53 protein-coding genes (2 of these 53 only partly in view) are annotated in these 57,345 nt (G+C 64.1%); 26 read left to right on the plus strand and 27 right to left on the minus strand.

The annotated features are described in order from the left end of the window. The 3 genes in view from F3089_RS06930 to F3089_RS06940 are tightly spaced (at most 26 nt apart) and all read right to left on the minus strand, a layout consistent with a single transcriptional unit that may run on beyond the window. Positions 1-77, minus strand: the start of a protein-coding gene (locus F3089_RS06930) for a TRAP transporter large permease subunit (protein ID WP_151440102.1). Its footprint begins 1,987 nt before the window's first position; the window shows 77 of its 2,064 coding nt (coding positions 1-77); the start codon lies at positions 75-77; its stop codon lies beyond the left edge, outside the window. 26 nt (positions 78-103) lie between these two features. Next, on the minus strand, positions 104-1,126 hold the full coding sequence (locus F3089_RS06935; RefSeq protein WP_151440103.1) for a putative solute-binding protein: 1,023 nt from the start codon (positions 1,124-1,126) through the stop codon (positions 104-106). Positions 1,127-1,146: 20 nt separating this feature from the next. Continuing rightward, positions 1,147-2,205 (minus strand): hypothetical protein, encoded by a 1,059-nt coding sequence (locus F3089_RS06940; RefSeq protein WP_192497294.1) that lies wholly within the window; start codon positions 2,203-2,205, stop codon positions 1,147-1,149. A gap of 251 nt (positions 2,206-2,456) precedes the next feature. Here F3089_RS06940 and F3089_RS06945 point away from each other — a divergent pair, with 251 nt between their 5' ends. Beyond that, positions 2,457-2,729: an HU family DNA-binding protein gene (locus F3089_RS06945; RefSeq protein WP_077529998.1), complete on the plus strand. Its 273-nt coding sequence runs from the start codon at positions 2,457-2,459 to the stop codon at positions 2,727-2,729. Positions 2,730-2,747: 18 nt separating this feature from the next. Here the strand turns inward: F3089_RS06945 and F3089_RS15840 are convergent, their stop codons facing one another. Genes F3089_RS15840 through gshB form a run of 8 tightly spaced genes read right to left on the minus strand, consistent with a single transcriptional unit; the run spans position 2,748 to position 8,573 of the window. Beyond that, positions 2,748-2,918, minus strand: a complete 171-nt coding sequence (locus tag F3089_RS15840) for a hypothetical protein (protein ID WP_160898226.1) — start codon at positions 2,916-2,918, stop codon at positions 2,748-2,750. Continuing rightward, complete coding sequence (locus tag F3089_RS06950; protein WP_151440104.1) at positions 2,915-4,204, minus strand: dihydroorotase; 1,290 nt, start codon at positions 4,202-4,204, stop codon at positions 2,915-2,917. Before F3089_RS06950 ends, F3089_RS15840 begins: the two co-directional genes overlap by 4 nt. After that, positions 4,201-5,208: an aspartate carbamoyltransferase catalytic subunit gene (locus F3089_RS06955; protein WP_151440105.1), complete on the minus strand. Its 1,008-nt coding sequence runs from the start codon at positions 5,206-5,208 to the stop codon at positions 4,201-4,203. The genes F3089_RS06950 and F3089_RS06955 overlap by 4 nt, the downstream gene beginning before the upstream one ends. Beyond that, positions 5,201-5,704: a bifunctional pyr operon transcriptional regulator/uracil phosphoribosyltransferase PyrR gene (pyrR, locus tag F3089_RS06960; RefSeq protein ID WP_225741703.1), complete on the minus strand. Its 504-nt coding sequence runs from the start codon at positions 5,702-5,704 to the stop codon at positions 5,201-5,203. The genes F3089_RS06955 and pyrR overlap by 8 nt, the downstream gene beginning before the upstream one ends. A gap of 14 nt (positions 5,705-5,718) precedes the next feature. After that, positions 5,719-6,144, minus strand: a complete 426-nt coding sequence (ruvX, locus tag F3089_RS06965; RefSeq protein ID WP_095616187.1) for a Holliday junction resolvase RuvX — start codon at positions 6,142-6,144, stop codon at positions 5,719-5,721. Further along, positions 6,137-6,694 (minus strand): YqgE/AlgH family protein, encoded by a 558-nt coding sequence (locus F3089_RS06970; RefSeq protein ID WP_192497295.1) that lies wholly within the window; start codon positions 6,692-6,694, stop codon positions 6,137-6,139. The genes ruvX and F3089_RS06970 overlap by 8 nt, the downstream gene beginning before the upstream one ends. Positions 6,695-6,735: 41 nt before the next feature. Further along, positions 6,736-7,605 carry an energy transducer TonB gene (locus F3089_RS06975; protein WP_151440106.1) on the minus strand — a complete coding sequence of 290 codons (870 nt, stop codon included), beginning with the start codon at positions 7,603-7,605 and terminating at the stop codon, positions 6,736-6,738. Between the two features lie 8 nt (positions 7,606-7,613). Beyond that, positions 7,614-8,573 (minus strand): glutathione synthase, encoded by a 960-nt coding sequence (gene gshB, locus F3089_RS06980; RefSeq protein ID WP_151440107.1) that lies wholly within the window; start codon positions 8,571-8,573, stop codon positions 7,614-7,616. A gap of 334 nt (positions 8,574-8,907) precedes the next feature. On the opposite strand from gshB, the gene pilG reads away from it, so the two are divergent. The 14 genes from pilG to F3089_RS07080 all read left to right on the plus strand — a co-directional run bounded on the left by pilG (position 8,908) and on the right by F3089_RS07080 (position 26,225). Then, positions 8,908-9,300 (plus strand): twitching motility response regulator PilG, encoded by a 393-nt coding sequence (pilG, locus tag F3089_RS06985; RefSeq protein ID WP_095616184.1) that lies wholly within the window; start codon positions 8,908-8,910, stop codon positions 9,298-9,300. A gap of 46 nt (positions 9,301-9,346) precedes the next feature. Then, positions 9,347-9,709: a twitching motility response regulator PilH gene (gene pilH, locus F3089_RS06990; protein WP_095616183.1), complete on the plus strand. Its 363-nt coding sequence runs from the start codon at positions 9,347-9,349 to the stop codon at positions 9,707-9,709. 13 nt (positions 9,710-9,722) lie between these two features. Then, positions 9,723-10,283 carry a chemotaxis protein CheW gene (locus tag F3089_RS06995; RefSeq protein WP_151440108.1) on the plus strand — a complete coding sequence of 187 codons (561 nt, stop codon included), beginning with the start codon at positions 9,723-9,725 and terminating at the stop codon, positions 10,281-10,283. 68 nt (positions 10,284-10,351) lie between these two features. Continuing rightward, positions 10,352-12,484 carry a methyl-accepting chemotaxis protein gene (locus tag F3089_RS07000; RefSeq protein ID WP_151440109.1) on the plus strand — a complete coding sequence of 711 codons (2,133 nt, stop codon included), beginning with the start codon at positions 10,352-10,354 and terminating at the stop codon, positions 12,482-12,484. A gap of 30 nt (positions 12,485-12,514) precedes the next feature. Beyond that, a complete protein-coding gene (locus tag F3089_RS07005) occupies positions 12,515-13,438 on the plus strand; it encodes a CheR family methyltransferase (RefSeq protein ID WP_353623142.1) in 924 nt (307 codons plus the stop codon). Beyond that, on the plus strand, positions 13,422-20,522 hold the full coding sequence (locus tag F3089_RS15845; RefSeq protein WP_192497296.1) for an Hpt domain-containing protein: 7,101 nt from the start codon (positions 13,422-13,424) through the stop codon (positions 20,520-20,522). Before F3089_RS07005 ends, F3089_RS15845 begins: the two co-directional genes overlap by 17 nt. Continuing rightward, entirely contained in the window at positions 20,519-21,559 is a 1,041-nt protein-coding gene (locus F3089_RS07045) for a chemotaxis protein CheB (protein WP_151440110.1), read from the plus strand. The genes F3089_RS15845 and F3089_RS07045 overlap by 4 nt, the downstream gene beginning before the upstream one ends. Positions 21,560-21,581: 22 nt before the next feature. Further along, on the plus strand, positions 21,582-22,040 hold the full coding sequence (locus F3089_RS07050) for a chemotaxis protein CheW (protein ID WP_151440111.1): 459 nt from the start codon (positions 21,582-21,584) through the stop codon (positions 22,038-22,040). A gap of 38 nt (positions 22,041-22,078) precedes the next feature. Next, positions 22,079-22,567, plus strand: a complete 489-nt coding sequence (locus F3089_RS07055; RefSeq protein ID WP_151440112.1) for a Fur family transcriptional regulator — start codon at positions 22,079-22,081, stop codon at positions 22,565-22,567. Continuing rightward, positions 22,560-23,294: a zinc ABC transporter ATP-binding protein ZnuC gene (gene znuC, locus F3089_RS07060; RefSeq protein ID WP_151440113.1), complete on the plus strand. Its 735-nt coding sequence runs from the start codon at positions 22,560-22,562 to the stop codon at positions 23,292-23,294. Before F3089_RS07055 ends, znuC begins: the two co-directional genes overlap by 8 nt. Continuing rightward, a complete protein-coding gene (locus tag F3089_RS07065) occupies positions 23,291-24,097 on the plus strand; it encodes an iron chelate uptake ABC transporter family permease subunit (RefSeq protein ID WP_151440114.1) in 807 nt (268 codons plus the stop codon). The genes znuC and F3089_RS07065 overlap by 4 nt, the downstream gene beginning before the upstream one ends. 73 nt (positions 24,098-24,170) lie before the next feature. Continuing rightward, positions 24,171-24,875 carry a nitrogen regulation protein NR(II) gene (locus F3089_RS07070; protein WP_151440115.1) on the plus strand — a complete coding sequence of 235 codons (705 nt, stop codon included), beginning with the start codon at positions 24,171-24,173 and terminating at the stop codon, positions 24,873-24,875. A gap of 73 nt (positions 24,876-24,948) precedes the next feature. Continuing rightward, entirely contained in the window at positions 24,949-25,899 is a 951-nt protein-coding gene (locus tag F3089_RS07075; RefSeq protein ID WP_151440116.1) for a DnaJ C-terminal domain-containing protein, read from the plus strand. A 2-nt stretch (positions 25,900-25,901) separates the two neighbouring features. Beyond that, entirely contained in the window at positions 25,902-26,225 is a 324-nt protein-coding gene (locus F3089_RS07080; protein ID WP_151440117.1) for a chaperone modulator CbpM, read from the plus strand. 3 nt (positions 26,226-26,228) lie between these two features. Here the strand turns inward: F3089_RS07080 and F3089_RS07085 are convergent, their stop codons facing one another. Continuing rightward, entirely contained in the window at positions 26,229-27,311 is a 1,083-nt protein-coding gene (locus tag F3089_RS07085) for a patatin-like phospholipase domain-containing protein (RefSeq protein ID WP_151440118.1), read from the minus strand. An 8-nt stretch (positions 27,312-27,319) separates the two neighbouring features. Next, entirely contained in the window at positions 27,320-28,219 is a 900-nt protein-coding gene (locus F3089_RS07090) for an alpha/beta fold hydrolase (RefSeq protein ID WP_151440119.1), read from the minus strand. A gap of 232 nt (positions 28,220-28,451) precedes the next feature. Here F3089_RS07090 and folE point away from each other — a divergent pair, with 232 nt between their 5' ends. From folE to F3089_RS07115, 5 genes are all read left to right on the plus strand, one after another. After that, a complete protein-coding gene (gene folE / locus F3089_RS07095; RefSeq protein WP_151440120.1) occupies positions 28,452-29,018 on the plus strand; it encodes a GTP cyclohydrolase I FolE in 567 nt (188 codons plus the stop codon). A 16-nt stretch (positions 29,019-29,034) separates the two neighbouring features. Beyond that, on the plus strand, positions 29,035-29,409 hold the full coding sequence (folX, locus tag F3089_RS07100; RefSeq protein WP_151440121.1) for a dihydroneopterin triphosphate 2'-epimerase: 375 nt from the start codon (positions 29,035-29,037) through the stop codon (positions 29,407-29,409). Between the two features lie 71 nt (positions 29,410-29,480). After that, positions 29,481-31,067 carry a putative bifunctional diguanylate cyclase/phosphodiesterase gene (locus tag F3089_RS07105; RefSeq protein WP_151440122.1) on the plus strand — a complete coding sequence of 529 codons (1,587 nt, stop codon included), beginning with the start codon at positions 29,481-29,483 and terminating at the stop codon, positions 31,065-31,067. A 5-nt stretch (positions 31,068-31,072) separates the two neighbouring features. Further along, complete coding sequence (locus F3089_RS07110) at positions 31,073-31,597, plus strand: DUF411 domain-containing protein (RefSeq protein WP_151440123.1); 525 nt, start codon at positions 31,073-31,075, stop codon at positions 31,595-31,597. Between the two features lie 29 nt (positions 31,598-31,626). Then, a complete protein-coding gene (locus tag F3089_RS07115) occupies positions 31,627-33,576 on the plus strand; it encodes a VacB/RNase II family 3'-5' exoribonuclease (protein WP_151440124.1) in 1,950 nt (649 codons plus the stop codon). Positions 33,577-33,582: 6 nt separating this feature from the next. Here F3089_RS07115 and hemH read toward each other — a convergent pair whose 3' ends face one another. Continuing rightward, on the minus strand, positions 33,583-34,677 hold the full coding sequence (gene hemH / locus F3089_RS07120; RefSeq protein WP_151440125.1) for a ferrochelatase: 1,095 nt from the start codon (positions 34,675-34,677) through the stop codon (positions 33,583-33,585). A gap of 146 nt (positions 34,678-34,823) precedes the next feature. Between hemH and F3089_RS07125 the strand changes: the two genes are divergently transcribed. Further along, a complete protein-coding gene (locus F3089_RS07125; RefSeq protein ID WP_151440306.1) occupies positions 34,824-35,234 on the plus strand; it encodes a flavodoxin family protein in 411 nt (136 codons plus the stop codon). Between the two features lie 60 nt (positions 35,235-35,294). Here F3089_RS07125 and F3089_RS07130 read toward each other — a convergent pair whose 3' ends face one another. Both F3089_RS07130 and F3089_RS07135 read right to left on the minus strand, forming a co-directional pair. Next, the gene (locus F3089_RS07130) at positions 35,295-35,768 is read right to left on the minus strand and encodes a Spy/CpxP family protein refolding chaperone (RefSeq protein ID WP_151440126.1); all 474 of its coding nucleotides are present in this window, start codon (positions 35,766-35,768) and stop codon (positions 35,295-35,297) included. A 102-nt stretch (positions 35,769-35,870) separates the two neighbouring features. After that, a complete protein-coding gene (locus F3089_RS07135) occupies positions 35,871-37,313 on the minus strand; it encodes a phospholipase D-like domain-containing protein (RefSeq protein WP_151440127.1) in 1,443 nt (480 codons plus the stop codon). A gap of 156 nt (positions 37,314-37,469) precedes the next feature. Between F3089_RS07135 and rapA the strand changes: the two genes are divergently transcribed. Next, positions 37,470-40,124 carry an RNA polymerase-associated protein RapA gene (gene rapA, locus F3089_RS07140; protein WP_151440128.1) on the plus strand — a complete coding sequence of 885 codons (2,655 nt, stop codon included), beginning with the start codon at positions 37,470-37,472 and terminating at the stop codon, positions 40,122-40,124. A gap of 125 nt (positions 40,125-40,249) precedes the next feature. Further along, on the plus strand, positions 40,250-41,362 hold the full coding sequence (locus tag F3089_RS07145; RefSeq protein WP_151440129.1) for an alkene reductase: 1,113 nt from the start codon (positions 40,250-40,252) through the stop codon (positions 41,360-41,362). A gap of 23 nt (positions 41,363-41,385) precedes the next feature. Here the strand turns inward: F3089_RS07145 and F3089_RS07150 are convergent, their stop codons facing one another. Beyond that, entirely contained in the window at positions 41,386-41,799 is a 414-nt protein-coding gene (locus tag F3089_RS07150) for a hypothetical protein (protein ID WP_151440130.1), read from the minus strand. 240 nt (positions 41,800-42,039) lie between these two features. Here F3089_RS07150 and F3089_RS07155 point away from each other — a divergent pair, with 240 nt between their 5' ends. Then, positions 42,040-44,493: an acyl-CoA dehydrogenase gene (locus F3089_RS07155; RefSeq protein WP_151440131.1), complete on the plus strand. Its 2,454-nt coding sequence runs from the start codon at positions 42,040-42,042 to the stop codon at positions 44,491-44,493. 97 nt (positions 44,494-44,590) lie between these two features. Here the strand turns inward: F3089_RS07155 and F3089_RS07160 are convergent, their stop codons facing one another. The 3 genes from F3089_RS07160 to F3089_RS07170 all read right to left on the minus strand — a co-directional run bounded on the left by F3089_RS07160 (position 44,591) and on the right by F3089_RS07170 (position 46,767). Next, positions 44,591-45,256, minus strand: a complete 666-nt coding sequence (locus tag F3089_RS07160; RefSeq protein WP_151440132.1) for a hypothetical protein — start codon at positions 45,254-45,256, stop codon at positions 44,591-44,593. Next, complete coding sequence (locus F3089_RS07165) at positions 45,253-45,819, minus strand: pesticin C-terminus-like muramidase (protein WP_151440133.1); 567 nt, start codon at positions 45,817-45,819, stop codon at positions 45,253-45,255. Before F3089_RS07165 ends, F3089_RS07160 begins: the two co-directional genes overlap by 4 nt. A 75-nt stretch (positions 45,820-45,894) precedes the next feature. After that, positions 45,895-46,767, minus strand: a complete 873-nt coding sequence (locus F3089_RS07170; protein WP_151440134.1) for a pirin family protein — start codon at positions 46,765-46,767, stop codon at positions 45,895-45,897. Positions 46,768-46,884: 117 nt separating this feature from the next. Here F3089_RS07170 and F3089_RS07175 point away from each other — a divergent pair, with 117 nt between their 5' ends. Continuing rightward, complete coding sequence (locus F3089_RS07175; protein WP_151440135.1) at positions 46,885-48,309, plus strand: phospholipase D-like domain-containing protein; 1,425 nt, start codon at positions 46,885-46,887, stop codon at positions 48,307-48,309. On the opposite strand, the gene F3089_RS07180 is transcribed toward F3089_RS07175, so the two are convergent. Next, positions 48,310-49,599: a cyclic di-GMP phosphodiesterase gene (locus F3089_RS07180; protein WP_151440136.1), complete on the minus strand. Its 1,290-nt coding sequence runs from the start codon at positions 49,597-49,599 to the stop codon at positions 48,310-48,312. 113 nt (positions 49,600-49,712) lie between these two features. Here F3089_RS07180 and F3089_RS07185 point away from each other — a divergent pair, with 113 nt between their 5' ends. Further along, positions 49,713-50,897, plus strand: coding sequence for a lytic murein transglycosylase (locus F3089_RS07185; RefSeq protein WP_151440137.1), 1,185 nt, complete (start codon positions 49,713-49,715; stop codon positions 50,895-50,897). Here F3089_RS07185 and yihG read toward each other — a convergent pair. The 6 genes from yihG to atpG all read right to left on the minus strand — a co-directional run. Further along, positions 50,871-51,773 (minus strand): 1-acylglycerol-3-phosphate O-acyltransferase, YihG family, encoded by a 903-nt coding sequence (yihG, locus tag F3089_RS07190; RefSeq protein WP_151440138.1) that lies wholly within the window; start codon positions 51,771-51,773, stop codon positions 50,871-50,873. The two genes, F3089_RS07185 and yihG, sit on opposite strands and share 27 nt — an antisense overlap. Positions 51,774-51,785: 12 nt before the next feature. Further along, positions 51,786-53,618, minus strand: coding sequence for a glutamine--fructose-6-phosphate transaminase (isomerizing) (gene glmS / locus F3089_RS07195; protein WP_151440139.1), 1,833 nt, complete (start codon positions 53,616-53,618; stop codon positions 51,786-51,788). 2 nt (positions 53,619-53,620) lie between these two features. Further along, a complete protein-coding gene (gene glmU, locus F3089_RS07200) occupies positions 53,621-55,012 on the minus strand; it encodes a bifunctional UDP-N-acetylglucosamine diphosphorylase/glucosamine-1-phosphate N-acetyltransferase GlmU (RefSeq protein ID WP_151440140.1) in 1,392 nt (463 codons plus the stop codon). A gap of 108 nt (positions 55,013-55,120) precedes the next feature. After that, entirely contained in the window at positions 55,121-55,543 is a 423-nt protein-coding gene (locus F3089_RS07205; RefSeq protein WP_151440141.1) for a F0F1 ATP synthase subunit epsilon, read from the minus strand. Positions 55,544-55,572: 29 nt separating this feature from the next. Next, entirely contained in the window at positions 55,573-56,964 is a 1,392-nt protein-coding gene (gene atpD, locus F3089_RS07210) for a F0F1 ATP synthase subunit beta (RefSeq protein WP_151440142.1), read from the minus strand. Between the two features lie 36 nt (positions 56,965-57,000). Next, on the minus strand, positions 57,001-57,345 hold the 3' portion of the coding sequence (atpG, locus tag F3089_RS07215) for a F0F1 ATP synthase subunit gamma (protein ID WP_151440143.1). Its footprint extends 516 nt past the window's final position; only the last 345 of its 861 coding nucleotides appear in the window; the start codon falls outside the window, past its right edge — the gene reads right to left on this strand; its stop codon occupies positions 57,001-57,003.

Genomic DNA, 57,345 nt, shown 5'->3' on the forward strand with positions numbered 1-57,345 from the left:
AACACGAACAGCAGCAGAATCAGGCAGGCCGGCAGCGAAGAGAACCATTCGATGCCGGTACGGCGTGGCAGACCCATACAACAACCCTGGTCAGTTGGTGGCTTCAGCCCTCAGAGCGAGCGCATTCCGCACGTGAGGGTTCCACCCGGCAGCGGATGCCGCGCATCAGCTTCAGGGCCGTCTCGTCGAATTCGCCTTCCTCGCGAAGCTGCTGGCGCACCTCGCGCAGCATGGCGTTGTACTCCCGGCGCTCCTGTTCCGTCGGCCGCATCCAGTACTTCTCCTTCACCTTGGACTCGGCATCCTCAATGATCCCGTACGCCTGATCCACCCGGCTGAAGGCGTAGTCGCGCACCTGGTTCACGTACTCATCCGGAAAACGATCGCGCCGCACGATGATCTGGAAGTTCATCTGCGCCAGGGTGTAGTCAAGGATGGCGCCGTCCTCGCCCAGGCCCTTGTAGAGCTCCAGGGGCTCGTAGGCCACGGCGGGAGCGTAGGCGGCGTCCACGCTGCCATTGTTGAAGCGCCCGGAAAAGTTGGAGGTGCTGGAGCCCACCACGGAGGCCCCCACGTGCCGGACCATGGTGATGGAGGCCTTGTCGTGGTCCAGGGTGGCGATGCGCTTGCCCTGGAGATCCGACACGGTGTCGATCGAGCGGTCATCCAGGAAGAGGTAGACCGCACCCGCCGGCAGTACCCCCACCACTTCGTACTTCTCGGTCTGGAGGTACTGGCGCGCGTTATCCTGACTGAGCACCTGCATCAGCATGCGCATCTCTTCCTCGCCGGGGATGGCCCCCATGGCCTCCAGCGAGCCGGTGAAGCGGTTGAAGTCCCGGGCCATGGTGCCGGTCAGCAGCACCGAGTCGCACTGACCATTGCGGAATTCCTCGGCGGCGATCTTCTCGCTGGTGTAGGCTCGCATGTCCAGCTCCACACCGCGCTCCAGCGCCATGGGGCGGGCGGACTGCATCAGCTCGAACAGCGGGCCGTTGGCGCCCACCGGGTCGAACACGCAGAAGCTGCGCTTGATCACCTCTTCTTCCTGGGCCGTGGCATTGACCGCGGTTCCAAGGGTCAGGGCGGCCAGCGCGCTGATCAGTGTGCGTTTCAGGGTCTTCATGTCCATTCCTCCGGCGCCCGTTACATCAGTTCATTCAGGTCAATGGTTTCGGATTCGGGTTCCGGGTCGTCCCAGAACTCGCCCAGCCGGCCGGTGGGCGTGCGGTGGCCCTCGGCCCGGGTCCAGAGACGGTCAGACAGGGCCTGGATGTGCCGTGTGGCCGTTTCATCGATCATGACCCAGTCATCGGCGGCGGGTTTGGCTTCCCTGGCCTCGGCATGGCGACGGATCACGTCCCGCACCATGGCCTGGTCACCCGCGTTCTCGGCGGCCACGGCATGGAACACATGGGCCAGCCGCACACCAGCTTTCTCACCCTTCCGGCTGGCCTCCCTCAGCTGCTTGAACGGTTCTGCATCTTCCGGTGCGGCAGAGGGCAGCATGGCCCAGACGGCCGCCTGCATGGCACCCGGTGCCCCCCACCAGCGGTCGTCGTCCAGGCACTCGGAGGCACGGGCTACCCGCGAGCCAATGTTGTTGGGAATGCCCAGCTGTTCCCCGGCACGCACCTGGGTGTGCATGGCCTGCAGGCCGGAGACCAACCCAGCCAGGAACATGAACTGGTCGGTTTCCGTTTCCAGCCGCTCCGTGGGGCATTCGCCATTGCCCACCCGGCCGTAGTGTTCATTCATGTTCTTCCAGGCCTCGTGAAAACGCATAGCGGCTTCACGATAGTGGCGGCTCGCGGCATAGCGGGCATCCTGTGCGGCATCCGGATCGCGATCGCGCATCAGGCGCTCGTACTCAAGATCCAGTTCGCGCGCCCGGGTCACGGAGCAGCCGGCGGCAGAGAAGTGCATCATGATGCCGAGCTGGTTGGGCTCGTCCGTCACGCGCCCGAAGGACATCATCAGTGGCGTGGTCGCCTCGCTCATGGCGCAGGACATGCCCACATCGGACTGCTGCAGCACGTAGGGGGTGGTGTGCTCCTTCGAGAGCCCCTGCATCACGCTGCCACTGGTGGCGTACATGTGATGGCGGATCATGGAACAGCCGCCGAGCATGGTCACCAGTGCCAGAAGCACAATGGCCCGCCCCCAGAACCGGGGCCGGGCCACGGCAGAGAGGATTACGGTCATGGTTGGTCCTCAACCTTTCTTGTGTTTGTTGTTCCGTTGTGTGCAGCGAATCCTCGCCGCCCCCTGAAAGCGTGTCAAATCCAGGGCGGCATTATGTGCGACCCTTCGGCGAATTTGTGAGATGAGTACCACAAAGCCTGGTATGCGGCTGCACTGGTGTCGGGACCAAATTCATTACGGGGTTTGACAGCGGAGTCTGGTGGGCTATATCTGAACGGTGTCGACCGCGACCATCCAAAGGAGAACCAGCTATGCGCAAACCGGAACTGGCAGCAGCCGTTGCCGAGGAAACGGGCCTTTCAAAAAGCAAGGCTCAGGAAGTACTGAATGCCTTCACGGATCAGATCAGTGCGGCTTTGGCGAAGAACGAAGGCGTGACCCTGCCGGGCTTCGGCAGCTTCAACGTGCGTGAGCGCAGTGCGCGCACCGGACGCAACCCGCAGACGGGCGCCTCCATCCAGATTCCGGCGAGCAAGTCGGTGGGCTTCAAGGCGGGCAAGCCTCTTCGCGAGGCCATCAAGTAAAACCCGGACCCCGGGGTTTCACCCGGGGTTCTCATCCTTTACCGCCTCGAGCCGTGCCAGCCGCCGCTCAATGGAAGTCAGCTCCGTCTGCATAGCAGCCTGACGATCCAGGGCATCCCCGGTATTACGGACAATCCGCCACAGCAGCCAGACGATAACGGCAAGCAGCAGTATCGCGAGCCAGTTCATGATCCGTCTCCTTCATGCTCGTGCCGGATGCGGCCATCAACGGCCGTCAACATCACCACTCCGGGCAGTTCCCGTTCCATGACCGGCAGGTGCGGGCCCACGGAATACAGACTCCCCACGGCCGGCATCCAGTGCTGTTCCGGCGCCACCAGGGTAAGATCCGCGACACTGTCCTCGGCAATGGTCGGCGCGTCCAGACCCAGCACCCGCGCCGGCCCACTGGTCAACGCCCGCAGCAGAGCCCCGCGGGAGAGTTCTCCGGCGGCCACCCGCTCCAGCCCCAGCGAGAGCGTGGATTCCACTGTGGAGAGCCCTGGCTGGGTCTCCGGGAACGGCGCGAGTTTGGCGGCTTTATCCGAAGGCCGGTGCTGGCTGACGATGGCATCAATCACGCCACTTTCCACGCCCTCGAGCAGGGCGCGCCGGTCCGCCTCCGTCCGCAGCGGTGGACGACTGTGGAAGGTACCGTTGTAGCCCTCAATGGCCGCCTCCGTCGCCACCAGATGGGCGATACCCACCTCGGCGGTGACGCTGTGCCCTGCCTCTTTGGCGGCACGGACCAGTGTCACCGAGCGGGCACAGCTGAGCGGCCCGATATGCAGGTTCGCCCCGGTCTCCTCCGCCAGCATCAGCAGTTCGTTCACAGCGGTGGTTTCCGCCACCTCGGGGATGCCGGGCAGCCCCATGCGGGCGGCCACCAGTCCGTCATGGGCGCAGCCATCCGAGGCCAGCGAGGCGTTCTCCGGCTGCAGGAACAGCCGGATGTCAAAGGTATGGGCATAGGCCATGCAGCGGCGCAGCACCCGTGAGCTGGCGGTGGCGTGGCCGCCATTGCCCAGCGCCACGCACCCGGCACGGGTCAGCCCGGCCATGTCGCTCAGCCGCTCGCCTTCCAGGCCCCGAGTAAGCGCCCCCACGGGCAGCACCCGCGTGTGACCGTTGCGTTCGGCCACATCCCGGATCAGATGGGTTACGGCGCTGGAATCGTTGACCGGGCTGGTATCCGGCGTGGTGCAGACGGTGGTGAAGCCGCCACGGGCGGCGGCCCGGGTTTCACTCTCGATGCTGCCACCACGGTCGCTGCCCGGCTCCGGCAGATGGCAGTTGAGGTCGATCAGCCCGGGCAGCAGCCACTGGCCGGCCCCATCCACCTCACGTTCCACCCGTTCGCCCGAAAGACCCGCCCCGAGTGCGGCGATGCGGCCATCGACCACCAGTGCCGAGGTGGCCTCCGCCGCCGGCTCGCCATCAATGACCGGATGAACATTATCGACGCGCCACTTCACGTTGAAGCCACTCCCTCTCCGGTTGCAGACTGGCGTTCATTGAGCTGGCCGCCCATGGACATGGACATCACGGCCATGCGTACGGCGATGCCATTGGTTACCTGCCCCAGAATCACGGACTGGGGACCGTCCGCGACGGCGGATTCAATCTCCACGCCCCGGTTGATCGGCCCCGGGTGCATCACCAGTGCGCCGGGGTTGGCATAGGCCAGCTTCTCACGGGTCAGACCGTACATGCGGTAGAACTCGCTCTCGCTCGGCAGCAGTGCCCCCTCCATACGCTCGTGCTGGAGCCGCAGCATGATGATTACGTCCACGTTGCGCAGCCCCTCCTCCATGCGGTGGAAAACCCGCGCGCCCAAAGCTTCGGGCTCATGGGGCAGCAGTGTGTCCGGCGCGATCAGCCGGACCTCGTCCACGCCCAGGGTGTTCAGTGCCCGGATCTGGGAGCGCGCCACCCGCGAGTGCTGGACATCGCCGACGATGGCCACCCGCAGACCGCTGAAGGTCTTCATGTGCTGGCGGATGGTCAGCATATCGAGCATGGCCTGGGTGGGGTGTTCATGACGCCCGTCGCCGGCGTTGATGATGGCCACATCCGGCGTGACGGACTGGGCCACGAAATGCGGCGCCCCGCTCTGGGAGTGGCGCATCACGAACATGTCGCTGGCCATGGCGCGCAGGTTGAGCAGGGTGTCCGAGAGGGATTCGCCCTTGGAGGTCGCGGAAGTACCGATGTCGAGGTTCAGCACATCCGCCGAGAGACGCTTGGCGGCCAGTTCGAAGGTGCTGCGGGTGCGGGTGCTGGGCTCGAAAAAGAGATTTACCACGGTGCGACCGCGCAGAAGCGGTACCTTCTTGATGGTGCGCTCACCCACTTCGATAAAGGAATCGGCGGTGTCCAGAATGCGTGTGAGCAGAGCCTGGTCCAGTCCTTCAATCGCGAGAAAGTGGCGCAGCTCGCCATCGGCGGTCAGCTGGAGATCGCGGCTGGTCTCAGGCATCGGGCACCTCCTCCACCGCCAGTTCCAGACTCTCCGGCCCCCGGAGCTTGATGCGCTGGCGCGGGCCCAGGGTCTCATGGGTGCCGGTCACGTCGGGCTGGATCGGCAGCTCACGCCGACCCAGGTCGACCAGCGCGGCCAGGGTAATCGACTCAGGACGCCCGTAGTCGAAGAGTTCATTCATGGCGGCGCGGATCGTACGACCGCTCATGATGACGTCGTCCACCAGCAGCAGGTGCTGGCCCTCGGTCTCGAACGGCAGCCGCGAGGGGCTGACCCGGGGGTGAAGCCCGATGCGGCTGAAGTCGTCCCGGTAGAAGGTAATGTCCAGTTCGCCGCATTCGGCCTGGATGCCAAGGCGTTCGCGCAGCGCCTGCGCGACCCAGACACCGCCGGTGCGGATGCCCACGGGGCACAGGCTGGAAAGACCCCGCGCATTGATGTGCTCGCGCAGGTCGTCGGTCATCCGGTCCAGAAGCTGTTCAATATCCTGCACGGAGGCTCCTGTAGTCAGTCACTGGCCGAGGCGCACCAGGTCTCGAGGATCAGCTCCGCCGCGCGCCGGTCCACGCCCTCATCCGCGTAATCCGGCACCCGGCCCTGTGCCAGCGATTCCTGCTTGGCCTCATGGGTGGTCAGGCGTTCGTCCACCATGGTTGCGGGGCGATGATAGCGCCCTTCGAGCCGTCGTGCGAACTTGCGGGCCAGATGGCACAGCCAGGTCTCGGTGCCGTCCATGTTCAGCGGCAGCCCCACCAGGAACAGATCCGGCTGCCAGTCCTCGACCAGCTCCGCCACCTGGTTCCAGTCCGGGATCCCGTCCCGCGCCTTCAGCCGCGCCTTGCCGGAACCGTACCCGAGCATCTCCTGCCCCACCGCCACACCGATCCACTTCTCACCGAAATCGAAGGCCATCAGGCTCCGGCTCTCAGGCATGCCCCACGCCTCCACTGAGGTGGCCGGGGCTCACGCCCAGTTTCTCCAGGGCGGCGTTGAGACGCTGCCCCGGTTCACGCTCGAACAGGATGGTTTCGTCCGCCGGGCAGGTGAGCCAGGCATCCCCCGCCAGTTCTTCCTCCAGCTGCCCCGGCGACCAGCCGGCATACCCCAGCAGCATCAGGAAGTCCGCCGGCCCTTCGCCCACGGCGATGGCACTGAGAATGTCCCGCGAGGTGGACAGCGCCAGGGTGTCGGTCAGTGCCAGCGAGCTCTGCCAGTGGCCCACCGGCCGGTGCAGGACAAAGCCGCGTTCGGGCTGGACCGGGCCGCCCTGGTAGACGGGCGCATGGGGAGGCTCGCCTTCCATCGACAGCTGCGACAGAAGATCCCCCAGGTCGAGATCCAGCGGGTGGTTGATGGTCAGGCCCATGGCCCCCTCATCACTGTGCTCACAGATATAGGTGAGCGACCCCTCGAAGCGCGGATCCGCCAGGTAAGGGGTGGCGATGAGGAACTGATTCGTCAGGAATTCCGGCTGCGTGCTCATGGCCGCAGTATTCCTTGCCTGCGGCGTGCGTACAAGAGGGGTTATCCCCTATCCGGGGCGCTGCCGCTGAGACCGCGGGGCTGGAACGACCAGGTGCGGATGATCTCGAGCACATCCTGTTCTTCGGCCATGCGTCCGCTGAAGGCCTCGAACGGGCTCGCCTGGCGGACGATGCGCCGGGCCGCGTCATCCAGAACCGCGTGCCCCGAGGACTGCAGGACCTCCAGCTCGCGCAGGCTGCCATCGCGGTTGATGGCGACCAGCATGCGCACCTGGCCGTGCAGCCCCCGCCTGCGCGCCTCCTCTGGGTAGTTGAGGTTGCCCGTGCGCTCAATGGTCTGCTGCCAGTTGCGCACATAGGCGGCGCCGGCATCCTCCATCGTGGAGACGGCGGTGACCCGTGTGATACGGGGGCGTTTGGCGTACTGGTTCTGCTGCTGGCTGAGCCGGGCCTCCAGGCTGGCGATGTCCTGGCTGCGTTCCCGGAGGGTTTCATGGGGATTGTCCCGCTCCGGGGCCTCCCGGTCTTCCTCGCTGTCCTCCGGCACCTCGCGGCGGGATTCGGCCTGCGTGGTGACACGGCTGGTGGTCCCGCCACTCTCGGGCCGGGGTTCGGGCCGCGGCGGCACGGCCTGGCGGGTTTCGGGGGCGGACAGCGGCGCCGGCTCGGTGGCCGTAACCTCCTGGACGGAGTCCGCATCACCACTGCCCTTCTGGGCCGCCTCCGCCAGGAAGTCCGCGTCCTCGGGCGTCTCCGCGCTCGGCTGGGTGGCCAGGGTCACGTCCATGCTGTGATCCGTGGTCGAGGGGTCTTCCGGCGCGAACCCCACCCCCAGGATCAGTACACCGTGAAACACCAGGGCTGCAAAGAGCGTCAGCCCCAGGCGATCCGTATGCGTTACCTCCGCCACAACAGCCCTCAGCCGGCCCGGTTGTCCAGGCGCACTGCAATGGCCTCCATCAGGCGTCCGCCGATGTCGTCGTCAAAGGCCCGGTCAAGCTCGCGCACACAGGTGGGGCTGGTCACATTCACTTCCGTCAGGTAGTCGCCAATCACATCAATGCCCACGAACAGCAGACCCCGCGCCTTCAGGGCCGGGCCCACCTGCTCACAGATCCAGCGGTCCCGGTCGGTGAGTTCGCGGCCTTCGCCACGCCCGCCTGCGGCCAGGTTGCCCCGGCTCTCACCCGCTCCCGGGATGCGCGCCAGGGAGTATGGCAGAGGTTCGCCGTCAATCATCAGGATGCGTTTGTCGCCGTCGCGGATCTCGGGCAGGTAACGCTGGGCCATGGCGGTGCGCGTGCCCTCCTCCGTCAGGGTTTCCAGGATCACACTGAGGTTCTCGTCGTCCGGCCGCACCCGGAAGATGGACTTACCGCCCATGCCGTCCATGGGCTTCATGATGACGTCGCCGTGTTCGCTGTGGAACTCACGCAGTTTCTCCGGATCCCGGCTGACCACCAGCGGCGGAATGCACTGGGGAAAGCGCGTCGCGAACAGCTTCTCGTTGCAATCACGTAATGTATGCGGCGGGTTGAGCACCAACGCGCCCTGGCCCTCCGCCATCTCCAGAATCCAGGTGGCCATGGTGAAGGCGTCGTCCACCGGCGGGTCCTTGCGCATCAGGATGACGTCCAGCTCACCCAGATCCTGATCCCGGGTCTCGCCGAACTCATGCCAGTGCTGCGGATCGTCAAACACCTCCAGTTCGCGCGTCCTGGCCCGGGCCGCACCATCGCGCACGTAGAGGTCGTCGAGCTCCATGTAGCGCAGCGCCCAGCCACGGCGCCTGGCCGCCAGCAGCAATGCCAGCGTGGTGTCCTTCTTGAAACTGATCCGTTCGATCGGATCCATGACCACACCCAGGGTCACACTCATCAGGGGGCCTCCCGGAGACGGATTAACGGACCGGCAATGTGCCGGAAATGCGTGCCAGAGAATACCTGCTATGCTGGAAAAAGGGCAGCGGTTCTGCAAGCTGGCTTTGCAGGCTGTTGCATGGCGCCCATATAGTGAGACAGATCACAATCAGTGACACGGTGCCGCTGGAGGCCCGGGCCATCGTCCGCTATAACAGTGGGGCTATATAGAACATGCACGGGATCTGTGTTAAAACGGCGCCTCTTACTGAGGCCGAAGCACGGGCACTGGACGCCATCCGGGCCGCCGACAACAATAATGATCTCTATCTCTAGCGCAGGGCTGTTGGACAATGGACGATAACTTCGAAAACCTCAAAGTCATGGTGATCGACGACAGCAAAACCATCCGTCGCACCGCTGAAACCCTTCTCAAGAAAGTGGGCTGCGAAGTCATCACCGCCACCGATGGCTTTGACGCACTCGCCAAGATCGCGGACTCCCAGCCGGACATCATCTTCGTGGACATCATGATGCCACGGCTTGATGGCTATCAGACCTGCGCCCTGATCAAGAACAATGATGCCTTCAAGCAGACACCCGTGATCATGCTGTCGAGCAAGGACGGCCTCTTCGACAAGGCCAAGGGCCGCATCGTGGGGTCGGACCAGTATCTGACGAAGCCCTTCAGCAAGGATGAGCTGCTCGGCACCATCCGCGACCACATGCCCGCACGCCAGGAATAACAGCGCCGGCATGCCCATCATTTGACGACCCAGAGTAGAGGAACCCATGGCTCGCATCCTGATCGTTGACGACTCACCCACAGAGGTGAAAAAGATCTCCGGACTGCTGACCAAGAACGGCCACGAAGTGCTCAGTGCCGACAATGGCTCCGACGGCGTGGCCATCGCCCGTTCGGAGCAGCCGGATCTGGTCCTCATGGACGTGGTCATGCCTGGACTGAACGGCTTCCAGGCGACCCGGCAACTGACCCGCAGTTCGGAAACCCAGCACATCCCGGTGGTCATCGTGACTACCAAGGACCAGGAAACAGACCGTGTCTGGGGCACGCGCCAGGGCGCCCGTGGCTATCTGGTCAAGCCTGTGCCCGAGGACGAGCTGCTCAAGACCATCGACGACCTGCTGAGCTGAACAGGAGCTCCGGATGTCCGCGCAGGCCACTTCCCCCGAAGCCGATCCGTTCAGCGTCCTGACCGACATTGCCCGGCGCAGCCGTGAACAGGCGGCCGGGCTGCCCAAGCAGGAAGAAGCGGTCGAACTGTTCAGCGGTATCGGGTTCACCCTGGCGGGCCAGCGGTATGTGGCCCCCATGGGTGAGGTGGTCGAAATCCTGGACGTCCCCCGGTTCACTCCAGTTCCCGGCGTCCGTGCCTTCATGCTCGGCGTCGCCAACGTCCGTGGCCGCCTGCTTCCGATCACCGATCTGGCCCTCTACTTTGGTCTACCCAGGCCCGCCGGCGCCCTGCGTGAACGCCGCGTGCTGGTCATCGAACAGGGCAACCTGTTCAGCGGGCTGGTGGTGGATGACGTGCTCGGAATGCAGTACTTCAGTGTCGACAGTCATGTGCCGGACCCGGAGGATCCTCCCGCCGCGGTGAAACCCTGCCTGCGGGGGGCTTACCAGCGCAGCGACGAGGTGTGGAACGTGTTTTCCACGCTGGCGCTGGCCGAGAATGAACAGTTTCTGGATGTGGCGCACTGGTAGTGCGCGCGTGGTAGCCACCGGATCCATCAATCAAAAACAACATCAGAGTGACAGGCCAGGAGCCGAAAATGCAGAACCGTGCCGGAAAATTCATCTCAGCGCAGAGCGCCAACCGGCCCATTGTGGGTCTGATCGGTCTGCTCGGGGTGCTGACCATTGCGCTGGTGGTGGTGCTGTTCCTGATCAACCGCAACAGCAGCCATGATGCCCAGTACATCGACTACGCGGGTGACCTGCGGGTGCTCTCCCAGGAGATCGCCAAGAACGCCACCGAGGCCGCCGGCGGCACCGAGTCGGCCTTCGACCAGCTCCAGAGCTCCCGCGACCGGTTCGATGAGCTCTGGGGCTATCTGCGCGAAGGCAACCCGGAAACCGGCCTGCCCCCGCTCGAGCTCACCGGGGAAACCGGGGTGCAATCGCTGTGGAACGATGTACGGACCAACGCGGATGAGATCCTCGCCACCCGCGGCGCCGTCCTGGAGCTGCACCAGGTGGCCGGCGAACTCAACAGCATCATTCCGGACCTGCAGGTGGAATACGAGGACGTGGTGGACATCCTCATCAACACCGAAGCAGCCCCCCAGCAGATCTCACTGGCCCAGCGCCAGTCGCTGCTGGCCGAGCGTATCGCCCGGAGCGTGAACAATATCCTCAGTGGTGACGAGGACGCGGTGGTGGCCGCCAACCAGTTTGGCCAGGACGCCCAGCGCTTCGGCCGGGTGCTCAACGCCCAGCTTCGCGGCGACGAGTCCATGGATGTGAGCGCGCTGGAGGATCCGGACGCGCAGTTCATCCTCGAATATGTCGAGAACGAGCTCTTCAGCGTGGTGGACGAAAACGTCGACCGGATCCTCAACTTCTCCCCGGACCTGTTCCAGGCGCGGGACTCCGCCAACACCATTTTCAGCCAGAGCCCTGAACTGCTCAGCGAAACCTCGGAGCTGGTCTCCCTGGTGCAGAACCGCAGCCACATCGTCACGCCGCTGTGGGCCTACGTGATCCTCATCGCCATCCTGGCCAACATCATCGCCATCGGCGTGGCTCTGTATCAAGCCTCGCAACGGCGGCTGCGCGAGACCCAGGAGCAGAACGAACAGAACCAGAACGCCATCCTGCGGCTGCTGGACGAACTGGCCGACCTCGCCGACGGTGACCTGACCACCGAGGCCACGGTCACAGAGGACTTCACCGGTGCCATCGCCGACTCCATCAACTACGCCATCGACCAGATGCGCACCCTGGTGCAGTCGATTCGCGACACGGCCGTGAACGTGGCCTCCTCCGCCGAGCAGACCCAGGCCACGGCGAAACAGCTGGCCGAGGCCTCGGAGCATCAGGCCCAGGAGATTGCCGGTGCCTCGGCAGCCGTGAACGAAATGGCTGTTTCCATCGACCAGGTGTCGTCGAACGCCTCCGAATCCTCCTCAGTGGCGGAACGCTCGGTATCCATCGCCAAGAAGGGCGCCGAAGTGGTGCAGAACACCATCAAGGGCATGGACGACATCCGCGAGCAGATCCAGGAGACCTCCAAGCGGATCAAACGCCTGGGTGAATCCTCCCAGGAGATCGGCGACATCGTATCGCTGATCAACGACATCGCCGACCAGACCAACATCCTGTCGCTGAACGCCGCCATCCAGGCCTCCATGGCCGGTGACGCGGGCCGTGGCTTCGCAGTGGTCGCGGACGAAGTCCAGCGGCTGGCGGAACGCTCCTCCGCAGCGACCAAGCAGATCGAGGCCCTGGTCAAGACGATCCAGTCCGACACCAACGAGGCCGTCATCTCCATGGAGCACACCACCTCCGAGGTGGTGCGTGGCGCCCGACTGGCCCAGGACGCCGGTGTGGCACTGGAAGAGATCGAGAACGTTTCCACCAACCTGGCGGAACTGATCCAGAACATCTCCAATGCCGCGCGCCAGCAGTCGTCTTCAGCGGCGCACATCTCCAACACCATGAACGTGATCCAGGAGATCACCTCGCAGACGTCCTCAGGCACCAACCAGACCGCCGAGTCCATCGGCAATCTGGCGGAGATGGCCGCCGAGCTGCGTGAGTCCGTGGCCGGGTTCAAGCTGCCGGAGACGGCCGGCGAGGGCGAGGAGGCACAACCAGCGCCGGAAGCCCCGCAGATTTCCAACGAGGACGAGCCCATGGATGACGGGGATGACAGCGACCAGGATGTCCCGACAGTCCGTTAATCAGAACCAGCGGTCAGGTGCGGGCGTACCATGGTCAATGCTGAAAACGACAACCCATCCACAATGGCCATGCCCGGCTTCGCGCCGGGAATGGCTATGGATGATGCCCAGTTCGAGCAATGGCGGGACCTGCTTGAATCGCGTACCGGCATGACGCTGACCCCGGAGCGGCGCTCCTTCCTGGAAGCCAATGTGGGCACCCGCCTCCGGGAACTCGGTTTTCCCAGCTATCAGGCCTACTACGAGAAGGTCATGTACGGACCCGGGGCCATCGCCGAATGGGCGACCCTGGTGGACCGGCTGACCGTTCAGGAAACCCGCTTTTTCCGCGACGCGGATGCGTTTGAACTGGTAGCCGATTATGCCCGCGAGCGCTATCGGGAGCCCAACTGCAGAACACTGGAGGCCTGGAGCCTGGGCTGCGCCACCGGCGAGGAAGCCTACACCCTGGCCATGATCCTGCATAAGGCGGCCAGCGAGGCAGCAGGACGCCGCTATTTCGGCGTTACTGGCACCGACATCAGCCTGGTGGCACTGGATAAAGCCCGCCACGGTGTATACGGACCGCGTCGGCTGGCGGGCACGGCCCCTTACTGGCAGTCACACTATTTCGAGACCCTTACAGACAACAGTGTCTCCGTGATTCCGGAGCTCAGGAAGCGCGTCAGCTTCTCCCAGCTCAATATTCTTGAACTGCGACACGCGCCCATGCACGGCATGGACATCATTTTCTGCCAGAATGTACTGATCTACTTCCGCCGCTGGCGGCGGCGGGACATCGCCAACCGACTGGCCGATCTGCTCGCCCCGGGCGGACTGCTGATTCTCGGGCAGGGCGAACTGACAGACTGGCAGCACCCGGAGCTGACCCCTGTGGCAGCACGTAAGGTCCTCGCCTGGCAGCGATCGGACCCCCAGAATGGCAACCGGAGTGATCATGGCCCAGCACGATGACAGCCTTTCCCTCCATTGGGTGAGGGGCGAAATCCAGGAAACGCTCAGACAGAGCCAGCATGCGCTGGAAGCCTTTGCCGAGAACCGCGAGGATCTGGCCCAGCTCCGGTTCTGCCTGAACCACCTGCACCAGGTTCACGGAACACTCCGGATGGTCCAGCTCGAGGGCGCCAGCCTGGTCGCGGCGGAGATGGAAGCCCTGGCCGAAGCCCTGCTCAACCATGAACCCGGGGACAGCGACACGGCCATCGGCAGCCTGATGCAGAGCATCCTGCAGCTGCCGGATTACCTCAGTACCCTGCACTCCCGCAGCGAGGATGTGCCACTGCGGCTGCTGCCGCTGCTCAATGACCTGCGGGCCGCACGCGGCGAGACCTTCCTCTCCGCCAGCGCCCTGTTCAACCCGGATCTGAGCCCGGCACGTTTTCAGGCACCGGCCCAGGTCAACCAGCGCCTAACCGCCTCCGGTGTGCTCGACAAGGTGCGCAAGCTCCAGCAGATGTTCCAGTTCGCCCGTGCCGGCCTGGAGCGGGGCGAGGATGTGGACACCCACCTGGACTATCTCGACAAGGTCATCACCCGGTTGATCAAACTCTGCCAGAGAACCCCACAGGGTGAGATCTGGCAGGCCGCGGGCGCCCTTGTTGATACCCTGAAATCCGGCCACAACCCCATGGGCGCAGCCACCCTGGCACTGATCAGCGATCTCGATGGCGAGCTGGAGCGGCTGATCAGCGAAAGCGACACCATCCTCAGCCAGTCCGTTCCCGAGGATACCCTCAAGAACCTGCTTTATTACGTTGCCCGTGGCGTGGACTGCGAGAGCGAGCGCGTCAGCACCATGGTGGAACGCTACCGCCTGCGGGAAGCGCTCCCGGACGACACCGGCGACCACGGCCAGAGCCAGGCGCCGGCGCGGGCGGCCATGACCTCGGTGGTGGAAGTGCTTACCGAGGAACTCAACACCATCAAGGACCGGCTTGACCTGTTCGTGCGTGCCCACGAGCGCAGCAACGCCGATCTCGCGGAACTTCTACCCGGGCTGCGCCAGGTGGCCAACACCCTCGCCATGCTGCGACAGGGCACCAGCCAGCGGGTCATCAACGACCAGATCGAACGGATCGAGCAACTGTCAGCCAGTGCGGATGCCGTGGACGACGGCACACTGATGGACATCGCCGGGGCACTGCTCTATGTGGAAGCCGCGATCTCCGGCCTCTCTGAAGGCGAGAGCCAACAACCGTCCGATGTCGGGCACGGTACCGATCACCGCATCACCGGCATCCAGGCCACCGAAGCCGGCGGCGCCGTACTGCGCGAATCCCGCAACGCGCTGGAGCAGGTGAAGACCGGTGTGGTCAACTTCATCGCATCCCAGTGGAATACCGAAGCCATCAGTGGCGTGCCGGAACTGCTCTACAGCATCCGCGGCAGCCTGCACCTGATTCCGCTGGAACGCACCGCCACCGCCCTGGGGGCCTGCGAGCGTTTCATCCAGGACGTGCTGATTGACGGCGTCTGGACTCCCAACTGGGAACAGCTCGATACCCTCGCGGACGCCATCACCAGCATCGAATATCACCTGGAAAGGCTGATGGACGGCATCGACGACAACGATGCCATCCTGGCCATGGCCGAGGAACGCCTGGAAAGTCTCGGGTTCCCACCCGGACGCGAACCGACCCGCACCGCCCCCGAACCGGAAGCCGATGAAGCCACCGAAGCGGCGCCCGCCGACAGCCCTGCCGCCGCCACCGCGGAGCCGCCCAAGGAGCGCGATTCCGAACTGCTGGATGACGACATCCTTGAGATCTTTGTGGAAGAGGCCGATGAAGTTCTGGAGGCCATCCAGCAGCATTACCCGACCTTCCGGGCTGACTACGAGAACCATCAGGCACTCAGCGAAGTGCGCCGCGCCTTCCATACCCTCAAAGGCAGCGGCCGCCTCGTGGGAGCAACCAGCATCGGCGAGCTTGCCTGGTCGGTCGAGAACCTGCTGAACCGCGTTCTGGACCGCTCCATCCAGCCCGGTGAGCGCATTATGAGCCTGCTCGACCGGGTGATCGAACGACTCCCCGGTCTGATCCAGTCCTTCCGTGACGGTGAGGCCACCGGCGATGTGGACGACCTGATGAACGAGGCACACGGCCTCGCGGATACCCGCAACGCCGAAGAGCCCGAGGACACGGACGCGGAGCACGCCGTTCGCGAGGAGCCAGAGCCAGAGCCAGAGCCAGAGCCAGAGCCAGAGCCAGAAGACAGGGAAACAGACACGGAGCCACAGCCTGAAGCCAGCGCAGCGCCGGCACCGGAAACAGAGGCGGCAACCGCCGACGAGCCGCTGGTGGACCAGGAGATCCTCGATATCTTCATCGAGGAGGCAGAGGAAGTCCTGGAAACCATCCATGAATACCTGCCTCGGCTGCTGGAAAGCTACGAGAACACCAGCGCCCTCACCGAAGTCCGCCGCGCCTTCCATACCCTCAAGGGCAGCGGACGCATGGTCGAGGCGGAACGCATCGGCGAACTGGCCTGGGCGGTGGAGAACGCTCTCAACCGCGTCCTGGACGGCACCCTCTTCATGAGCGATGACATGGCATCGGTGCTGCAGGAGGTGACCGATGCCATCCCCACTCTGGTGGAAGACTTCCGGCAACAGCGCGCACCCTCCATTGACACCACACGGCTTGGGGAGCGCGCCAATGCCCTGGCACGTGGTGAGGTTCTGGACGCCGAACCCATGCCGGAAGCCGAGCCCGAAGCCCCGGCTCCCGAAGCCCCGGCCGAAGAGCCAGCAGACGTCGAAGAGCCCGAGCTCGACCCGATGCTCATGGACATCTTCCGTTCCGAGGCCGACAGCCACCTGGAGGCGCTGGACACCTTCCTGGCGGACGCCGAAGACCAGGAAACAGCCGACTACACCGATAACCTGTCGCGCGCGCTGCACACCCTCAAGGGCAGCGCACACACCGCCGGCATTGAGCCCATCGCCCGGGTCACCGCGCCCATGGAGAAGTTCGTCAAACGGGCCCGGGCCGCGGGCGACCGGGCCGACGCCGATGTGATCAGCCTCATCCAGCGGGTGCGCGACTTTGTGCAGGCGGGGCTCGATCGCCTGACCAGCGATCCCCTGACCCCGCTCGACGGAACGGATGCGTTCCTCACCGACCTGCGGGAGCTGCACCAGGCACGTTACCCCGACGAGGCGCCCCCGGCCGGCACCACCTCGCCCGAGACCGGGGCGGCCGGCGACAACAGCCTGATCAGCATCTTCCTCAATGAAGGCATTGAACAGCTGCTCGACGCCGACCAGACCCTTGAGCAGTGGCTGGAGGGCAATACGGGCGAAGCGCCCCTGCAGGCCCTGATCGACAGCCTGGCCACGCTCAGTGCCAGTGCCGACCGCGCCCAGGTGCAGCACGTCAGTGAACTCGCCGGGGCCCTGCAGCACCTCTACGAGGAAGTCATCGAAACCACGGATCTGCCCGTGGACCAGCTGACACCGCTGCTGCGGGAAGCCCACGAGGCCATGATCAACCTCATGGACCAGCTGGCCGCGGGGCTTGCCACCGAATCCCCGGCCGGGCTCGTGACCCGCCTCAACGAACAGGCGGCAGACCTGCGTCAGGCCCGCACTGACGCCGAACAACAGGTCTTCGAGGAACGCTTTGGCGGGGATCTGGCGTCCATGGACGAAGCCCTGAACGAAGACATCGAAGCGGAACCGGCACCTGAGCCTGAGCCTGAGCCTGAGCCTGAGCCTGAGCCTGAGCCTGAGCCTGAGCCTGTAGAACAGGGTGAGACCGCCAGTGGCGGGGAGGCCAGCGCGGACATCGACCCGGAACTGGCGGAAATCTTCCTCGAGGAAGCCCATGAACTGATCGACAGCACCGGGGAGGCGCTGCACCAGTACATTTCCGAACCGGACAACACCGAGCTGGCCAAAACGCTCCAGCGTGAGTTGCATACCCTCAAGGGTGGCGCCCGTATGGCGGAGATCGCGCCCATTGCGGACCTGTCGCACTCGCTGGAGGACCTGTTCGAGCGCGTGGCCGAAGGGCGACTGGCGCTGGGCGAAGCCACTGGCGAAACCCTGCTCGCCTGCCATGACGCACTGGCGCGGATGGTGGATCAGACCAGTGCCTTCCAACCCTGTGAACCGGCGGATGAGCTGACCGAAAGGGTGCACGCCCTGATGCGGGGCGAAACGGCCACCCCGGCAGCAGAGACCGAAGCCAAAGAGCCCGAGCCCGAAACATCGGAGCAGGCATCGGCAGCGGAAACCGCCGCCGAACCCGAAGCAGAGCCCACAAGCGCGCCCGAAAATGAACTCAGTGTTCTCTTCCTGGACGAAGCCCGCGAGATTGAGAATGCCCTGGAGCAGGCCGTCCGGGACTGGGAAGGCGACCCCGAACAGGGTGAGCCCATGGCGCGGATGCGCGAAGAGCTCCACACCCTCAAGGGCGGTGCCCGCCTGTCCGAACTCGAACCCATTGCCGAGCTCGCGGATACCTGGGAAAGCACCCTCGACAGCGTCATCGAAGGCGCCGGCGACAGCCACCAGGCCCTGAGCTTCAGCCAGCAGAGCCTGACCCGGCTGGGCGGAATGCTCGACCGGGTCGAGGCCGGTGAGTCACTCGCGGCCGATGCGACCGGGGCGGAAGCCGGCGAGGCGACAGCGGGCGACGAGGCGGAAGACGACCCCAGCAACGTGGATCCGGAAGTCCTCGAGATCTTCCTGGAGGAAGCCGGCGAGCTGGTGGACACCCTGGATCACACCCTGGCCGCCTGGCAGAGAGCCGAGGACGGCGATGAAGCCGCCCACAGCCAGGAAGCGCAGCGCGCCCTTCACACCATCAAGGGCGGCGCCCGGCTGGCCGAGCTGACCACTCTGGGTGAAAAGGCCCACCGTTTCGAGAGCCTGCTCTCGCGCATTGAATCCGAGGGCAATCAGCCCTCGGAAGCCCAGTGGGAGGAAATCCACGGCCTCCACGACGAGATCATCAGCCGCGTGGAACAGGTCCGCCGCACCTGGCAGGGGGATACGGGGGAGGAACCGTCCGGGGCGGCAACCGAGGCCCCGCAGGCACAGGAGCCGGAAGCACCCGCGGAAACCGCTGAGTCACCGCAAGAGCCCGCGCAGCCCGAGGCACAGACCACCCCGGAACCGAGTCCCGCGGGCCAGGAGACCCAGCCCCAGCAGCAGGCCCGGGACCAGCGCCGGGCCGAACTGGCCCGCAGCGCCCAGGAGACCCTGCGGGTCAATGCCCAGCTCATGGACGAGATGGTCAACCTCGCCGGTGAGACCAGTATCACCCGCGGTCGGCTGGAGCAGCAGATCAGCGACTTCAGCCATACCCTGGACGAAATGGCGGCCACCACCGACCGCCTGCGCGAGCAGCTGCGCCGGATGGAGATCGAGACCGAAGCCCAGATCCTGCACCGCGCCGAACAGGAATTCGGTCCGGACTACGACCAGGACTTCGACCCGCTGGAAATGGACCGCTACTCGGCCATCCAGCAGCTGTCACGGGCCCTGTCGGAATCCGCCTCGGACCTTGCCGACCTGCGCGAGACCATGAGCGACAAGGTGCGTGATGCCGAGACGCTGCTGCTGCAGCAGCAACGCACCAACACCGAGCTCCAGGAAGGGCTCATGAAGACGCGCATGGTGCCGTTCTCCTCGATGGTGCCGCGCCTGCGCCGAATCGTGCGCCAGATCTCCGGCGAGACCGGCAAGAAGGCCCACTTCGAGGTGAACAACGCCGAGGGCGAACTGGACCGGACGGTACTGGACCGCATGGTGGCACCACTGGAGCACATGCTGCGCAACGCCATCGACCACGGCATCGAGGATGCCGGCGAACGCGAACAGGCCGGCAAGCCCGCCACCGGCAACGTGCGCCTGGACCTCAGCCGCGAAGGCGGCGAAGTGGTCCTGCGCCTCAGGGACGACGGCGGCGGGATCGACACGGAAAAGGTCCGCCAGAAGGCCATCAAGCAGGGACTGCTGGAAAGCGGCGAGGACCTGACCGATCACGAGATCCTGCAGTTCATCCTGCAGCCGGGCTTCTCCACCGCTGCCTCCGTCACCCAGATCTCCGGGCGTGGCGTGGGCATGGACGTGGTCGCCAGCGAAATCAAGCAGCTCGGCGGCAGCCTGGACATCGACTCCACCCTGGGCGAAGGCACCATCTTCACGGTGCGGCTGCCGTTCACGGTGTCCGTGAACCGGGCGTTGATGGTCACCATCGGCGACGACTACTACGCCATCCCGCTGAACACCATCGAAGGCATTGTGCGGGTCTCCACCTATGAGCTGGAGGAGTATTACCAGCCCAACGCCCCCATGTACGAGTACGCCGGCCAACAGTACCGCCTGCAGTACCTGGGCGCCCTGCTCAATTCCGAGAGCCAGCCGAAGCTCCAGGGTCAGGCCCTGCCGCTGCCCGTGATGCTGGTGCGTGGCGCCGACCAGCCCATGGCCCTGCAGGTGGACAGCCTGATGGGCAGCCGCGAGATCGTGGTCAAATCCCTGGGGCCACAGTTCGGCAGCGTTCGCGGCGTCTCCGGTGCCACTATCCTTGGTGATGGTAACGTTGTGGTGATTCTCGACCTGCCGGCCATGATCCGTGGCGACATCCTGGCCCAGCGCCAGCGCATGCTGGCCCATGTCGAGACCGGCGAGACGCCGCGTGAACAGCGCGCCACACAGGTCATGGTGGTGGACGACTCGGTCACGGTCCGCAAGGTCACCTCGCGGCTGCTGGAACGCCACGGTATGGAGGTGCTGCTGGCCAAGGACGGGCTGGACGCCGTCGGCCAGCTCCAGGACCGGCGCCCGGATATTGTCCTGCTGGACATCGAGATGCCGCGTATGGATGGCTTTGAAGTGGCCAGCTTCATCCGGCATGACAGTAAGCTCAGCGACGTGCCCATCATCATGATCACGTCCCGGACCGGCGATAAGCACCGGGAGCGGGCCGAGGCCATTGGCGTCAACCATTACCTCGGCAAGCCGTTCCAGGAGCAGGAGCTGCTGGACACCATCATGGAGCATGCCAGCGTCGGAGCGGAGCAATGAGCACGGGCAGGGGCGTGATCGTCATCGCCGACGACGTGCTCCAGCGCCACCGGCTGCAGCAGGCGCTGGACCGGCACGGCCTGCCCGTCGCGTTCATCGGCGACCCGGAGCGTTTTGCCGCCCTGGACCCGGCCCCCGAGTCGGATCTCTGCCTGGTGGAACTCACCGATGAGGAGGAATATCCGGAGCTGATCGAGGCGCTGCTGGCGGAGGACGAGCGCCCCCTGCTGTTCGGCCCGGGCGCGGCCCCGGAGCCGGGTCGCCAGGAATACGTGCGCTGGGAGCGGCGCCTGTTCGCCAAGCTGGAGGACCAGCTGGGCCGCCTGGAGGCTCTTGAGAATGAAGGCAGCCTGGATGCACTGGCCGCGCAGCCGGAAACCCGGGAACGCCTGCCCATGCCCAACTGGCTGGAACCTGTGGGAGAGGACGAACCGGCCCGGGAGCTCTGGGTTCTGGGCGCCTCACTGGGTGGCCCCGCGGCAGTGAAGGCCTTCCTCGATGCCCTGCCCGGGCGTCTGCCCATCGCCTTCGTCTACGCCCAGCACATCGATGCCCATTTCAGCAGCGTGCTCAGCCGGGTGCTGACCCGCGACTCGGAATGGCATCTGGTCAATGCCGAACAGGACCGCACGCTGCGCTGCGGTGAGATCCTGCAAGTGCCCGTGGAACAGGCGCTCTGGCTGGACGGGGACGCCCGGATCCAGCTACACGAGGAGTCCTGGTCCGGCCCCTACGGCCCCTCCATCGACCAGGTGATGACCCACATCGCCCGGGTGCACGGCGGCCACTGTCACAGCATCATCTTCAGCGGTATGGGCAACGACGGCGCTCTGGCCGCGCCCGCCCTCAACCAGGCGGGCGGTCACGTCTGGGTCCAGCGCCCGGATACCTGCGCCAGCCCGGCCATGCCGGAATCCGTCCAGGCCACCGGCACGGTGGATTTCCAGGGCGATCCACGCGAGCTGGCGGCACGGCTTCTGCGCGTGCTCGAGGAACAGACCCTGCTGACGGGCCGCTCCCGATGCCATTCAGCCTGATTCGACCTGCAAGGAACCCATCATGGCGGAGAACCCCGAACAACTGTCCTGCGTGCTGATCCCGGTCCAGGACACCACCCTGCTTCTGCCCAACGTCTCCATCGCCGAGATCGTGGACTACGAGCCCGACCCGGCGGACGAGGACCAGGAATGGGTGCTCGGCCGGCTCCAGTGGCGGGGCGTGAGTCTGCCGGTGCTGTCCTGGGAGGCAGCCAACGGCGGCGACCCCTTCCCGCCCGAGGGTCGGCGCGGGCGTATACTGGTGCTCAACACCATCACCGAACACCATGAGGCCATGCCCTTCATGGCCATGGCCACCCGGGGCATCCCCCGCCAGGCCAAGGTCAGCCCCGAGGAGCTGCGCCGGGAGCCCGAAGCAGCCGGCGACGCGACCCTGATGGAGGTCGTTTTCGAGGGGGAGCACTGTGTGATTCCGGACATGTCGGTGCTCGAGGACCTGGCCCAGCGCGCCGCCGGCTGAGGTTCCGTCCCTGTGGAGCCAGTGTTACCCTGTAACATATGACGCATCCACTGCCCTACCGCTCCCACGACCATGAGGCCTGCGTCAGCCAGGCCCTCAGCGACGCCCGACGTATCTGCGCCGAGAAAGGCGCACGCCTGACACGGCTGCGGGAACAGGTACTGGAACTGGTGTGGCAGTCCCACCGGCCCCTTGGGGCCTATGACATTCTCGATATCCTCAACGGGGAAGGCCGCCGGTCGGCACCACCCACCGTCTACCGCACTCTGGACTTCCTGCTGCAGATGGGCCTGGTTCACCGGATCGCCTCGCTCAATGCCTTTGTGGGCTGTAACCAGCCGGACCATCGCCATACCGGCTGCTTCCTGATCTGCCGCCAGTGCCACAACGTGCTGGAGATTGAGGCATCCGGCATACAGAAGGCCATCGACAGTGAGGCCCGGAGCCAGGGGTTCCTGAATGAGGAGACAGTGGCCGAAGTGACCGGGCTCTGTCCCGCCTGTCGGGAGGAAGACGGCCATGACTGAACCCGTGGTATCACTGGAGGACGCCGGCCTGCGCTATGGCGAAACCCATGTCCTGCACGACCTGACCTTCAGCATGAGCGAAGGGGACATAGTCACCGTCATCGGCCCCAATGGCGCTGGCAAGACCAGCCTGATCAAGCTGATCCTGGGCATCGAGAAGCCCAGCTCCGGCCATGTGCGCCAGCGCGCGGGTACCCGGGTGGGTTACGTGCCCCAGCGCATGACCCTCCAGCCTACCCTGCCGCTGACGGTGGGCCGCTTCCTCGGGCTCGCCGGCGGCGACCCCAGCGCCATTGAGGCGGCCCTGGCGCGCACCGGCGTGGCCCAGCTGGCAGACGAGTCCGTGCATCACCTCTCCGGCGGCGAGTTCCAGCGGGTACTGCTGGCGCGGGCCATACTGCGCCGCCCCCAGCTGCTGGTGCTGGACGAACCGGCCCAGGGGCTGGACGTTAACGGCCAGTCCGCGCTCTACGAGCTGATCCGCTCCCTGCGCGATGAGCTCAACTGCGCGGTACTGACCGTCTCCCATGACCTGCACGTGGTCATGGCCTCGACGGACACGGTGCTGTGCCTGAACGGTCACATCTGCTGCCGCGGCCAGCCGGAACAGATCTCTCAGGATCCGGCCTTCACCCAGCTGTTCGGCGAAAACCTGGCCAACACCCTGGCGGTCTACCATCACCACCATAACCACAGCCATGACGTGCACGGAGAGACCGTGCCATGATCGACCTTATCCTGAACGACTTCTTCTGGCGCGCCATGGCGGGCGGCCTGATGGTGGCAATGGTCGCCGGGCCCCTGGGCTGCTTCGTGGTCTGGCGGCGCATGGCCTATTTCGGGGACACACTGGCGCACTCCGCCCTTCTGGGCATCGCGCTGGGCACCGCCTTCCAGGCCAATCTCAACCTGAGCATCGTCCTGGTGTGTGTACTGCTGGCAGTGATCCTGATGCTGCTCTCACGCCAGCAGTCACTGGCAAGCGACACCCTTCTGGGCATCCTTTCCCACAGCTCCCTGGCCATCGGGCTTGTGGTGCTGGGGATGATGCAGGATTTCAGCATCGACCTGACCGGTTACCTGTTCGGGGATCTGCTCGCCATCAACCAGCGGGACCTGCTCTGGATCGCCCTCGGCGGCGCCTTCATCCTGATGCTCACGGTCTGGCTCTGGCGCGGCCTGCTGATGATCACCATCCACGAGGAACTGGCGACAGTGGAGGGCCACCGCACCGGTCTGCTGCGGCTGGCGCTGATGCTGATGCTGTCGCTGGTGATCGCCACCGCCATGAAGATCGTGGGGGTTCTGCTGATCACCGCTCTGCTGATCATACCCGCAGCCGCCGCCCGGCCGCTGGCCGCCACCCCCGAGCGCATGGCGGTGATCGCCTCCCTGCTGGGCATGGGTTCGGTGGTGGCAGGCATGACCCTGTCCTGGCACGTGGACACCCCAGCCGGCCCCTCGGTAGTGGTGGCCGCTTTCGGTTTCTTCCTTCTCCTCTGGCTCGTGCGGGCTCGCGCGCCGGCCTGAGACACCCACCGCTTGGTCTGCGCACACCACTGCGCTACAGTGAAACAAGGCAGACAGCGGGGGAGCCAGGACGATGGAACCGGAAAGCGTACCCGATACCGATCAGCCGGGCTGGTACCGGGCACTGCCCCCGATCGTTCTGGGTGTGGGGCTGGCTCTGAGCCTGCTGCTGTGGTCCGAGACCCGCCAGGCACTGGCCCGTGCAGCCACCACCGGCGACGACCCGGTCTTCCCGGGCCTCCTTCTGCTGTGCGGTGTCCTTCTGAGCGTTGGTATGGCCCTGGTCACCTGGCAGCTCGTGCGTGCCCACCGACTCATGATCCGCCGCGAGGTGCGCCTGGAACGGCTGCGCCAGCGCGACAGCCGCGCCCTTGAGAACAAACGCCTCGAAAAGGAAGTAATGAGCCGGGCGCTTTCAGACAGTGAACAACGGACCCGTGACTTCATCCGCCTGGGCACCGGTATTGCCCTGGAGCTGGATGATGCCCGGACCATCGGCTATGTCTCGCCCCAGGTTGAAAGCTGGCTGGGGCATACCCCCTCCACTCTGGCGGGCGAATGCTTTGCCTCTCTCCTTCCGGAATCCGAACACGAGCGTCTTGATGAAGCCCTGGAAACCAGCCGTCGCGAGGCCCGCCACACCACCCTGGACACCTGGCTCACGGAGCCTGGGGGCGAGCCCCTGTCCGTGCACGTACGTATCTGCGCCATCGTGGACGCGCTTTCCCACTGCCAGGGCTTCCGTGTGGTCTGCTCACCACGTGGCCCCATTGAATAGCAGTGATTCGCCACCACCTCTGTGAGCAGAGATGACCTGAACACGGCGCCAGATTCTGAACAGAGGTTCGCCAATGGAATTCAAGGATTACTACAAGATACTGGGCGTGGACGAGGACGCCTCCAAGTCCGAGATCAAGTCCGCCTACCGCAAGCTCGCGCGCAAGTACCATCCGGATGTAAGCAAGGAAGCGGACGCCGAGGACCACTTCAAGGAAGTGAGTGAGGCCTACGAGGTCCTGAAGGACGACGAGAAACGCGCTGAGTACGACCAGCTCCGAAAGTATGGCCAGACGGCGGACGGTGGCTTTGATCCGCCGCCCGACTGGGAATCCGGTGCCAGCTTCTCGCGCGGCGGGTTCACCGGTGCGGACAGCATGGACTTCAGCGACTTCTTTGAATCCATCTTCGGCGGCGCCGGAGGCGGCTTCCGGCAGCAGCGCGGCCAGGGCTTCGCCATGCGCGGCGAGGATCTCCACCACCAGCTGTCGCTGTTCCTGGAGGAGGCCTACAACGGCTGTGAGAAGTCCCTGCGCATGCAGCAGCCGGAACCCGGGCCTGACGGCGGTGTCCAGCGCCGCGAGCGCACCCTGAAAGTGAAGGTACCCGCCGGCGTGCGCGACGGCCAGACCATACGCCTGCGCGGCCAGGGCGGGCCCGGCATGGGCAGCGGTCCGGACGGGGATCTTTATCTGGACATCCAGATCGCTCCCCATCCACACTTCAGGCTGGAGGGCGGCGATCTGTATGTGACTGTGCCCGTGACCCCCTGGGAGGCGGCACTGGGTGGTCGCATTACAGTACCCACCATGGGCGGCAAAGCGACGCTCACCATTCCGGAAGGCACGCGCGAAGGCAAAAAGCTGCGCCTGCGCGGCAAGGGCATGCCCGGTAAGACGGCCGGCGACCAGTACGTGGTACTCCAGATCGCCATGCCGCCGAAACAGACCGAGCGCAGCCGCGACCTCTTCCGCGAGCTGGGCGAGGAAGTGCCGTTCAACCCACGCGACCACCTGGGAGTCTGATCATGAGCAGCAGAACGCCTCAAGCCGAGATGATGGACGAGCTGATGCGGCTGACACTGCGCGATCTCTGCCATGACTGCCAGGTCAACGCCGAGTATGTCATCGAGCTGGTGGAGTTCGGCGTGGTACAGCCGCGCGAGGGCCGGAGCCCACGGGAATGGATCTTTGCCGGTGAGGATCTGGTCAGGGTCAAGAAAGCGGAACGGCTGCGCCGGGATCTGGACGTCAACCTGCCCGGCGTGGCCCTGTCACTGGACCTGCTTGAGGAGGTCCGCGAGCTGCGCCGACGGGTGGATGAGCTGGAAAAGGACCGGACGCGCGACTGAGCCTCAGCCCAGTTCGGACAGTGGCCTCGCCACCTGGGCCACGCGGTCGTTGTCCACCAGCTCCAGGAAGTAGTCCCCCAGCCGCTGGCTTTCAGCCATGGCCCGGCGCCAGTGAGCTTCGCGCGTGGCGTCATCGTCCCGGTAGGCCGGGAAATCCCGACGGTCCGGCAGCTTGCCATCCGGCAGCCCCTCCAGGTACGCCTGTGTGGGCGCGATCAGGACCAGGTTGCGCAGGCGCTCGGGATCCCCGTTGCGCCAGGGGAGGCTCTTGTCGAACCAGCCCGGCACGATCCGCTGGGTAAAGTGCGGATAGAGGACAAGATCGTCCCCGGCGTAGGGAAGGTCCAGATGGTAATCGGTCAGGCCGCCGTCCCGGAACGAGTGGCCCGCAACACCAGGGATTGTGTCCACGGCGTTCATCACGAAGGGAATCGAGGCTGAGGCCAGCAGCGCGGCCTGCAGGTTGCCCGCGTTCAGTCCCTCATAACGCCCGGGGAAGTCGCTGAAGGCATCCAGTGGGGGCTCGGCGCGCTCATCGTGCATCACCATCCGCTCAAACCCCAGCCGGATCCAGGGCCGGTGAATGGCATTCGCCAGCACCACCGGCGCCAGACCGGCCATCAGCAGCGGCCTGCGGTCCGAAGCCACCAGCCCTTTCGAGCGTGCCACCATCACGTTCAGACGGTAACGCTGCTGCTCAAGGATGGTGGCCTCATGCCCGCCAAGCAGCGCCTGCAGCATCTCCCGGCACTGCTCGGAAACCTGCGCCGGGGTTATCCCTCTCGGAAAGCGCTGGGTGGTGTAGAGCTCCCCGAGGCGCTCCAGAGCGGCCACCGGCTCCGGCGTGCAGGCACAGGCAAAACGCCAGCTGCCAATGGACGAGCCGATCAGAGTGCGCTCTCGCGGTGCCCGTTCCAGCCAGTCCCCGAACAGTACCCGGTCCAGCCCCAGCAGCCCCAGAGCCTTGGGGCCACCCGCCGCGCCGGGAATGGTGCCCACATCCCCCGGATGGAGTCCGCGTTCACGGATACGTGCCAGGGCGCGGTCACCGGCATGGATGCTCAGGGGCGGTATGGAATCGGTCATCAGCGCGGTCAGTCATTACCCAGTGCAATACGGCGACGGAAGGCCAGGTAGTGCTGGAGCGTTTCCGCGGGCGCCTCGAAATGCGGATAGTGACCAATGTCGTCCAGCAGTGCAATCCCGCGGTCACTGACCAGCTCGCGGTAACGCGCCAGCATCGGGGCCCCGGAGACCGGATCCGCCCCGCCCCAGATCAGCCGCGCCGGCTGATCGATGGCCTGGAGCGCACCCACCCAGCGGTGCCGGTGAACCCGGCGCTCTTCCATATAGTGGATGATGCGATGGATGACGCCCCGTCCGTTGTTGTGGATCAGCAGCTGCCAGAAATCCTCGATATCCCGTGCCGTGGGCTGGGTGGCCGCGCCGAAGATGCGCCCCAGACTGTTTTCAAACACCCGTCGGGTCAGCGCCCGGCTCACCAGCCCGCCCAGCGGCCCCAGAAGCAGTTTCTGGATCAGGATGGGCTGGTGGACCTCCGGGAAGAGCGCGGCATTCATCAGGGCGACACTCTCAAGGCGGAATCCCAGGCTGCCCTCGCGTTGGCGCGCCAGCAGCTCCTGGGTCACGGTCGCCCCGTAGTCGTGCGCCATGACATGCACCCGTTCCTCGCCCATCTGCTCCAGCCATCCCTGGATCAGGTCCGCCTGTTCAATGATGGAATAGTCGTGATCCTGGGGCTTGTCCGAGAACCCGAATCCCAGCATGTCCGGCGCCAGCAGCCGGTAGTGCTCACTCAGCGCCGGCCACAATCGGTGCCAGTCCCAGGAGGCCGTGGGAAAGCCGTGGATCAGCAGCAGGAGCTCACCCCGACCGCCGATACGGCTGAAGACCGCATGCTCGCCGTACATGAACCAGCACCCGGCCTCCTGCCAGCGCTGCAGTCCATGGGATTCCCCCTCGATCCGGTCCATCACGGTCTCTCCCTGTCTGTTGTGCGACAATTCTGTCTTCCGGCGGCTGAGTCTATCGCAATGTGCAATATGCAACGAGCCTGTAACACTCATCCAGTGCCTTCATTGCGTCGTAAACCGAGAAAAAGAGATAATCCGTCCGCCGTCCTCCATTGAACCTATCTATGATGGGATTCGGGCGAACGGCATAATGGATCGCTGATCAACGATGGGTTGAACCCGGGAGCACACCATGGAGCACAACACTGAGGGGCTGGCGGCCGATTACCGGGACATCATCCAGCGGCTGGGAGAGGACCCGGAACGCGAGGGCCTGGCTGAGACCCCCGAACGCGCCGCCAAGGCCATGGAATTCCTGACCCATGGCTATCATCAGGACCTGGATTCGATCGTCAACGGTGCCATTTTTGAATCCTCCAATGATGAGATGGTTGCGGTCCAGGACATCGAGCTCTACTCCCTGTGCGAGCACCACCTGCTGCCCTTTGTGGGCAAGTGCCACCTGGCCTATCTGCCCAACGGACGGGTCCTGGGGCTTTCCAAGTGTGCCCGCATCGTGGATATGTTCGCCCGTCGGCTGCAGATCCAGGAATCGCTCACACGCCAGATCGCCGAGGCCATCCAGGAGGTCACCGGTGCCAAGGGTGTGGCGGTGGTCATCGAGGCCCATCACATGTGCATGATGATGCGCGGGGTGGAAAAGCAGAACTCCACCATGAAGACCTCAGTGATGCTGGGCACCTTCCGTGAATCCCAGGCCACGCGCATGGAATTCCTGACCCTGCTCAAACGCAGCTGACCGCCACGGGGCCGCCATGACCGACGCACGCACCGCCACCATCCGCATCAAGGATCTCCGCCTGCGCACCTACGTCGGTATCAAGGAGGAGGAGATCAACAACCGTCAGGACGTAGTGATCAACATCCGACTGCTGTATGACGCCGACCAGGCCATCCGCAATAACGACATCGAGGCGGCGCTGAACTACCGCACCATCACCAAGAACATCATTGCGTATGTCGAGGGCAACAGCTTCGCACTGCTGGAACGGATGACCCGTGAGGTCCTGGACCTGGCCATGGAGCCCGAGGCTGTTCTGGAGGCCGAGGTGGAAATCGACAAGCCCCATGCCCTGCGTTTCTCGGACTCGGTGTCGGTTACACTGGGGGCGTCCCGCCAGCGCTCATAGCGGCCGTGGACATTTGTGCACACTTTCCTACACTGAGAAACCACCGCTTCCGGCCCTGAGGCCCGACCCCGATGTCACTGCGTTCGCTGTTCAGTGCTGACACCCGACCGCCGATTCTGCTCACGCTGGCCTGGCTCACCACCCTGTCGCTGGTTGCAGCCGGGACCATACTGTCCTGGCACCAGGGGCCGTTCTGGCCACCGCTGATCCTAACCTGCGGGGCCCTGGGCACCCTGGCGCTGGCACTGGGACAGGGCCTTCAGCGCCATAACCAGCTGCTGGAAAAAACCCGCGCCGCCCTGCGTCAGGAAACGGACCGACGGGTGAGTGCCGTAGCTGACCTCGAACGCATTGCCAGCAACGACCCGCTGACAGGCCTCGCCAATCGGCACTTCTTCATGGAGGACCTGGATTACGCGGTCCAGCGCGCACGCCTGTCCGGTGAGAAGATCGCGGTGATCGCGATTGACCTGGACAGCTTCCAGACGCTCAACAACTCCATGGGCCACGATTACGGCGACCAGCTGCTGATGTCGGTGGCCGAGCGCCTGCGCACCCTGGAGGACAGCAACCACCTGTTCTGCCGGGCCAGCAGCGACGACTTCTACCTGCGCTGCTACCCGCTGTCGGATCTGGAATCATTGATCCACCTGTTGGACCGCATCCGGGATCTGTTCCGGCGTCCCATCCGAATGGATGACGAGGACCGCTACCTGTCCGCCTCCATTGGTGTCGCCCTCTTCCCGGATCACGTGGGCGACGCCCAGTCACTGATCGCCAGTGCCGAGGCAGCGCTCAACCAGGCGGCGGCGCTTTCCGGCACCCGCTACCAGTTCTACAACGAACGCCTGCACGAACGGATCCGGGAGCGTATGGAGCTGCACTGGGGGCTGCACGATGCCCTGGAGCACAGGCGCTTCCATCTGCGCTATCAGCCACAGCAGGACCTGGCCACAGGGCAATGGGTTTCGGCGGAGGCCAAGCTGTACTGGGAGCACCCTGAACGGGGGGACCTGGGGCCCGAATCCTTCATGGAAGCGGCACTGGAAACAGGCCTGACACCGGCCATCACCCGTCACACCATCACGCTGGTATGCGATCAGCTGCGGCGCTGGCGCGAGAGCGGGGCGCACCACCTGACGGTGGCGGTCAACCTGTACGGCCCGGAACTTGAGGACGGCGGCCTGGTGGAGCATATCGCCGGGACCCTGAGGCGCTGTGAGATCGCCCCGGAAGCCCTGGAAATGGAGCTGGCCGAGGCCAGTCTCGCCAGCAACGGCCATCAGCGGGAAAAGCAGCTGCGGGCGCTGAGCGAGCTGGGCCTGCCCATCAGTATCGACGGCTTCGGACAGGGCACCGCCTCCCTCGCCTGGGTCAGGGACTTCCCGGTGCATCAGCTTAAAATCGAGCCGGGCTTTGTACGGCGCGTCACCAGCCGTCATAATGACAGTGTCATCGTCAGGGCGATCATCAACCTGGCCCACAATCTGGGCATGCAGGTCACCGCAACGGGTGTCGATACCGATGCGCACCTGACGTTCGTCAACGCACACCGGTGCGATTTCGCCCAGGGTGAACGGATCAGCCCGCCCCTGGCCGCGGATGAACTGGTGAAACACATCGGTTTCAACCGAGCCAACACAACAGAGTACTCCTGACCATCATGCGCCGCCTGATCATCACTGTACTGAGCCTGGCCGCCATCGCCGCTGTCGCCCTTGGCGCCACCCAGCTGGTTTCCGGCACCCGGGAGGAAACCGCCACAGCGGAGCAGGCGAACAACAGCGCCGCCCCGGAGCAGACCCTCACCGTCTTCGCCTCGCCCACCTGCGGCTGCTGCGGCGACTGGATCAATCACATGCGCGACGCCGGTTTCCAGGCTGAAAAGCGGGAAGTCAGCAACATCAACCGCGTCAAACAGGAAGCCGGGCTGCCACGCTCACTGGCAAGCTGCCACACCGCCTTCATCGACGGCTACCTCATTGAGGGCCATGTCCCCGCCTCCGACGTGAAGCGTCTTCTGCGGGAGCAACCCGAAGCCGCCGGCCTCAGCGTGCCGCGTATGCCGGTAGGCTCGCCGGGCATGGAGGTGGAAGGCCGTGGCCGGGACGCCTTCGATGTGATTCTTTTCCGGGACAACGGTGAGCAGGAAGTCTTTGAACACTACCCCGCCCAGACCAGCCTCTGACTCCGCAATACTGACAGGTTATTCTCTCAATGCTGAACAGCGACGCCCTGAACCAGCTCCAGCAGCTCCGTTCCGACATCCAGTCCGACAAGGAGCTGTTTGCAGGCACCATCAAGCGCGTCACCGGACGCTTCGGTTTCGTCACCCTGGATGACGGCCGCGACATCTATCTGCCCAAGGACGAAGCCCAGAAGGTACTGCTGGGCGACCGCGTCCAGATCCAGATCACCCAGGGCAACGGCGGCAAGCAGGCAGGGGAGCTTGAGAGCGTCGATGAGCGGGTACTGGATACCTTCATCGGCCAGTACGTGGTCCGGGGCAAGGGCCATTTTGTGGCGCCGGACATCAACGGCCTGAGCCGTTGGTTCTTCGTACCCCCGAAACAGCGCAACGAGGCGAAGAACGGCGACTTCGTCCATGCCCGGGTCACCCGTCATCCGTTCAGCAGCGGCAACGCCCAGGCCGAGGTGTTGAGTGTCATCGGTAACGAGTCGGACCCGGGCATCGAGCGCGGCTACGCCATGGCCAAATACCAGCTGCGCGACGAATGGCCAGAGGCGGTGAACGAAGAGATCGCCACACTCTCGGAGGCGGCCATTGAACAGGCCACATCCGGGCGTGAGGATCTGACGGATCTGCCCTTCGTCACCATCGACGCCCCCAGCACCCAGGACATGGACGACGCCGTCATGGCCCAGGCACGCCCGGAAGGGGGCTGGCGCCTGTGCATCGCCATTGCGGACCCAGCGGCGCTGCTTCCGGAGGATGGAGCCACGGAACAGGAAGCACGGCTGCGCGCCAGCTCCGCCTACTTCCCCGGCCAGCCCCGGGCCATGCTGCCCTCGGCCATCAGCCAGGACCTGGGCTCGCTCATGGCGGGCAGGGACCGGCTGGCACTGGTCTGTGACCTGCAGCTGGACGCCGAAGGCAACATGGGCGATTATCAGCTGTACGCCGCCACTATCCGCTCCCGCGCCAAGCTGGCGTACGAAAGCGTCGCAGCCCTGTTTGAGGACCGGACTGACGAGGAGACCCAGGCGCTGGACGACACCACCCTGGAGAGCCTGAACCAGCTGAAATCCGTGGGTCAGGCCCTGCGTCAGTGGCGCGAGACCAACGCCCTGGTCAACGAGGAACGGCCGGACTACCGCATCCGACTGGACGAGAACCGCAAGATCCGCAGCATCCAGAAAGCCTACCAGACCAGCGCCCACCGGCTGATCGAGGAATGCATGATCGCCGCCAACCGCTGTGCGGCGGACTTCCTGCAGCAGCGCAGCGGGGATGGACTCTTCATCACCCATGCCGGCGTGCGTGAGGAAAAGGCGGACAACATCCGCCAGCTCTTGGAACAGCACTGCCCGGAGCTTCTGGACGTTGACCCGACCACACCGGAGGGCTTTACCAGCCTCGTACGCCGGGCATCGGCACTGGAGACGGAGCTGCCGGTGAAGGCCATCGTCATGCGCCAGCTCGAACGCGCCGAAATGGCCACCCAGGCGGCGCCCCACCAGGGCATGGGCCTTTCTCTCTACACCACCATGACCTCGCCTCTGCGCAAGTACAGCGACTACTTCGTGCACCGGCTGATCCGCCACCACCTGGGTCTTGCTGGCAAACCCGAATGGGATGAGTCCGTGCTCAAGGCCCTGCAGGAGTCCCAGTGGCAGCTGCGCCAGGCGGTCAACGAAATGGAGCACAGTCTCAAGTGCCAGTTCGCCCCCAGCCTGGGGGACGCGGCGCACCAGGGCACCATCGTCCAGGTCAACGCCGGGGGCTTCCAGGTGAAGCTGGATGAAACCGGCCTGGTGGGCTTTGTGGCCGCACGGGATCTGCCCGAGAAGTTCAGTTTCGACCCGGTCACCCACACCATCACCAGTGACCAGCGCCGCTTCCGGCTGGACCAGGCGGTGACGGTGCGCTTCAGGGAGGTGGATGAGGAGCGCCGCCAGATCCGCTTCGATCTGGTCGACGCCTGACCCGCCCTACTGGTCAGCCCCGAGTGCCTCGGCGCGCTCGCGGCTGGCCGTCAGCTCCTCCGGGTTGTTCTCGGGAAGGGTCCAGCCCTGGATATGCTTTTCCACCAGGGTGGTGATCATGTCGATGTGATCCTCGTCCGAGTTCAACGCCGGAATGTAGTGGAAATCCTCGCCTCCGGCCTCCATGAAGTACTCCCGGTTCTCCTCATCAATCTCTTCGATGGTCTCCAGACAGTCCGATGAGAAACCGGGACAGACCACATGGACCCGCTTCACGCCCTGGCCGGGCAGCGACTTCATGGTTTCGTCCGTATAGGGCTGGAGCCACTCCTCGTTGCCGAAGCGGGACTGGAAGGTGGTCATGTACTCACCCTCGCGCAGCCCCAGCCGCCTGGCCAGCAGCCGCGTGGTCTTGTGGCATTCACAGTGATAGGGATCCCCGTTGAGCAGGTAGCGCTTGGGCACGCCGTGGTAGGACAGCACCAGCATGTCCGGCCGGCCATTGTCTTCCCAGTAGCGCTCGATCTTGCGCGCCACTGCCTCGATGTAGGGCTCAAAGTCATGGTAATGGCTGATGAAGCGCAGATCCGGCAGCCAGCGCCGCTGCTGGAAGTCCTGTGCCAGCGCATCGAAGGTGGACCCGGTAGTGGAAGCCGAGTACTGGGGGTACATCGGCAGAACCAGGAGCTGGCGCACACCCCGGCGCTGCAGATCCTCAATCGCGGATTCGATCGACGGATTGCCGTAGCGCATGGCGTAGGCCACCTCGATGTTCTGCCCGTAGCGGAACTGCAGGCGCTGCTTCAGCCCCTCGGCCTGGCCACGCGTGTGCACCAGCAAAGGTGATCCGTCCTCGCTCCAGACGCTGCGATAGCCCTCAGCGGATTTCTTCGGGCGGGTCCGCAGCACAATGCCGTGCAGGATCAGCCACCAGAGAAGCCGCGGCAGCTCGATCACGCGGGGATCCGAGAGGAACTGATCCAGATAGCGGCGCAGCGCCGGCGTGGTGGGTTCATCCGGCGTGCCCAGGTTGGTGATGAGCACGCCCACCCTGGCCGGCTGGTCGTGGGTGAAGTGCTCACTCATGCCACGGTATTTCATAGGTTTGGATTCCCCGTTGCGCTGGAATGGATTGACTTGAGTCTCATACGCACCACCATAAGGACTGGTTCCCCGCAGGAGGTGGCCCAGTGACTGCCAGGCAGCTTTTGATCGTCGCCCACACCCCGTCGCCCAATACATCCCGTATGGCCGAGGCCGTACTGAAGGGCGCTCGTCATGAGGATATCGAAAACGTCGAGGCTCGGCACATACCGCCCCTGGAAGCGGGTCCGGACGATGTGCTCGCAGCGGACGCCATCATTCTCGGGACCACCGAGAATCTAGGATATATGAGTGGGGCGCTAAAAGATTTTTTTGATCGGATCTATTACCCCTGCCTGGAACAGACACAGGCCCTGCCGTTTGCCAGTTTTGTACGGGCGGGGAAGGATGGAACGGGAACACTGAAGGCCATCGATACCATCACCACCGGGCTGCGCTGGCGGGCAGTGCAGGAGCCATTGCTCTGCCACGGTGAATTCCGGGAGGAATTCATAACCCAGTGTGAGGAACTGGGCCTTTACCTGGCAGCGGGACTGGATGCCGGCATGTTCTGACGGGTGGTTCCCAGCCTGTTCTGACCGGGGAACCACCCGTACGCATCACGCGCGTCAGTCTTACTGCTGACCCTGGCCCTGGCCTTGGCCCTGACTACGCTGCTGACGCATCTGCTGCTGCATACGCTGCATCTGCTGGCGCTGCTTCTGCATCTGCTTTTCCAGCTCTTTGCGCTGTTCCTCGGTGAACACCGACTCCACGCGGGACTGGAGCAGAATGCTTTCCGCTGTCATCTCACCGGTAAGATTACCCAGCTTTTCGGCATCCGCCCGGATGGCTTCCTCGTCATAGTCCGGGCCAACCCGGCCGTCCAGCTTCTGCTGCAGTTGCTGGATCTGCTTCTGGGTCTCCTGGATATCACCCTGCATCTCATCCAGGATGCCACGGATCTCTTCCTGCTGCTCATCAGTGAGATCGATCATGCGGGCCAGCTGATCCACCTGGTCACCACCCTGCTGACCCATCTGCTGGGCGCCGGCGGTGAAGGCAAACGCCATGGCAAGGCCGGCGGCGAGGAGTCGGAAGGTCTTCATAGGGAACACTCCGGTTATAGTGTTAATGATGTATGAGCCCGCGAGCATAACGCGACTCCGGGGGGTGTTTCACGCGCAAAGGCCACGAATTCATTAACACTTTTACAGATAGGGCGACATCAGCCGAGCAATGCCGTTGCGCAGGCGCACTGGCAGCCAGGCATTGCGCAGCTCAGCCAGCTCAAGAGGTTCGGCCCGGGCCGTTACCTGATCGACCATCCGTTCCAGCGAGCGAGCCAGGCGCGCGTCGTAGCATTCCAGGTTGCACTCAAAGTTCAGGCGCAGGCTGCGCGGATCCCAGTTGGCGGAACCGACCATGCTCCAGCGCCCGTCCACTGTGAACAGCTTGCTGTGATCGAAATCGCCCGGGCTGTACCAGACCCGCACGCCCCAATGGAGCAGATCCTCGAGCTGCCCCCGGCAGGCCCAGTCCACCATCGGCAGGTTGTTGCGCAGCGGCAGTACCACATCCACGGTGGCACCGCGCAACGCCGCCGTCTTGAGCGCGTCCTGGACGGTGGCATCAGGCAGGAAGTAGGGCGTCATGACCCGTACATGGCGCCGCGCCACTGAAAGGGCCCCGACAATGACCTGGCGCAGGGTATCCAGGTTTTCATCCGGCCCGTCGGGAATAACGCGGCTGAGGGTGGAGCCCGGGGCATAGGGCTTGGGGAACCAGCGTTCGCCGTTGAGCCGTTCCCGGCAGGCGAAGGCCCAGTCCTCGGCGAATACGGTCTGCAGCTCCGCGACCACCGGCCCTTCAATGGCGAAATGCAGATCCCGGATGGGATGGCGCGGCTGGCTCTCCACACAGTTGCCGGCGGCGATGTTCATACCCCCGCTGAATCCGAGCAGGCCGTCCACCACCAGCATCTTGCGGTGGTTGCGCAGGTTCATGAAGGGCATGGCCAGCGGTGTGCGCGTGGGCATGAAGCGGGCATAGGGCACCCGCTCACGGCGCAGGTGCCGGATGATCGAGGGAACGGAGTAGCGCAGCCCCACCGCGTCCACCAGAACCCGCACACTCACGCCCCGGCGCACGGCCTGCCCCAGGCTGCGGGCAAAATCCCGGCCCACGGCATCATTGCTGAAGATGTAGGTGCTCAGGGTGATGCTCTGGCGGGCACAGGCAATGGCCTCGAGCATGCGGGGATAGGCCTCGTCTCCGTTACTCAGCGGTGTAAGACGGTTGCCGGTGAGCAGGGGCTGGCGTGAGACCCGGTCGGCCAGGCGGGCCAGCGCCTGCATCTCCCGGGGAAGCTCCCGGCCCATGTCTTCGGGCACATAGGCCCGCACCGCCGATCCCTGATCCACCCTGGGCATTTCGCCACGCAGCTCGGCCGCCCTGCGCCGGATGCGGTTGATGCCGAACATCAGGTAAAGGAGCGATCCCATCAGCGGCGCCAGCCAGATAACGCCGACCCAGGCCACCGCCGCGCGGCTGTCTTCCTTTTTGAGGATGGCATGCCCGGAGGCCGCAATAGCCAGGCTCACGTAGAAAACCGCGAAGAGGCCAGCCAGGATGCTGCTGTCCGCCTCAGGCATAACGGGTGTCCATGTCGCTGGCTGCCAAATCCGGCTCCTGTGAAGGGCTGCTGCCGGCATTCTAGCCGGGCCCGGTACCCCCGGCCAATCACGCATTGCAATAAGCCGACACAGCCGCTACGTTTGCGCTCCCGAAACAGCCAGTCCGGAGCCTCCATGACCTTCACAATGGGCCAGCGCTGGGTCAGCCAGACCGAATCCGATCTCGGCCTCGGCCTGATCACCGACGTCAGCGGCCGCCGCGTTACCATTGCCTTTCCCGCAGCCGAGGAAGAACGCACCTACGCCATGGACAACGCGCCCCTCGCCCGGGTGCGCTACCGCGTGGGTGAGACCCTGAGGGACCGCCATGAGCGCGCACTGACCGTGCGCGAAGTGGAGGATTCCGAGGGGCTCTTTACCTACGAATGCGAGGACGAGGCCGGCGAACCGGTCACCCTGACGGAGGTCATGCTCAGCCCCCATGCCCGTTTCGTGCATCCCGAGCAGCGTCTGTTCTGCGGCCAGTTTGACCGCAATGGCGACTTCCAGCTCCGCTATGCCACCCTGCAGCACCAGGCACGACTCCAGGCTTCGCCGGCTCGCGGGCTCATCGGCACCCGGACCCAGTTGCTGCCGCACCAGGTCGCGATCGCCGAGCAGACCGCCCGCCGCCCCCATCCGCGCCTGCTGCTGGCGGACGAGGCCGGCCTGGGCAAAACCATCGAGGCCGGGCTGATTCTCCACCGCCAGGTCATCACCGGCCAGGCCGAACGCCTGCTGGTGGTGGTGCCGGACGCACTGCTGACCCAGTGGTTCGTGGAGATGCGCCGGCGTTTCAACCTGCATTTCGCGCTCTTCAACCAGGAACGCCTGGAGGCCGAGGAAGGCAACCCCTTCGAGAACGAACAGTTCGTACTCTGCCCGCTCTCGCTGCTCAGTGACAGCGAGGCCAACCTGGCCGCCGCGGAGGAAGCGGGCTGGGACCTGCTGGTGGTGGACGAAGCCCATCACCTGCATTGGACGCCGGACGGCGCTGATGCCGGCTACCAGGCCGTGGAACGGCTCGCCGGGCAGATTCCGGGGGTGCTGCTGTTAACCGCCACCCCCGAACAGGTGGGCCTGGACAGCCACTTCGCGCGGCTGCGCCTGATCGATCCCGCGCGCTTCACCGACTACGCGGCCTTCCAGCAGACGGTGCGTGACCACGGGGGCCTGCCCGAGCAGCACCGCGTCCTGTTCCGCCACACCCGCGATGACGTGGGTGGCTTTCCGGAACGGGTGGTGGAATCCGCCCCGCTTGAGGCGGGCCTGGACTACGCCGAACAAGCGCAGCTGGCGGGGACTGCAGGCCTTTTCCCGGAAACCGGCCTGGACAGTGAAACCTGGCTCGCAGAGGATCCCCGTGTCGCCTGGCTCCAGCAGATGCTCAAGGCCAACCGCAACGAAAAAGTCCTGGTCATCTGTGCCCATGCGGATACCGCCGAGACGCTGGAGCATTTCCTGCAGCTGCGTGCCGGCATCCGCAGCGCCGCCTTCCATGAACGCCTGAGCATCATCGAGCGCGACCGCGCCGCCGCCTGGTTCGCGGACGACGAGCAGGGTGCCCAGGCACTGATCTGCTCCGAGATCGGCAGCGAGGGGCGCAACTTCCAGTTCGCCCGCCACCTGGTGCTGTTCGATCTGCCCCAGAACCCGGACCTGCTGGAGCAGCGCATCGGCCGGCTTGACCGCATCGGCCAGGGGGAGCGCATCCACATCCATGTGCCCTACATCGCTGGCTCAGCCCAGCAGGTGCTCTTCCAGTGGTACCAGCAGGGCCTCAACGCCCTCCAGGCCTACTGCCCCACGGGCGTGGCGGTTCAGCACGAGGTTGCGGAACAGCTCGACGCCGCCCTCAATGACCCGAAAGCGCCGCTGGACGGGCTTCTGGAAGCCACGCGCCAGGCACGTGAAGCCCAGGAGGAAAGCCTGCAGGAGGAGCGCCGCCTGATCGCCTCCCTCACCCGGGACGAACAGGCAGCCGCCGATGCCAGCATCAGCACCATCCGGGAAACCGAGGCGCCGGACGATCTTGCCGCCTACCTTACCCAGCTGCTGGACCAGTACGGCATCGACCACGAGGAAACCGGCAAGGAACAGTGGACCATCCGGCCCACGGACCATATGAAAACCGAGCACTTCCCGCACCTGCCGGACGACGGCCTCAGCTTCACCCTGGAGCGGGATGTGGCGCTGGCCCGGGAGGACCTGGCCTTCATGAGCTGGGAGCACCCCATGGTGCGCGATGCCATGAACATGGTGACCGATTCAGAGCTCGGCAACGCCGCCCTCATCACCCTGGAGCTCAAGGGCGTACAGCCCGGCACCCTGATGCTGGAGGCGCTCTACCGCGTCACCACCGCCGCCCCGCGCGCCGTGGCCGTGGGCCGCTTCCTGCCACTGGCCCCGGGCCGGTTGCTGCTGACCAGTGACGGCCGCGACCTGAGCGCCATGCTCACCCACGACAAGCTCAACCAGATCGGTGGCCGCATCAAGCGCAAGGACGCCCAGCAGATCCTGCCGCGCCTGCGCGACGACATCGAGGCCCTGCTGCCGGCCATCCGGGAGAAGGCCGAGGCAGGCCTGCCGGAAACCATCGCCGACGCCCGACAGGCCCTGGAGGCCCACTACAACACCGAAATCGAAGCACTCAGGGAACTGCAGGCCACCAGTAATGAACTGAAAAACCGCGAGATCGAGGCCCTGGAAGCCCAGCGCGAACAGGGCACTGCGGCCATAGACCGGGCCGGCGTGGAGCTGGAGGGATTGCGGATGATACTGACAACCTGAGACACGCTGACCGGTTGAAGGGGTCTCCTCTCACCCCCATCTTATAGAGCACATCAATCGGATTCGGTTTTCTGTCGTAGACGTATCTATCAGAAACCATCCGACCACCAAGAGGAGACCCTTCGATGACCAACGGGGACAACGTGCTTTTTGAACCCTTTACCCTGGGCGATCTCGAGCTGCCCAATCGCATCATCATGGCGCCGCTGACCCGCGCCCGGGCCAGCCAGCCGGGCGACGTACCCAGCGACATGAACGCCCGCTACTACGCCCAGCGCGCCAGTGCCGGGCTGATCTTCAGCGAGGCGACACAGGTCTCCCAGCAGGGCCAGGGCTACGCCTACACACCCGGGATCTACACCCCGGAGCAGATCGCCGGCTGGCGCAAGGTCACGGACGCGGTCCACGCGGCCGGCGGCCGTATGCACGCCCAGCTCTGGCATGTGGGCCGCATCTCCCACCCCGAACTCCAGCCCAACGGCGAACTGCCGGTGGCACCTTCCGCTATCAAGCCGGAAGGCTCCCAGGTGTTCATCAGCGCCGACTCCGGCATGGTGGATATCCCCACGCCCCGTGCACTGGAAGCCGATGAGCTGCCCGGCATTGTTGAACAGTACCGCCAGGGCGCCGAGAACGCCCGCGAAGCCGGCTTCGACGGCATCGAGATCCACGCCGCCAACGGTTACCTGCTGGACCAGTTCATCAAGTCCGGCAGCAACCACCGCACCGACGACTATGGCGGCTCAGTGGAAAATCGCCTGCGGTTCCCGATGATGGTGGTGGAAGCGGTCAAGCAGGTCTGGCCAGCGGCACGCATCGGCATCCGGGTCAGCCCCACCGGCAGCTTCAACAGCATGTTCGACGCGGACCCGCACAGTACCTTCCGGACTCTGGCACGCAAGGTGCAGGAAGCAGGCCTGGCCTACATCGAGGTGGTGGAGGATTCCTTCCAGGGCAACCATGAGAACGGCCGCCCGGAATCCGTGATCGACGCCATCCGCGAGGAATTCACCGGCGCCTATATCGGCAACGGGGCCTACAGCCGGAATGAGGCCATTGAACGCATCAATGCCGGGCGCTGTGACCTGGCCTCCTTCGGCCGGCCGATCATTGCCAATCCGGATCTGGTGGAACGCTTCCGGCAGGACGCACCGCTCAATGAGTGGGACGCCAGCACCTTCTACGGCGGCGATGAACGGGGTTACACGGATTATCCGACGCTGGCGGAAAGCCAGTAGAAAGGAAAACGGCGGGAGGCGGTTTACGCCTCCACGTCGATATTGGTGCCCAGCTGCTCGTCTGCGCTGACCGACTGGTTGCCGGCTACGGCTCCGCCACCCGGGCTGTTGGTGGCCTCGGCACGGCTGCTGGCACTGTTGCCCGTCTCACTGGCAGCGCTGCCGAAGTCACCGCTGGACAGTGTCGACGCCGTATTGGTATCCGTGGCGGCGGCATCGGGCACCGCCTCACCACTGTTGGCGGCAGCGGAATCCAGGCCCTGCTGGGAAATCTGGACGCTCACGTCCTGCGCTGGCCGGGCATTAGTGTTGCCGACTGAATTCTCACGAGCCTGGGGCCCCTGGTTGGCACTTTCCTGGGCGCCACGCGACTGCAACTGCTGGGCGCCGCTATCCCGGGCCAGGTTGGCCGCCTGCGGGTTCATGCCTTCAATCATGCCTCTCACCTCGCTCAGGTGGGTTGTCTACTTCCCATACTGAACAACTTCTGACCAGAGGTAAACCCCGACCACCGGCCATCCCGGGTTGTGATTTGTAACCACCAGCCCCTCCCCCTTCCCTGCCAACAACGCCACAACGCTTGCCATCAGCGGGCCCAACGGCGATACAATCCGTTGCATTGCTGGTATCGTATACAGCCAGACAATCCAACTCCAAGGCCAACACAGGGAAACACTATGGATCTCCTCATTGTTGTTCTGCTCGCTCTCGCCGGCCTGCTGTTCGTGCTGCGGCGCGAATCCGGCGCAGCGGCGGCCATCGCCGTCATGGTCGTGGTCGGCATCATCGGCCTGTTCATGGGCACCGGCTGGTTCAGCCTGCTGCTGTTCATCGGCGCCGGCATCACCGCCTTTGCCGGACTCCCCGGCCTGCGCCGCCAGTGGCTTACCCCGCGCGCCTTCGCCATGTTCAAGAAGGTCGCCCCCAAGGTCTCTGAGACCGAGAAGCAAGCCCTGGACGCGGGCACCGTTGGCTGGGACGGTGAACTCTTCACCGGCCGCCCGGACTGGCACCGTCTGCTGACCAATCGCAACACAGGTCTCTCCCAGGACGAGCAGGCGTTCGTGGACAACCAGTGCGCCGTGGCGGCCAGCATGTGCAATGCGTGGGACATCGGCTTCGAGCGCGCGGACCTGCCCAAGGAGGTCTGGGACTACCTGAAGAAGGAACGCTTCTTCGGCATGATCATCCCGAAGGAATACGGCGGCCTCGGCCTCTCCGCCCGCGCCCAGTCCGCGGTGCTGCAGAAGCTCTCCGTGAACGAGTCCCTGATGGTTTCTGTGGGCGTGCCCAACTCCCTGGGCCCCGGTGAGCTGCTGCTCAAGTACGGCACCGACGACCAGAAGAACTACTACCTGCCACGCCTGGCCGACGGCCGGGAGATTCCCTGCTTCGGCCTCACCGGCCCGCGCGCCGGGTCCGACGCCACCTCGCTGCCGGACACCGGCATCGTGTGCAAGCAGGAGATCGACGGCAAGGAAGTGGTCGGCCTGCGCCTGAACTTCGAGAAGCGCTGGATCACCCTGGCGCCCATCGCCACCGTGGTCGGTCTGGCCTTCCGCATGTTCGACCCGGACAACCTGCTGGGCGAGCAGAAGGACCTGGGCATCACCTGCGCGCTGATCCCGCGTGACACCGAGGGCATGGAAATCGGCCGCCGGCACGCGCCCATCGGCACCCCCTTCATGAACGGGCCGATCAAGGGCAAGGATGTGTTCATTCCTCTGGACTACATCATCGGCGGCCCGGATATGGCCGGCCAGGGCTGGCGCATGCTGGTTGAGTGCCTCTCCGTGGGCCGCTGCATCACCCTGCCCTCCGGCGCGAGCGGCAGTGGCCGCTACGCCGTAGGCCTGGCCGGTGGCTTCACTCGCATCCGCCGCCAGTTCAACACCCCGGTGGCGGACATGGAAGGCGTGCAGGAACCGCTGGCGCGAATCGCCGGCAAGGCCTACATCGCCCAGTCCGCGGTGATGCAGACCGCCAACATGATCGACAACGGCGAAAAGCCCGCCGTCCCCTCGGCCATCCTCAAGAGCCAGCTGACCGAGTATCAGCGTGACATCCTCTCCGATGCCATGGACGTTCACGGCGGCAAGACTGTCACCCTGGGGCCACGCAACTACCTGGGGCTGTCCTTTGCCGGCTCGGCCGTCTCCATCACGGTTGAGGGTGCCAACATCATGACCCGCAGTCTGATGATCTTTGGTCAGGGTGCGATCCGCTGCCATCCCTATGTGCTGGATGAGCTGGCGGCCAAGGACAGTGACGACATTGATGCCTTCGACGATGCCTTCTTCAACCACGCAGGCCTCGTCTTCGGCAATGCCGCCCGCGCCTTCACCCAGGCCATTGGTCTCGGCCGTGGCGACGTACCCTTCGACAACGCGGCGGCGCCCTATGCTCGTGCCGTGAACCGCTTCAGCGCCGCCTTCGGCCTGGCCTCGGACGCGGCCATGACCACACTGGGCTCGGACCTCAAGCTGCGCGAGCTGCTCTCGGCGCGGCTGGGTGATGTGCTCGCCAACCTCTACCTGACCTCCATGGTGCTCAAGAACTGGCACGAAGGGCAGGCCGTGGAAGGCGAACGCGAGCTCATGGCCTACAGCTGCGAGTACCTCCTGAACCGCGCCGAGAAAGCGCTGGACGAGCTGCTGGACAACCTGCCGAATCGGGCGGTTGCCGTGGCCCTGCGCTGGGTCACCATGCCGCTGGGCCGGCGCTGGAAGGCACCCTCCGACAAGCGCACCCAGGCGATTGCCCACGCGATCAGCACGGACTCCTCGCTGCGCGCCAAGCTCACCAGCAACACCTGGGACACGCTTGAGCAGAAGGGCGAGGTCTTCAACCCGCTGGCGCACTACAACCAGCTGCTGGCGGACTACCCGCGCGCGGACAAGCTCTACAAGACCCTGGACAAGGCGCACGCCAAGGGTGAGCTGCCCGCGGAAGCCCTGCACCCCGAGCAGAAGTTCGAGGCAGGGCTGGAAGCCGGCCTGATCTCCGAGGACGACGCCGAGTTCATGCGCCAGTACGAATCGGAAGTGCTGGAGATGCTGAGCGTGGACGACTTCCCGTTCGACGGGCTGGCCCACAACAAGCGCAAGCTGGTGAAGCACAACGTGCTGTAACTGGTATTAGAGCGTTGAAAACCCCGGTCAGGTTCGCCCTGCCGGGGTTTTTTGTGGCCAGATCTCATTCAATGGCCAAGGATATCTCAGGCGCCCCCTAGGGACTGAAGGGCTCAACCTGAATGGGCCCCGAGCTCCCTACATCATAAGCAACCAGCACTTCATAATCGCGATAGTTCCCCGCTTTTGCCTCATCCACGAGCCACAGCAGCCAGTCATCACGCCCATTGCCATTCAGATCTCGTGATGCAACGACCTCCAGAGCAAAGTGCCAGTTCTTCGAATCGAAGACGACTTGAAACCGGGAGTGATCGACAGCATCCAAGGCGAGGTCCGCCAGGGTATATTGCTCATCCGTTACCCTGGGCCCCAAAGAGGAGGAAAACGTTCTGAGATCAAGCCGAGCCATGAGCTGCTTGCCGTAGGACTCGGGGCTGTACTGGATTCCCCCTGTTTTCTTGCCCTGGTTTAGGGCCGCAACGGAATCGCATACCAGGTATTCCCCGGATACAGTCCGGTTATCAACACCTTCAGCCACTGCCTCCGTTTCGGTTTTCGCCAGATACTCCCGGCAAGTCTCAACCGTCGTTCCGGATATGAACCTGAGTGGTGGACGTTGCTTCTCCAGTGTTTGTTCGTGGTTCTGGAATGCCTTCTGGAGACCGGCATTAAAAATTCGATCCGTTTCCGTAGCCTGACCAGCCAGACTGCATCCAGCAATGAACGCTAGTGCACAAGGGATACCGCGTCCTGCATTAATCATTCAAAAACCCTCTCCAAAAGACGTGCTTCCTTTCTGCGCCGGGTCGGATAGGCATCCCCGAAATTCCTCAGAATGGCCACTGATTGTCGCCAGTCCTGGGAGGACGCTGCCTTCCAGAATTTCGGAGTCACAACCTTCAGGTTAACGCCATACTGGAAGGAGACCGATGCAATAACTGTCTGAGCTTCGGCAGGAATTTCGAAGAAGAGTTTACCGGCTTTATTCGCTGTAGCGGAACGATACCGCGTCCTCAGCTTCCCGATATGTGCCGCTTTAACCGCTTGATCAATACTCTTCGCCTCGGATTCGGTAACGTTCAGAGGGTTATTCTGAATCAGAGTCGCTGCAGCCTCTGCTTTCACCCCAAGATACGGTTTCAGCTTAGTGATCAGAGAGGCATCAAGCTCAAGTTGCTTCAGGTCATCCTCGTCGCGCTGACCAAGATCAAACCCCGTGGCGATGGTTACACCACTTCTGCTCGATTCGGGAAGCGGAACGTACCCCTTGGTTCTGCTCCCACCTTCAAGACGACTAAGGAACTCATAGTTGATGCGGTTGGGCATTCCTCACAACTCCCTGTGATTGGGCTTTCCATGAACAGTTGTAGATTGCCCCGGGCGGTTTTGGACAGTCAAGCCTCAGGACAGTGCCACATCCTCCCGCTCAAACCGCCCTTCCTGGTAATCCCGGATCGCCTGCTCAATCTCATCCCGGGTGTTCATCACGAAGGGCCCGTGCTGGACCACGGACTCCTTCACCGGGTTTGCCGCAAGCAGAAGCAGGCCGGCGCCTTCATCCCCGGCACGCAGGCGGACCTCGTCTCCGCGTGACAGGAGACCGGCGTTGGTGGCGGCTACGGGTGAGAAGCCGTCATCGCCGGCCGATACTTCCCCGTCGTACACGTAGATCATGGCATTGTGGTCCGCTTCGATCGGCAGAGTCAGTTTCCGACCCGGCTCGATCACCAGATCCATGTAGGTCGGCGCCGTGGCCACGCCGGAGACCGGGCCCACCAGGGTATTGCCTTCGAGCACCACCTCGCCGGCGATCACGCGTACCCGGCCACCGTCGAAGGGGTATTCCGGTACCCGATCCGCCTGGATGTCCTGGTAGCGCGGGGCCTTCATCTTGTCCGCGGCGGGCAGGTTGATCCAGAGCTGGAAGCCGCGCATGTAGCCATCGTGCAGTTCCGGCATTTCCGAATGCACAATGCCGCCGGCGGCGGTCATCCACTGCACCCCGCCAGGGCCAATGCGGCCACTGTTGCCCAGCGAGTCGCGGTGTTGCATGCTGCCGACGAGCATGTAGGTGACGGTCTCAAAGCCCCGGTGCGGGTGGGGCGGGAAGCCGCCAATAGGGCCGCTTCTGTCGTCGGCCTGGAACTCATCCAGCATCAGGAAGGGATCCAGGCGTGCAAACGGGCCCTGGCCCAGGCTGCGCCTGAGCTGGACCCCATCACCGTCAGAGGCGCGCTCGCCGTGGATAAGGCGTTCAACAATGCGTTCGGTCATGTCTGACTCCCTGGGTTCATACCGGTTACTGATGAGGCCAGTATTTCCCAGTGCCGTCCGGCAGACAATCAAAGGATTCTGTTCAACTCGTTCAACAGGACTGGGGTATTCCCCGTGATGATGACAGGACTGATCCTGCTGCTTCTGACTGTACTGCTCGGGGTGGGCCTGTACCACCGCTATAAGCCATTGCCGGCGGCAGTCGCCATGGCCTCCACCTGGTTCGAACCGGGCGAAGCACGCTTCCTGGTCGACCACCGTTACGTGGACGCCCGGGGCCGTTCCCGCAGCCGCCGCGAGCTGGTTCCAGCCATGCTCAGGCTGATCCGGGATGCCCGGAAGCGGCTGGTGATGGACATGTTCCTGTTCAATCCGGATGGTGCAGATCCTGCCGAACACCTGCCGGTCACGGAAACGCTGACCCGGGCGCTGATCGAGCGCCAGCGCCAGTGCCCCGGATTGCGCGCCACCGTTCTGGTGGATCCGATCAACAGCTATTACGGCGCCCACTGGCCGGAGCACCTCCAGCGTCTGGAAGAGGCAGGTGTGGAAATACTGGAAACGCCCCTGGCACGGCTGAGGGATTCCAACCCGGGCTGGTCGGTATTCTGGCGCCTGCTGGTTCAGCCCTGGTCCCGCTGGCCCCAGAACGGCTGGCTGCCCAACCCCATCGGCCCCTGGCCGGTGACCCTTCGCAGCTGGCTGACCCTGTTCAACTTCCGCGCCAACCACCGCAAGGTCATGGTGGCGGACACCCATGATGGCTGGTGCGGGCTGATCAGCTCCGGCAACCCACACGATGCCAGCAGCGCCCATTCCAACGTGGGGCTTCTGGTCCATGGTGACGCAGCCCTTGCCCTGCTTGACCAGGAGCAGACCCTGCTGACCTGGGCCCGGGGGTATCGCTGCGATTTCAGGGCACCGCCGGGCCCCGCAACGGCTCCGACAGCGGAGGGACCGGGACTGAGACTGCTCACCGAGTCCCGTATCCGGGAGGCCAGCGTGGCACTGATCAACAGGGCCAACCCGGGTGATGAACTGGATCTGGCGCTGTTCTACCTGAGCCACAGGCGCGTCATAAAGGCCCTGAAGCGGGCACAGGCCCGGGGCTGCCGGCTCAGGGTACTGCTTGACCCGAACAAGGACGCCTTCGGGCGCATCAAGGGCGGTCTTCCCAACCGGCAGGTAGCGCTGGAGCTGCACGCCCACGGAATCCCGGTGCGCTGGTACCGCACCCATGGTGAACAGTTCCACTGCAAGCTGGTGCGGCTGGAACGACGGGACGGGCGGGTGGAGCTGATCCTCGGCTCCGCCAACCTGACCCGGCGCAATCTGGATGACCTCAACCTTGAAGCCGGCTGTGAACTGGTGGGGAATGAGGAGCTGCCCGCCCTGCGGGCGGCCGGAGACTGGTTTGAGCGCTGCTGGAGCAACCCGCCGGGCTTCCAGTGCAGCGTCCCCTATGGCGTCTGGGCGGACGGCCGCCGGCGCCGTTACCTGCTTTATCGTATCACGGAGTTCACCGGCTGGAGCAGTTTCTGATCAGTCCGTATCGATACCACGGAGGGCGTTGACCAGCGTGCTCACCTCCGCATCCGGCTGATCCTCTTCCAGGGTCAGCCCCGCATCGGTAAAGACCTTCAAATCAATCCCGTGGCTGCCCATGGGCAGCTCACGACTGATCTGGTAGGGCATACCCGGCCGGTACTCCTCTTTCTGGCGAAGGTCCACAACACGCTGGGGGCAGGGCTGGCCCTGGGGATCCCGCACCACCAGCACCCTGGGGCGCAGACGGTTAAGCGCATAGGTGGTGATGACAATGGCTGACTCACCGCTGTTAAGCTGGACAATGGAGCCCGGCGGGTAGACGCCAATGCACTGTATGAAATCAAGAGCCAGCGCTTCATCGAACTGGTCACCACGCTGGTCATAGATGATTTCCAGCGCTTCCTTGGACGAACGCGCGGATTCGAATACACGGTGGCTGGTCATGGCATCGTAGCTGTCCACAATGGACACAATCTTGGCAAAGAAGGGAATCTGGTGAGCCAGAAGGCCCTGGGGATAGCCGGTACCGTTCATGCGCTCATGGTGCGCATAAGCGACATCCACGGTAACCGGATCCACCCCCTTCATGCCGGTCAGAAGGCGCCGGCCATGCTCCACATGCTGACGCATGACCACCTTTTCCGCTTCCGTCAACGCTTCTGTCTTGTGGAGGATCTCCGCGGGTGTGTGCATCTTACCCACGTCATGCAGCAGACCACTGAGCGCCAGCTTTTCGATCTCGCCCCCGAGCAGCCCCAGGTGGCGCCCGAAAATGGCCGACAGGATGCAGACGTTGATGCCATGCTCAGCGGTGTAGTCATCCTTGCTGCGAACCTGGAGCAGCATCTGCAGTGCTTCATGGTTACGCATCACGCTGTCCACGCAGGATTTGACCACGGTCCGGGCCTGCCGGGCGTCAATCGTCCTGCCAAGGCGGGCGTTTCCCATGATGTCTTCAGCCAGCGCCCTGGTCTGCTCGAAGGCCTCCCGGGCGTTCGGCAACTCCGTTTCAATGTCCACGGTACTCAACCGGGGCTCCTGCCGACGACGTTTACCGCCACCAAAACCGAAGCGCCAGGGCCGGGCTTCCGGAACCTCCTGCCCCTCCACATAGACGTACCGGCACTGTTCCTGCAGCGCCTGAATATCCGCCGTATGGCGGATAACGAAACCCTGAACCGGGAAACTGGTTTCCAGCCAGGAACGATCCAGGCGCGTTACCGTCATGCCGAGCTTCAATTCGCTGACAGAAACCCGTATTTCAACCGGCTCGATCTTTTCCATGGCAGAACACATGTGAGCTTGGATTGTAATGCATGGTAGCAACCGAGAGCCCTCGACACACCGATGGTTTCGTGCAGAATGCGTAAACGAACCTGCATAAAAGGACGCTCCGAATGCGTACTTACCTCTTCATGGCACTTCTGGCGGCTACCAGTACTGTACAGGCCATGGCATCTGATGACTTTGATCGCTGTGTGGACGGCCTGCGCGACCATGCGCTGGACCAGGGCATTTCCGAATCCGTCACCAGCCGGGTACTGGCCGGTATCGAGCCGCTCGAACGGGTGATTGAGCTGGACCGCAGCCAGCCGGAGTTCACCCGCTCGTTCCGGGACTATCTTGAAAAACGTGTAACGGAACAACGCATCGAAAATGGCCGGATGCTCTACCAGGAACACTCGCAGCTGCTTGAACGGATAACCCGGGAAACCGGGGTTCCCGGCCGCTATCTGATCGCCTTCTGGGGCCTGGAAACCAATTTCGGGAGCTATACCGGCAGGATGCCGATCCCACGCGCACTGGCCACCCTCGCCTGTGACCAACGCCGGAGTGACTATTTCACCGGTGAACTGGTATCCGCCCTGCGCCTCATCGAGCGCGGCGACGTGGAGGCTGAAGCCATGGAAGGTTCATGGGCCGGCGCGATGGGGCAGATGCAGTTTATGCCGTCCGTCTACCTCAAGCATGCGGTGGACGCGGATGGGTCCGGCCAGGTGGATCTGTGGAACAGCATACCGGACGCGCTGACCTCGGCGGGCCATCTTCTGGAAAGCCTGGGCTGGAACGAGGCCGAACGCTGGGGCCGGGAGGTCCAGCTCCCCGAAGGCTTTGACTACAGCCTGGCAGCAGGGCTCAAGCGCAAACGCCCACTCTCCGAGTGGCGGGAGCTCGGTATCCGCAATGCCTGGGGCGGGGAACTGCCACAGGCGGACATGCAGGCAGCACTGCTGCTGCCATCCGGCCACGAAGGTCCCGCCTTTCTGGTTTACGATAACTTCCGGGTGATCATGGGCTGGAACCAGTCCGAATTCTACGCCCTGGCAGTGGGCCACCTGGCGGACCGGATCGTAGGTGCCGGCCCGTTCCAGACCCGGCCACCGGATCACGAGCCCCTGAGTCGAGACACCATCGAAGCGCTTCAGGAGGCACTGAAGGAAGCTGGCCATGACCCGGGTCCGGTTGACGGCATCCTGGGCTCCGGCACCCGCTCGGCACTGCGGGACTTCCAGAAGAAAAATGACCTCAGGGCCGATGGGTTCCCGGACCCGGACTCACTCAGTGCGCTCGGCATCGACTGAAGTGTGGATGAAACCAATGCGCTCATCCTTCTGCTGCCACAGGTCAGTAATCCACTGCTGGAATCGGCTGCGGAAGGCCGGGTCGTTGCGGTAGTCGCCACGGACCCACTGCTGGTCCAGCGGGTACTGGCGGATGTCCACGATCACCCGCGGAATCCGGTTGGCAAGAAGATCCCAGAAGCCGGGAACACCATCTGGATAGACAATGGAAATGTCCAGAATGGTGTCGATCTGGTCACCGATTGAGGCGAGTACGAAGGAAATACCGCCGGCCTTGGGCTGCAGTAGATGCCGGAAACCTGGTTGCTGCGCCTCATGCTTGGCGGGTGTATAGCGCGTTCCCTCCGGGAAGTTCACCACGGTAATGGGCATCCCCCGGCACTTCTCACAGGCCTTCCGGGTGATCTCCAGGTCCAGTCCGCGCTTTTCCGGGTGCTTCTTCAGGTACTCACTGGAATAGCGGCGCATCAGCGGGTAATCCAGGGCCCAGAAGGCCAGCCCAAGGAGGGGCACCCAGATCAGCTCGCGTTTGAGGAAGAACTTGTAGTAGGGCACCCGCCCGTTGAGCACTTCCACCAGAGCGGCAATGTCCACCCAGGACTGGTGATTGCACAGGACGAGGTAGGAGGTATCAAGCCGGGGGTTGAAATCGCCTCGCAGCTCCCACCGGGTATCGAGCATACGGTTCAGCACCGCGACGTTGGCGTCCACCCACTTCTCGGCGATCCACATCACGCCCCGGGCACAGCGCTGCTGGAAAGGCTGGTGGGGAACGACCAGCTTGGCAAGCGCGATCGCCATCATGGGGCCGATGCCGATCAGTGTATTGATCAGCACTACCAACAGCCCCAGTACTGCGCGGATTGACCCCACCATGGCCGCTTTCCGTTATTCCACCGTGACACTCTTGGCCAGGTTGCGCGGCTGGTCGACGTCCGTGCCCTTGAGCACCGCGACATGGTAGGACAGCAGCTGCAACGGCACGGTGCATAAAAGTGGCGCCAGAATGGGGTCCGTGTGGGGAATGGTCATGACGTGGGTACCTTCGCCATCGCCCATCGCGGTTTCACTGTCGGCAAACACGAAGAGTTCACCACCCCGGGCCCGTACCTCCTGAAGGTTGGACTTGAGCTTCTCAAGCAGGTCATTGGAAGGCGCCACGGTAACCACCGGCATTTCGCTGTCCACCAGTGCCAGGGGGCCATGCTTGAGCTCACCGGCCGGGTAGGCCTCCGCGTGGATGTAGGAGATCTCCTTGAGCTTGAGCGCGCCTTCCATCGCGACCGGGTAGAGCGAACCACGCCCCAGGAAGAGACTGTGGTGCTTATCCACAAACCACTGGGAAAGCTGTTTGATGGACTCGTCCAGGTCCATTATCGCGCGCATCTGGTCCGGTATGGCGCGCAGGGCCTGGACCAGTTCCGCCTCCCGGGCCTCGGAAAGCCCATTATGCCGGGCCAGCGCCAGAGTGAACATCAACAGCGCCGTGAGCTGGGTGGTGAACGCCTTGGTGGAGGCCACACCAATCTCCGGGCCGGCGTGGGTCATGATCACCATGTCCGATTCCCGCACCAGGGAACTGCCCGGCACATTGCAGATGGCCAGCGCGGCCCGGAAACCCGCATCCCTGGCCTGGCGCAGGGCCGCAAGGGTGTCGGCGGTCTCGCCGGACTGGGAGATGGTCAGGAATAGGGTCCCGTCCTGAATGACATGGCTGCGGTAACGGAATTCAGAGGCGACCTCCACGCTGCAGGGAATACCCGCCAGCTCTTCGATCCAGTAACGCGCTACCATCCCGGCATGGAAGCTGGTGCCACAGGCCACGATCTGGACATGACGCACTTCCCCCAGCAGACGCGAGGCCTCGGTACCCAGGGCCTGCTCAAGCACCCTGCTATCAGTCACCCGTCCCTGCAGGGTGGCCTCGATCACGTCCGGCTGCTCGTGGATTTCCTTGAGCATGAAATGCCGGTAGCTCCCCTTCTCCGCGGCGTCCGCGCTGTGCTCGAAACGGTTGATGGGCCGCTCGACGCGCTGGCCGCTGGCGTCAGTGATGGTCACCGATTCGGCCCGGACCAGAGCCGTGTCGCCTTCGGCCAGATAGATGAAACGGTCCGTGACCGGCAGCAGGGCCAGTTGGTCTGAAGCGACAAAATGCTCGCCGATCCCCACCCCGATCACCAGAGGGCTGCCCTGGCGGGCTACCAACAAAGTCTCGGGTTCATCCGCGTGCAGAACGGCCAGCGCATAGGCCCCCTCAACCTGGCTCACAGCATTGTGGAAACCGGTGACCAGATCCCCCGCGCGGGCGTATTCACGCGCGATCAGGTGCGCCAGCACCTCGGTATCAGTTTCAGACGTGAAAGTGTAGCCATCGTTGCGAAGCTGGTCGCGAAGCGGCTCGAAATTCTCAATGATGCCATTGTGCACCACGGCCAGACGTTCGCCGGACATGTGCGGATGGGCATTGGCCGCGGAAGGCTTACCATGGGTGGCCCAGCGGGTATGGGCAATGCCCAGGTGCCCACTGGGCGGGTTGCTGCCAACCGCCTCTTCCAGGGCGGCGACCTTGCCCACCTCCCGCTGGCGCTGGATGCCGCTGCCCGGATCCAGAACGGCCAGGCCGGCCGAATCATAGCCACGGTACTCCAGGCGCCTCAGGCCCTCGATCAGAATGCCCTGGACGTCACGGCGCGCAGCCGCTCCCACGATTCCACACATGCCTAGCTGCCCCCCTGTTCGCTGTCCCGTCCGTCTTCCACCGGAACCCAGTCCGGGATGTTGCGCTGGCGACCGCGGGCCACCGCCAGTTCGCGATCAGCGACGTCCCGCGTAATGGTGGAGCCAGCGCCCACGAGGCTTCGCTCACCCAGGGTCACCGGGGCCACCAGTGAAGTATTGGAGCCAATGAAGGCTCCGTCACGGATCGTCGTATGGTGCTTGCTGGTGCCATCATAATTGCAGGTTATTGTACCCGCGCCAACATTCACGCCCGCGCCCATGGTGGTATCGCCCACATAGCTGAGATGGTTCACCTTGGCACCCTCGCCAATGCTGCTTTTCTTGATCTCCACAAAATTGCCCACCCGGGCGTCCCGGCCCACCAGCGCATCGGGTCGCAGGCGGGCAAAGGGCCCGATCACAGCGCCCTGATCCACTCGTGCGCCCTCTATGACGGAATGGGCATCGACCCGGACATCCGAATCGAGACGGCAGTTACGCAACACCACACCCGGGCCGATCTGGACCCGGTCACCAAGCACCACGGCGCCTTCAAATACCGTGTTCACATCGATGACCACATCCTGGCCGGTTTCGAGATGGCCTCGGACATCCACACGGGACGGGTCCGCCAGGGTGGCACCGCCAGCCATCAGCAACAGGGCCTGCTGACGCTGGAACCAGCGCTCCAGTTCGGCTAACTGGGCGCGGTTGTTCACCCCCTGCACTTCCTCCGGTTCATCCGGCTGGGAAACTTCGATGCCCAGCCCCTCCTGGCGAGCAAGGGCAATGATGTCGGTCAGGTAGTACTCACCCTGGGCATTATTCGAGGACAGCGCGGGCAGCCACTGCTTCAGCCGTTCCGCCGGAGCCCCCAGAAGACCTGTATTCACTTCGGTGATCACCAGCTGCTCCGGGGTGGCGTCCTTCTGCTCCACGATACCGGTAACGGTTCCCCTGCTGTCACGGAGTATACGGCCATAGCCTGCCGGATCCGGCAGATTGACGGTGAGCAGACCCAGCGAATCCCGGCTGATGACACCGGCGAGGCGTGACAGCGTATCGGCGGAAGTGAGCGGCACATCACCGTAAAGCACCAGCACCCGTGCGGTTTCAGGAATCCCCGGGAGGGCCTGGGCAACCGCGTGCCCGGTTCCCAACTGCTCTTTCTGGATGACCCAATGGATATCGCTGCCGGGCGTTTGCTCCCGAACCTGGTCCGCGCCATGGCCGACCACCACATGCAGCCCGTCGGGGCCCAGGCTGCGCCCAGCCTCCAGCACATGATGCAGAAGCGGCTGCCCAGCCAACGAGTGGAGCACCTTGGGAAGGGAGGATTTCATCCGGGATCCCTGGCCGGCGGCCAGGACGACGATGTGCAGGGGTGTCGTCATCCGTTCGTACTCCTTGAATCAGAAAAACCGCATTGGATCATGCCCCAGCAGGGGCATGATCGGCAATGCGGTTTCCAGTAACAACCCGATGTCCGGATCAGCCGGTATTCAGCGCTTCTTACGGCGCAGCTTCTCCAGCGTCCGGAGCTGGGCAGCAGCCTCGGCCAGACGCGCGGCAGCACGGGAATAGTCCACTTCGCTGCTGCGGTTGGCCAGCTCACGTTCGGCTTCCTGACGAGCCCGTTCCGCAGCGGCCTCATCCATATCATGAGCGCGCTCGGCGGTGTCCGCCAGGATCGAAATCTTCTTGGGCTGAACCTCGAGATACCCGCCGGAGACGAAGAAGACTTCCTCCTTGCCATCTGCCATCCGGATATTCACGGGCCCGGGAGCCAGGCCGGTCAGCATGGGCGTATGGCCTGCCATAACGCCCAGCTCGCCGTTACTTGCGGTCGCGGTCAGCATCTCCACCTCACCGGAGAAGATGCTTTCCTGCGCGCTCACAATGTCACACTGTACGGTGTTAGCCATTGGTTACGCCTCTCTCAGTCGGAAATGGTTTACGCAGCTTTGTTTTCCATTTCCTTCGCTTTTTCGACCGCCTCGTCGATGCTGCCGACCATGTAGAAGGCCTGCTCAGGCATTGAGTCGTACTCACCGTCCAGAATGCCCTTGAAGCTGCGGATGGTCTCCTTCAGCGACACGTACTTACCGGGCGAACCGGTGAAGACCTCGGCCACGAAGAACGGCTGCGACAGGAAGCGCTCGATCTTACGCGCCCGGTCAACGGTCTGCTTGTCTTCCTCGGAGAGCTCATCCATGCCCAGAATGGCGATGATGTCCTTCAGCTCCTTGTAGCGCTGCAGCACACCCTGGACGCCACGGGCAACCTCGTAGTGCTCCTGGCCAATAACCAGCGGATCGAGCTGGCGACTGGTGGAGTCCAGCGGATCGATCGCCGGATAGATGCCCTTGGCCGCGATGTCACGAGCCAGTACCACGGTCGCGTCAAGGTGCGCGAAGGTGGTCGCCGGTGACGGGTCGGTCAGGTCGTCGGCCGGTACGTAGACCGCCTGGACCGAGGTGATGGAGCCAGTCTTGGTGGAGGTGATCCGCTCCTGGAGCTTGCCCATCTCCTCGGCCAGTGTCGGCTGGTAGCCCACCGCGGAGGGCATACGACCCAGAAGTGCGGACACTTCCTGACCCGCCAGCGTGTAGCGGTAGATGTTGTCGATGAACAGCAGGACGTCACGGCCTTCATCGCGGAACTTCTCGGCCAGGGTCATGCCGGTCAGGGCGACACGCAGGCGGTTCCCCGGCGGCTCGTTCATCTGACCGTACACCATCGAGACCTTGTCCAGGACGTTCGAGCCCTTCATCTCGTAATAGAAGTCGTTACCCTCACGGGTCCGCTCACCCACACCGGCGAATACGGAGAGACCGGAGTGCTCCTTCGCGATGTTGTTGATGAGCTCCATCATGTTCACGGTCTTGCCCACGCCGGCGCCGCCGAAGAGGCCAACCTTGCCGCCCTTGGCGAAGGGGCAGATCAGGTCGATGACCTTAATGCCGGTTTCCAGCAGCTCTTCCGAGGCCGACTGGTCGGCATAGCCGGGCGCCTTGCGGTGGATGGTCCAGCGCTCTTTCTCACCGATCTCACCCACTTCGTCCGTGGGCTCGCCCAGCACGTTCATGATGCGGCCGAGGGTTTCCTCGCCCACCGGTACCTTGATGCCTTCGCCGGTCCCGGTCACGCTCATGCCGCGCTTCAGGCCTTCGGTGGTGCCCATGGCGATGGTCCGGACCACGCCGTCACCAAGCTGCTGCTGGACTTCCAGAATGGTGCCCACGTCATCGAGCCGCACGGCATCATAGATGTTGGGTACGGAATCGCGCGGGAATTCCACGTCGATAACCGCCCCGATGATCTGAACGATACGTCCACTACTCATGCTTGCTTCCTCACTAACTCAGTATTCGGTATCGCCTTAAACGGCCGCTGCACCACTGACAATTTCGGAAATTTCCTGCGTGATGTTGGCCTGACGGGCCTTGTTGTACTCGGTCTTGAGATCGTCGATGATCTCGCCGGCGTTGTCGGTCGCGCTCTTCATGGCGATCATCCGAGCGGCCTGCTCACAGGCGATGTTCTCGACCACACCCTGGTACACCTGGGATTCCACGTAACGGGTCAGAAGCCCGTCAAGCAGGGTCCGCGGATCCGGCTCGTAGAGATAGTCCCAGCGATACTTGCCTTCCGGTTCCGCTTCCGCCTGAAGCGGCAGAAGCTGCTCGATGGTCGGCGTCTGGGTCATGGTGTTCACAAACTGGTT

The sequence above is a fragment of the Halospina sp. K52047b genome, assembly GCF_008709855.1.
Lineage (GTDB): Bacteria > Pseudomonadota > Gammaproteobacteria > Pseudomonadales > Oleiphilaceae > Halospina > Halospina utahensis_B.

Bases quoted from the DNA above. Each gene is read 5' to 3' on its own strand.
- F3089_RS06955 (WP_151440105.1), bottom strand. From the start codon at position 5,208: ATGCCTGAGACCAGCCGCGATCTCCAGCTGACCGCCGATGGCGAGCTG.
- F3089_RS07005 (WP_353623142.1), top strand. From the start codon at position 12,515: ATGGTCAATGCTGAAAACGACAACCCATCCACAATGGCCATGCCCGGC.
- F3089_RS07110 (WP_151440123.1), top strand. From the start codon at position 31,073: ATGCGCCGCCTGATCATCACTGTACTGAGCCTGGCCGCCATCGCCGCT.
- folX (WP_151440121.1), top strand. From the start codon at position 29,035: ATGACCGACGCACGCACCGCCACCATCCGCATCAAGGATCTCCGCCTG.
- F3089_RS06935 (WP_151440103.1), bottom strand. From the start codon at position 1,126: ATGAAGACCCTGAAACGCACACTGATCAGCGCGCTGGCCGCCCTGACC.
- F3089_RS07165 (WP_151440133.1), bottom strand. From the start codon at position 45,819: ATGCCCAACCGCATCAACTATGAGTTCCTTAGTCGTCTTGAAGGTGGG.
- pilG (WP_095616184.1), top strand. From the start codon at position 8,908: ATGGACGATAACTTCGAAAACCTCAAAGTCATGGTGATCGACGACAGC.
- F3089_RS07065 (WP_151440114.1), top strand. From the start codon at position 23,291: ATGATCGACCTTATCCTGAACGACTTCTTCTGGCGCGCCATGGCGGGC.
- F3089_RS06945 (WP_077529998.1), top strand. From the start codon at position 2,457: ATGCGCAAACCGGAACTGGCAGCAGCCGTTGCCGAGGAAACGGGCCTT.
- F3089_RS07055 (WP_151440112.1), top strand. From the start codon at position 22,079: ATGACGCATCCACTGCCCTACCGCTCCCACGACCATGAGGCCTGCGTC.
- F3089_RS07145 (WP_151440129.1), top strand. From the start codon at position 40,250: ATGACCAACGGGGACAACGTGCTTTTTGAACCCTTTACCCTGGGCGAT.
- yihG (WP_151440138.1), bottom strand. From the start codon at position 51,773: ATGGTGGGGTCAATCCGCGCAGTACTGGGGCTGTTGGTAGTGCTGATC.
- F3089_RS07000 (WP_151440109.1), top strand. From the start codon at position 10,352: ATGCAGAACCGTGCCGGAAAATTCATCTCAGCGCAGAGCGCCAACCGG.
- F3089_RS07185 (WP_151440137.1), top strand. From the start codon at position 49,713: ATGCGTACTTACCTCTTCATGGCACTTCTGGCGGCTACCAGTACTGTA.
- hemH (WP_151440125.1), bottom strand. From the start codon at position 34,677: ATGAAATACCGTGGCATGAGTGAGCACTTCACCCACGACCAGCCGGCC.
- F3089_RS07070 (WP_151440115.1), top strand. From the start codon at position 24,171: ATGGAACCGGAAAGCGTACCCGATACCGATCAGCCGGGCTGGTACCGG.
- F3089_RS07045 (WP_151440110.1), top strand. From the start codon at position 20,519: ATGAGCACGGGCAGGGGCGTGATCGTCATCGCCGACGACGTGCTCCAG.
- F3089_RS07175 (WP_151440135.1), top strand. From the start codon at position 46,885: ATGATGACAGGACTGATCCTGCTGCTTCTGACTGTACTGCTCGGGGTG.
- glmS (WP_151440139.1), bottom strand. From the start codon at position 53,618: ATGTGTGGAATCGTGGGAGCGGCTGCGCGCCGTGACGTCCAGGGCATT.
- F3089_RS07135 (WP_151440127.1), bottom strand. From the start codon at position 37,313: ATGCCTGAGGCGGACAGCAGCATCCTGGCTGGCCTCTTCGCGGTTTTC.
- F3089_RS07155 (WP_151440131.1), top strand. From the start codon at position 42,040: ATGGATCTCCTCATTGTTGTTCTGCTCGCTCTCGCCGGCCTGCTGTTC.
- F3089_RS07205 (WP_151440141.1), bottom strand. From the start codon at position 55,543: ATGGCTAACACCGTACAGTGTGACATTGTGAGCGCGCAGGAAAGCATC.
- atpD (WP_151440142.1), bottom strand. From the start codon at position 56,964: ATGAGTAGTGGACGTATCGTTCAGATCATCGGGGCGGTTATCGACGTG.
- F3089_RS15840 (WP_160898226.1), bottom strand. From the start codon at position 2,918: ATGAACTGGCTCGCGATACTGCTGCTTGCCGTTATCGTCTGGCTGCTG.
- F3089_RS06970 (WP_192497295.1), bottom strand. From the start codon at position 6,694: ATGAGCACGCAGCCGGAATTCCTGACGAATCAGTTCCTCATCGCCACC.
- F3089_RS07085 (WP_151440118.1), bottom strand. From the start codon at position 27,311: ATGACCGATTCCATACCGCCCCTGAGCATCCATGCCGGTGACCGCGCC.
- glmU (WP_151440140.1), bottom strand. From the start codon at position 55,012: ATGACGACACCCCTGCACATCGTCGTCCTGGCCGCCGGCCAGGGATCC.
- F3089_RS07090 (WP_151440119.1), bottom strand. From the start codon at position 28,219: ATGGACCGGATCGAGGGGGAATCCCATGGACTGCAGCGCTGGCAGGAG.
- pilH (WP_095616183.1), top strand. From the start codon at position 9,347: ATGGCTCGCATCCTGATCGTTGACGACTCACCCACAGAGGTGAAAAAG.
- folE (WP_151440120.1), top strand. From the start codon at position 28,452: ATGGAGCACAACACTGAGGGGCTGGCGGCCGATTACCGGGACATCATC.
- F3089_RS07105 (WP_151440122.1), top strand. From the start codon at position 29,481: ATGTCACTGCGTTCGCTGTTCAGTGCTGACACCCGACCGCCGATTCTG.
- F3089_RS07180 (WP_151440136.1), bottom strand. From the start codon at position 49,599: ATGGAAAAGATCGAGCCGGTTGAAATACGGGTTTCTGTCAGCGAATTG.
- F3089_RS06940 (WP_192497294.1), bottom strand. From the start codon at position 2,205: ATGACCGTAATCCTCTCTGCCGTGGCCCGGCCCCGGTTCTGGGGGCGG.
- F3089_RS07150 (WP_151440130.1), bottom strand. From the start codon at position 41,799: ATGATTGAAGGCATGAACCCGCAGGCGGCCAACCTGGCCCGGGATAGC.
- F3089_RS07115 (WP_151440124.1), top strand. From the start codon at position 31,627: ATGCTGAACAGCGACGCCCTGAACCAGCTCCAGCAGCTCCGTTCCGAC.
- F3089_RS07075 (WP_151440116.1), top strand. From the start codon at position 24,949: ATGGAATTCAAGGATTACTACAAGATACTGGGCGTGGACGAGGACGCC.
- F3089_RS07050 (WP_151440111.1), top strand. From the start codon at position 21,582: ATGGCGGAGAACCCCGAACAACTGTCCTGCGTGCTGATCCCGGTCCAG.
- ruvX (WP_095616187.1), bottom strand. From the start codon at position 6,144: ATGCCTGAGAGCCGGAGCCTGATGGCCTTCGATTTCGGTGAGAAGTGG.
- znuC (WP_151440113.1), top strand. From the start codon at position 22,560: ATGACTGAACCCGTGGTATCACTGGAGGACGCCGGCCTGCGCTATGGC.
- F3089_RS07080 (WP_151440117.1), top strand. From the start codon at position 25,902: ATGAGCAGCAGAACGCCTCAAGCCGAGATGATGGACGAGCTGATGCGG.
- rapA (WP_151440128.1), top strand. From the start codon at position 37,470: ATGACCTTCACAATGGGCCAGCGCTGGGTCAGCCAGACCGAATCCGAT.
- gshB (WP_151440107.1), bottom strand. From the start codon at position 8,573: ATGAGTGTGACCCTGGGTGTGGTCATGGATCCGATCGAACGGATCAGT.
- F3089_RS06995 (WP_151440108.1), top strand. From the start codon at position 9,723: ATGTCCGCGCAGGCCACTTCCCCCGAAGCCGATCCGTTCAGCGTCCTG.
- F3089_RS07130 (WP_151440126.1), bottom strand. From the start codon at position 35,768: ATGAAGACCTTCCGACTCCTCGCCGCCGGCCTTGCCATGGCGTTTGCC.
- F3089_RS15845 (WP_192497296.1), top strand. From the start codon at position 13,422: ATGGCCCAGCACGATGACAGCCTTTCCCTCCATTGGGTGAGGGGCGAA.
- F3089_RS07170 (WP_151440134.1), bottom strand. From the start codon at position 46,767: ATGACCGAACGCATTGTTGAACGCCTTATCCACGGCGAGCGCGCCTCT.
- F3089_RS07160 (WP_151440132.1), bottom strand. From the start codon at position 45,256: ATGATTAATGCAGGACGCGGTATCCCTTGTGCACTAGCGTTCATTGCT.
- F3089_RS07125 (WP_151440306.1), top strand. From the start codon at position 34,824: ATGGCCGAGGCCGTACTGAAGGGCGCTCGTCATGAGGATATCGAAAAC.